At 42.0% G+C, this 57,671-nt stretch carries 45 protein-coding genes, 1 tRNA gene and 2 pseudogenes (1 of these 48 running past the window's edge); 24 read left to right on the forward strand and 24 right to left on the reverse strand.

What is annotated here, in order from left to right:
• The 5 genes and pseudogenes from BUE31_RS30995 to BUE31_RS10400 all read left to right on the forward strand — a co-directional run.
• Positions 1 to 1,065, forward strand: a pseudogene (locus BUE31_RS30995) (hypothetical protein); the annotation flags it as partial.
• Between the two features lie 33 nt (positions 1,066 to 1,098).
• Entirely contained in the window at positions 1,099 to 4,920 is a 3,822-nt protein-coding gene (locus tag BUE31_RS10385) for a DUF5977 domain-containing protein (RefSeq protein ID WP_073403181.1), read from the forward strand.
• Between the two features lie 9 nt (positions 4,921 to 4,929).
• Positions 4,930 to 8,640, forward strand: coding sequence for a DUF6443 domain-containing protein (locus BUE31_RS10390; protein WP_073403183.1), 3,711 nt, complete (start codon positions 4,930 to 4,932; stop codon positions 8,638 to 8,640).
• Between the two features lie 3 nt (positions 8,641 to 8,643).
• Positions 8,644 to 9,252, forward strand: coding sequence for a hypothetical protein (locus tag BUE31_RS10395; protein WP_073403185.1), 609 nt, complete (start codon positions 8,644 to 8,646; stop codon positions 9,250 to 9,252).
• Between the two features lie 70 nt (positions 9,253 to 9,322).
• A complete protein-coding gene (locus tag BUE31_RS10400; RefSeq protein ID WP_143167087.1) occupies positions 9,323 to 9,865 on the forward strand; it encodes a hypothetical protein in 543 nt (180 codons plus the stop codon).
• A 35-nt stretch (positions 9,866 to 9,900) separates the two neighbouring features.
• Here BUE31_RS10400 and BUE31_RS30690 read toward each other — a convergent pair whose 3' ends face one another.
• The 3 genes from BUE31_RS30690 to BUE31_RS31675 all read right to left on the reverse strand — a co-directional run bounded on the left by BUE31_RS30690 (position 9,901) and on the right by BUE31_RS31675 (position 12,568).
• On the reverse strand, positions 9,901 to 11,448 hold the full coding sequence (locus BUE31_RS30690) for an IS630 family transposase (protein WP_143167088.1): 1,548 nt from the start codon (positions 11,446 to 11,448) through the stop codon (positions 9,901 to 9,903).
• A gap of 164 nt (positions 11,449 to 11,612) precedes the next feature.
• On the reverse strand, positions 11,613 to 12,101 hold the full coding sequence (locus tag BUE31_RS10410; RefSeq protein WP_073403188.1) for a hypothetical protein: 489 nt from the start codon (positions 12,099 to 12,101) through the stop codon (positions 11,613 to 11,615).
• Entirely contained in the window at positions 12,098 to 12,568 is a 471-nt protein-coding gene (locus BUE31_RS31675; protein ID WP_083619672.1) for a helix-turn-helix domain-containing protein, read from the reverse strand. Before BUE31_RS31675 ends, BUE31_RS10410 begins: the two co-directional genes overlap by 4 nt.
• On the opposite strand from BUE31_RS31675, the pseudogene BUE31_RS10420 reads away from it, so the two are divergent.
• The 5 genes and pseudogenes from BUE31_RS10420 to BUE31_RS10440 form a co-directional block, all read left to right on the forward strand.
• Positions 12,565 to 13,053 (forward strand): annotated as a pseudogene (locus tag BUE31_RS10420) (ATP-binding protein); the annotation flags it as partial. The gene BUE31_RS31675 and the pseudogene BUE31_RS10420 overlap by 4 nt on opposite strands.
• A 168-nt stretch (positions 13,054 to 13,221) precedes the next feature.
• Positions 13,222 to 14,103 carry a glycosyltransferase family protein gene (locus BUE31_RS10425; RefSeq protein ID WP_073403191.1) on the forward strand — a complete coding sequence of 294 codons (882 nt, stop codon included), beginning with the start codon at positions 13,222 to 13,224 and terminating at the stop codon, positions 14,101 to 14,103.
• Positions 14,104 to 14,309: 206 nt separating this feature from the next.
• Positions 14,310 to 14,723: a response regulator gene (locus tag BUE31_RS10430; RefSeq protein WP_143167089.1), complete on the forward strand. Its 414-nt coding sequence runs from the start codon at positions 14,310 to 14,312 to the stop codon at positions 14,721 to 14,723.
• A 182-nt stretch (positions 14,724 to 14,905) separates the two neighbouring features.
• A complete protein-coding gene (locus tag BUE31_RS10435) occupies positions 14,906 to 15,316 on the forward strand; it encodes a protease inhibitor I42 family protein (RefSeq protein WP_073403194.1) in 411 nt (136 codons plus the stop codon).
• A 266-nt stretch (positions 15,317 to 15,582) separates the two neighbouring features.
• Positions 15,583 to 15,951: a response regulator gene (locus BUE31_RS10440; protein WP_073403196.1), complete on the forward strand. Its 369-nt coding sequence runs from the start codon at positions 15,583 to 15,585 to the stop codon at positions 15,949 to 15,951.
• A 201-nt stretch (positions 15,952 to 16,152) separates the two neighbouring features.
• On the opposite strand, the gene BUE31_RS10445 is transcribed toward BUE31_RS10440, so the two are convergent.
• Positions 16,153 to 19,092, reverse strand: a complete 2,940-nt coding sequence (locus tag BUE31_RS10445; protein WP_159440659.1) for an outer membrane beta-barrel protein — start codon at positions 19,090 to 19,092, stop codon at positions 16,153 to 16,155.
• 188 nt (positions 19,093 to 19,280) lie between these two features.
• A complete protein-coding gene (locus tag BUE31_RS31600; RefSeq protein ID WP_083619681.1) occupies positions 19,281 to 20,186 on the reverse strand; it encodes a collagen-like domain-containing protein in 906 nt (301 codons plus the stop codon).
• 212 nt (positions 20,187 to 20,398) lie between these two features.
• On the opposite strand from BUE31_RS31600, the gene BUE31_RS10455 reads away from it, so the two are divergent.
• A complete protein-coding gene (locus BUE31_RS10455) occupies positions 20,399 to 20,665 on the forward strand; it encodes a hypothetical protein (RefSeq protein WP_073403198.1) in 267 nt (88 codons plus the stop codon).
• A gap of 155 nt (positions 20,666 to 20,820) precedes the next feature.
• On the opposite strand, the gene BUE31_RS10460 is transcribed toward BUE31_RS10455, so the two are convergent.
• Positions 20,821 to 23,427 carry a zinc-dependent metalloprotease gene (locus BUE31_RS10460; RefSeq protein WP_073403199.1) on the reverse strand — a complete coding sequence of 869 codons (2,607 nt, stop codon included), beginning with the start codon at positions 23,425 to 23,427 and terminating at the stop codon, positions 20,821 to 20,823.
• 186 nt (positions 23,428 to 23,613) lie between these two features.
• Complete coding sequence (locus tag BUE31_RS10465) at positions 23,614 to 24,822, reverse strand: aspartyl protease family protein (protein ID WP_073403201.1); 1,209 nt, start codon at positions 24,820 to 24,822, stop codon at positions 23,614 to 23,616.
• A gap of 86 nt (positions 24,823 to 24,908) precedes the next feature.
• On the opposite strand from BUE31_RS10465, the gene BUE31_RS10470 reads away from it, so the two are divergent.
• On the forward strand, positions 24,909 to 26,234 hold the full coding sequence (locus BUE31_RS10470; protein ID WP_073403203.1) for a D-alanyl-D-alanine carboxypeptidase: 1,326 nt from the start codon (positions 24,909 to 24,911) through the stop codon (positions 26,232 to 26,234).
• Positions 26,235 to 26,335: 101 nt separating this feature from the next.
• Here BUE31_RS10470 and BUE31_RS10475 read toward each other — a convergent pair whose 3' ends face one another.
• The 5 genes from BUE31_RS10475 to BUE31_RS10495 all read right to left on the reverse strand — a co-directional run bounded on the left by BUE31_RS10475 (position 26,336) and on the right by BUE31_RS10495 (position 31,577).
• Positions 26,336 to 27,322: a YihY/virulence factor BrkB family protein gene (locus BUE31_RS10475; protein WP_073404215.1), complete on the reverse strand. Its 987-nt coding sequence runs from the start codon at positions 27,320 to 27,322 to the stop codon at positions 26,336 to 26,338.
• A 113-nt stretch (positions 27,323 to 27,435) separates the two neighbouring features.
• Positions 27,436 to 28,116 (reverse strand): M15 family metallopeptidase, encoded by a 681-nt coding sequence (locus BUE31_RS10480; RefSeq protein ID WP_073403205.1) that lies wholly within the window; start codon positions 28,114 to 28,116, stop codon positions 27,436 to 27,438.
• A gap of 2 nt (positions 28,117 to 28,118) precedes the next feature.
• Positions 28,119 to 29,345, reverse strand: a complete 1,227-nt coding sequence (locus BUE31_RS10485; RefSeq protein WP_073403207.1) for an alanine dehydrogenase — start codon at positions 29,343 to 29,345, stop codon at positions 28,119 to 28,121.
• A gap of 51 nt (positions 29,346 to 29,396) precedes the next feature.
• Positions 29,397 to 29,813: a tRNA (adenosine(37)-N6)-threonylcarbamoyltransferase complex ATPase subunit type 1 TsaE gene (gene tsaE / locus BUE31_RS10490; RefSeq protein ID WP_073403209.1), complete on the reverse strand. Its 417-nt coding sequence runs from the start codon at positions 29,811 to 29,813 to the stop codon at positions 29,397 to 29,399.
• A 210-nt stretch (positions 29,814 to 30,023) separates the two neighbouring features.
• The gene (locus tag BUE31_RS10495) at positions 30,024 to 31,577 is read right to left on the reverse strand and encodes a T9SS response regulator signal transducer PorX (protein ID WP_073403211.1); all 1,554 of its coding nucleotides are present in this window, start codon (positions 31,575 to 31,577) and stop codon (positions 30,024 to 30,026) included.
• Between the two features lie 249 nt (positions 31,578 to 31,826).
• On the opposite strand from BUE31_RS10495, the gene BUE31_RS10500 reads away from it, so the two are divergent.
• The 5 genes from BUE31_RS10500 (at position 31,827) to BUE31_RS10520 (ending at position 37,263) form a co-directional block, all read left to right on the forward strand.
• Complete coding sequence (locus BUE31_RS10500; protein ID WP_073403213.1) at positions 31,827 to 33,062, forward strand: HD domain-containing protein; 1,236 nt, start codon at positions 31,827 to 31,829, stop codon at positions 33,060 to 33,062.
• Between the two features lie 120 nt (positions 33,063 to 33,182).
• Entirely contained in the window at positions 33,183 to 34,223 is a 1,041-nt protein-coding gene (gene lpxD, locus BUE31_RS10505) for a UDP-3-O-(3-hydroxymyristoyl)glucosamine N-acyltransferase (protein WP_073403215.1), read from the forward strand.
• Positions 34,224 to 34,306: 83 nt separating this feature from the next.
• Complete coding sequence (locus BUE31_RS10510; protein WP_073403217.1) at positions 34,307 to 35,716, forward strand: bifunctional UDP-3-O-[3-hydroxymyristoyl] N-acetylglucosamine deacetylase/3-hydroxyacyl-ACP dehydratase; 1,410 nt, start codon at positions 34,307 to 34,309, stop codon at positions 35,714 to 35,716.
• A complete protein-coding gene (lpxA, locus tag BUE31_RS10515; RefSeq protein WP_073403219.1) occupies positions 35,713 to 36,498 on the forward strand; it encodes an acyl-ACP--UDP-N-acetylglucosamine O-acyltransferase in 786 nt (261 codons plus the stop codon). The genes BUE31_RS10510 and lpxA overlap by 4 nt, the downstream gene beginning before the upstream one ends.
• Before the next feature lie 132 nt (positions 36,499 to 36,630).
• Positions 36,631 to 37,263: an ABC transporter ATP-binding protein gene (locus BUE31_RS10520; RefSeq protein WP_073403221.1), complete on the forward strand. Its 633-nt coding sequence runs from the start codon at positions 36,631 to 36,633 to the stop codon at positions 37,261 to 37,263.
• 75 nt (positions 37,264 to 37,338) lie between these two features.
• Here BUE31_RS10520 and BUE31_RS10525 read toward each other — a convergent pair whose 3' ends face one another.
• Together BUE31_RS10525 and BUE31_RS10530 are read right to left on the reverse strand one after the other, a co-directional pair.
• A complete protein-coding gene (locus tag BUE31_RS10525; RefSeq protein WP_073403223.1) occupies positions 37,339 to 38,073 on the reverse strand; it encodes an acyl-CoA desaturase in 735 nt (244 codons plus the stop codon).
• A gap of 248 nt (positions 38,074 to 38,321) precedes the next feature.
• On the reverse strand, positions 38,322 to 38,780 hold the full coding sequence (locus tag BUE31_RS10530; protein ID WP_073403224.1) for a PA2169 family four-helix-bundle protein: 459 nt from the start codon (positions 38,778 to 38,780) through the stop codon (positions 38,322 to 38,324).
• Positions 38,781 to 39,048: 268 nt separating this feature from the next.
• On the opposite strand from BUE31_RS10530, the gene BUE31_RS10535 reads away from it, so the two are divergent.
• A complete protein-coding gene (locus BUE31_RS10535; protein ID WP_073403226.1) occupies positions 39,049 to 39,807 on the forward strand; it encodes a hypothetical protein in 759 nt (252 codons plus the stop codon).
• Positions 39,808 to 39,918: 111 nt separating this feature from the next.
• On the opposite strand, the gene rnc is transcribed toward BUE31_RS10535, so the two are convergent.
• From rnc to BUE31_RS10550, 3 genes are read right to left on the reverse strand one after another with little or no spacing between them, the layout of a single operon-like run.
• The gene (gene rnc / locus BUE31_RS10540) at positions 39,919 to 40,644 is read right to left on the reverse strand and encodes a ribonuclease III (protein ID WP_073403228.1); all 726 of its coding nucleotides are present in this window, start codon (positions 40,642 to 40,644) and stop codon (positions 39,919 to 39,921) included.
• 8 nt (positions 40,645 to 40,652) lie between these two features.
• The gene (gene fabF / locus BUE31_RS10545) at positions 40,653 to 41,906 is read right to left on the reverse strand and encodes a beta-ketoacyl-ACP synthase II (protein WP_073403230.1); all 1,254 of its coding nucleotides are present in this window, start codon (positions 41,904 to 41,906) and stop codon (positions 40,653 to 40,655) included.
• Positions 41,907 to 41,927: 21 nt separating this feature from the next.
• Positions 41,928 to 42,164 carry an acyl carrier protein gene (locus tag BUE31_RS10550; RefSeq protein WP_031266521.1) on the reverse strand — a complete coding sequence of 79 codons (237 nt, stop codon included), beginning with the start codon at positions 42,162 to 42,164 and terminating at the stop codon, positions 41,928 to 41,930.
• Positions 42,165 to 42,308: 144 nt separating this feature from the next.
• Here BUE31_RS10550 and BUE31_RS10555 point away from each other — a divergent pair, with 144 nt between their 5' ends.
• Together BUE31_RS10555 and pyk are read left to right on the forward strand one after the other, a co-directional pair.
• Positions 42,309 to 42,734 (forward strand): IPExxxVDY family protein, encoded by a 426-nt coding sequence (locus BUE31_RS10555; RefSeq protein WP_234997787.1) that lies wholly within the window; start codon positions 42,309 to 42,311, stop codon positions 42,732 to 42,734.
• 67 nt (positions 42,735 to 42,801) lie between these two features.
• Positions 42,802 to 44,238: a pyruvate kinase gene (gene pyk, locus BUE31_RS10560; RefSeq protein WP_073403232.1), complete on the forward strand. Its 1,437-nt coding sequence runs from the start codon at positions 42,802 to 42,804 to the stop codon at positions 44,236 to 44,238.
• A 382-nt stretch (positions 44,239 to 44,620) separates the two neighbouring features.
• Here the strand turns inward: pyk and BUE31_RS10565 are convergent, their stop codons facing one another.
• Positions 44,621 to 45,142 carry a thioredoxin family protein gene (locus BUE31_RS10565; protein WP_073403233.1) on the reverse strand — a complete coding sequence of 174 codons (522 nt, stop codon included), beginning with the start codon at positions 45,140 to 45,142 and terminating at the stop codon, positions 44,621 to 44,623.
• 353 nt (positions 45,143 to 45,495) lie between these two features.
• Here BUE31_RS10565 and BUE31_RS10570 point away from each other — a divergent pair, with 353 nt between their 5' ends.
• Both BUE31_RS10570 and BUE31_RS10575 read left to right on the forward strand, forming a co-directional pair.
• The gene (locus BUE31_RS10570; protein WP_073403235.1) at positions 45,496 to 48,825 is read left to right on the forward strand and encodes a vitamin B12-dependent ribonucleotide reductase; all 3,330 of its coding nucleotides are present in this window, start codon (positions 45,496 to 45,498) and stop codon (positions 48,823 to 48,825) included.
• Positions 48,826 to 49,088: 263 nt separating this feature from the next.
• Complete coding sequence (locus tag BUE31_RS10575; RefSeq protein WP_073404219.1) at positions 49,089 to 51,482, forward strand: ABC transporter permease; 2,394 nt, start codon at positions 49,089 to 49,091, stop codon at positions 51,480 to 51,482.
• A 134-nt stretch (positions 51,483 to 51,616) separates the two neighbouring features.
• On the opposite strand, the gene BUE31_RS10580 is transcribed toward BUE31_RS10575, so the two are convergent.
• From BUE31_RS10580 to BUE31_RS10590, 3 genes are all read right to left on the reverse strand, one after another.
• On the reverse strand, positions 51,617 to 52,180 hold the full coding sequence (locus tag BUE31_RS10580) for a hypothetical protein (protein WP_073403237.1): 564 nt from the start codon (positions 52,178 to 52,180) through the stop codon (positions 51,617 to 51,619).
• 173 nt (positions 52,181 to 52,353) lie between these two features.
• Positions 52,354 to 54,102: a S41 family peptidase gene (locus BUE31_RS10585; protein ID WP_073403239.1), complete on the reverse strand. Its 1,749-nt coding sequence runs from the start codon at positions 54,100 to 54,102 to the stop codon at positions 52,354 to 52,356.
• Positions 54,103 to 54,166: 64 nt separating this feature from the next.
• A complete protein-coding gene (locus tag BUE31_RS10590) occupies positions 54,167 to 54,382 on the reverse strand; it encodes a hypothetical protein (RefSeq protein WP_073403241.1) in 216 nt (71 codons plus the stop codon).
• A gap of 187 nt (positions 54,383 to 54,569) precedes the next feature.
• Here BUE31_RS10590 and BUE31_RS10595 point away from each other — a divergent pair, with 187 nt between their 5' ends.
• Positions 54,570 to 55,139 (forward strand): porin family protein, encoded by a 570-nt coding sequence (locus BUE31_RS10595; protein WP_073403243.1) that lies wholly within the window; start codon positions 54,570 to 54,572, stop codon positions 55,137 to 55,139.
• A 356-nt stretch (positions 55,140 to 55,495) separates the two neighbouring features.
• On the opposite strand, the gene BUE31_RS31000 is transcribed toward BUE31_RS10595, so the two are convergent.
• Positions 55,496 to 55,607 (reverse strand) — tRNA-Asp (locus BUE31_RS31000).
• 153 nt (positions 55,608 to 55,760) lie between these two features.
• Here BUE31_RS31000 and BUE31_RS10600 point away from each other — a divergent pair.
• Positions 55,761 to 56,237: an Lrp/AsnC ligand binding domain-containing protein gene (locus BUE31_RS10600; protein ID WP_073403246.1), complete on the forward strand. Its 477-nt coding sequence runs from the start codon at positions 55,761 to 55,763 to the stop codon at positions 56,235 to 56,237.
• A 128-nt stretch (positions 56,238 to 56,365) separates the two neighbouring features.
• Here BUE31_RS10600 and BUE31_RS10605 read toward each other — a convergent pair whose 3' ends face one another.
• Positions 56,366 to 56,887, reverse strand: coding sequence for an ACT domain-containing protein (locus BUE31_RS10605; protein WP_073403248.1), 522 nt, complete (start codon positions 56,885 to 56,887; stop codon positions 56,366 to 56,368).
• A 292-nt stretch (positions 56,888 to 57,179) separates the two neighbouring features.
• On the reverse strand, positions 57,180 to 57,671 hold the 3' portion of the coding sequence (locus tag BUE31_RS10610; RefSeq protein ID WP_073403250.1) for a Tex family protein. 1,779 nt of this gene lie beyond the right edge of the window; the window shows 492 of its 2,271 coding nt (coding positions 1,780-2,271); its start codon lies off the right edge, out of view — the gene reads right to left on this strand; its stop codon occupies positions 57,180 to 57,182.

Genomic DNA, 57,671 nt, shown 5'->3' on the forward strand with positions numbered 1-57,671 from the left:
AGCATTATTCCAATTCCTGCAAACCTTGGCTTTAATGTTGGCATCGGAACCGCTACTCCTGCGGCATCATCACTCCTGCAGGTACAGAAAAACACGAACGGACCCACAATTTCAACGGTAGTGAACAACGACCCGGGCGCAAATGCAAAAGCGTCCTTTATTGTTGGGTCAGTACCGGGAACAGGATTACCTGGTGGTACTTTCGGAAGCCTGGAATACCTGGGAGCCGGCCAGCTTTTAACCGGGCTGTTTGGTCCCGATCGTACAATGGTTCGCGGTTCCGGTGCGGGCGGGCTATTCCTTACCGCTGAAAACACTGCCGGCGTAATATCTTTTGCCACAGGCGGCCCATCTATCGGGAACCAGCGAATGCTGATCAATTCAGCCGGTAATGTTGGGATCGGAACAACGAGCCCCGGAGCAAACCTATCGATTGTTGGAAACACAACAGGAGTTGCAGGGATTGTAGTAGCATCAAACAATGCCAGTGCCGGATATGCAAATGCTGCTGGGATTCAGTTTAACTACAATTCAAATACAACACCATCAACCTTCCGGGTTGCCCGCATAGTTGCAGGGGTAGAATCAGGTGGTGGCGGCGACCTGTATTTTGATACCGCCCCCAGCGCATCAGGCGCGTTTGATACAAAAATGACCATTTTACGAGGTGGCAATGTCGGTATAGGTACAACAATCCCCGACCAGAAGCTGACCGTAAACGGAACCATTCACTCCACTTTAGTTGTAGTTGATCCAACAGTCCCTGCACCGGATTATGTTTTTAATAAAGCCTATAACCTGCAAACACTAGCTGAAATAAAAGCCTACACTGATAAAAACCACCACCTGCCCGGTGTACCTGCCGCTGCCGAAATAGAAAAGAGTGGCATCAACCTGGGCGAAATGAACATGACGCTATTGAAAAAAGTGGAAGAGCTGACGCTGTACTTGATAGAGCAGAATAAGCAACTAGAAGAACAACAACGAGTAAATAAGGAGGTTAACTTAAGACTTGATCTCTTAACGAAACAGCTAAAGGCAGCAAAAAAGTCATCAATAAAATAAGTCCCCAAACAGGTTACCCAATTACATATGCATATGAAGGTTTATGCCAACAGATTACTAGCAATACTTACGCTGCCCCTACTTTCTGTAGCAAGCCCGGCGTTTGCCCAAAGCCAGAACAACTATTCAATAGTCGACAATCTGCATCCCATTACGCCAACCGCTTTTCAGTTCACCAAGTACACGGAGTTGCCGGTAAGTGAGTATACCGGCCTGCCCAACGTTTCAATACCGCTGTACGAAATAGAGGAGGACGGCATTAAAGTCCCCCTTACCTTAACCTACCAGGCTAACGGCATTCGGGTAAACCAGGACGCCAGCTGGGTGGGACTGGGGTGGGACTTGCAGGTAGGCAGCATCATCCAACAGATCAACGACCAGGACGATGGAAACGTACTTAACCGAATGCGCCCCGATTTTCAGACGTCGGGCCTGCCGAGCATATTTCCCTATAAGTACCAGTACTGCAATCCAAACGGGGGTAACCTAATCTGTAACTATGCCTGCAGCGGCACTCTGCCAATAAACCCGGTGGTCATAGGCAACGGCATGTACGTATATACCGCCGATTATGCGCCTTTCAATGGAAACTACATCCAGCCAAGCCCTAATTTCTTCGACGACCACAACTACTTAAGTATTGATTCGGAGCCTGACATCTATACTGCAAGCTTTCCTGGCCACTCCTTCAAGTTTATTTTTGATTGGGATTCAAATCAATTCGTCGCCTTAGACAAAAAAGGATATAAAATAAGCCGCGATGGAGGATTTTTTACCGTGACGGTTCCCTCGGGGGAAATATTTACGTTTGCGGTCAAAAGCACCGTTTCTACATCGTCCTCCTCCCAGGACGTTACCGGATATGGCACCAGTTCCACCTTGCAGCCATCATCCATTACCTGGCTGCTAACCCAAATTACTACCAAAAACAAAAAAGTCATTACGTTCAATTACAACACTCCTCCTACGACACCATCCAGCTGCTATCCGACATTTACCCAAAAGGGGATAATAGCTCCGATGACCGGATCAGCTCAATCTGACCGTGCTGGGGATTGGATCAACTCCTGTTATAATGGGAACCTTGTGGATCGCATTCCCACGAACGGAGTGCTGTACAATGCCTCCTATTCGCAGGAAAGATACTTCTATTTGAACTCGATCGTTTTCCCAAAAGGGGAAGTTGATTTCACCCTTTCAAACAGGAATGACATGCTGGGGGGCATGAAGCTTGACAACATGTCGGTATCAACCTCACAGCAGGTTAAGTCTTACCTATTTAACTATTCTTATTTTGACGCCACTTCAGTCGGGGGCAATACGTTCACCTTTGGCAATTCAACTGATTTTGGCAGTACCCCACTATATAGGTTGCAATTATCGTCGCTTCAGGATAACAGCGGGGCAACGCACACCTTTACCTATAACCCAACTCAGCTTCCGGCCAAAAACAGCTTCGCGACCGACTATTGGGGATTTTACAATGGGCGAACCGCAAATACTACGGCCGTTCCAAACGGCTCCCAATTCGTCAATGCAGCGTTGGGGATAGACAATTCCGCCTGGGGCAACAATGGCGACAACCATTCAGCGAACATTACGTACGCAACGGCAGGCATCCTTCAAAAGATCCAATACCCGACCGGAGGATCGGTTAATTTCTCTTACGAGTTGAACCAGTTCAACAACTACTGGGTGCCGGGCTATTCAAGCAGCAGCAACACCCTATCATCCGGACTAGGCGTCAGAATAGGGTCGGTGACCTTTTTGGATGCAGTTGGCACCCAATTGAAAAAGACCAATTACACGTATTCCGGCGGCCTGGCCATTATGCCGCTGAACTTTTTCCGGACCTACATCTATACCACCATACCTCCCGGAAACGCGAATCCGGGGAATAATGGCTATATGTTTAAGAGCTTTACCGTAAAGGAAAGCAATATGTCAGGATTCTTTTCGGCCAATCCCTTCGCCTCCATAAATGGCGTTGGGTATGACCAGGTGACAAAAACTGACGTTGATGCAAGCAACAATACGAACGGAAAAACGGTAACCAATTATTTCAACAACAAGGATCTTGTGTATGAAAGCGAGAGCACGGTCAACCAAATCAGCCCCACTATGCCTGCCTATAAGAACCGTTCGTATCCTGAAAATGGCTCCATAAAATCTATACAAACGTACGATAGCAACAATGCCTTATTAAAGGGCATATCAAATACCTATTACAACGACAACTCCGCGCTCTATTATGGCGCCCGGGTGTTCGGCTATGCCAGCCTGGTTACCTACAACGGTACAACGTTGGAGCAAACCGGCCGCAACCAGGCTATGGTCGGCTACTATCCGATCTTTGATTTTGAAACGCTGCTCGGCAGCAGTACGGAAACTGATTATTTCGGCACCGATAGCGTTGCAACAACCACGAGCTATTCTTACGGACAGTATAATTTCCCGGTTACAACCACCAAGACGAATTCAACCTTTAACGAATTCACCCAGTTTTCATACCCTTACAACAATCCAAGCGATCCCGTTTTAGTCGCGATGACCGCCCAGAACCGCCTTTCGGACCCTGTTACCGTGGTCAAGTCAAGCGGCATTCATGGCTCGGCCATCTTTAACTTCACCAGAAGCTACCAGCAGATCGGAAGCCTGTTCGTTCCAAGCCAGGACATAGTATATATACGCAATGGGAACGCGGCACGGCCGACAACCACCAGTTACGACAGCTTTGACCCGGCAAATGGCAACATTTTCCAGTATACAAAAAACACACTGACCGACAGCTACCTATATGACTATAACAAGGAGTATGTCATCGCTGAGGTAAAAAACGCGCCGTACACCTCCGTCGCATACACCTCATTTGAGGCGGATGGAAAAGGCCGGTGGAAGTATTCGGGAAACAACCTGCCTGATAACACGGCCCCAACCGGCAAGAAATCGTACGCGCTAGGCAGCGGCAATATTTACCGGGACAGCTTGAATGCCACGCAAAACTACGTCGTCTCGTACTGGAGCAAGAATGGCGCGCAAAGTGTGAACGGAAGCGCGACTTCCGTTCAGGGCTACACCTACAGTGGATGGACGTACTTTGAGCACGACATTACCAATCCATCGGGAGGCACCATAACAGTATCGGGCACGGGAACCATCGATGAATTGCGGCTGTATCCGTATAACGCCCAGATGACAACGTACACCTACGAGCCATTGGTTGGCATCACCAGCCAAAGCGATGTAGGAGGGAAGATATCCTACTACGAGTATGACGGCTCAAAGCGCCTATTGGACATTAGGGACCAAAGTCGCAATATCCTAAAGGCCTACTGCTACAATTACGCCGGACAGTCTGTAAGTTGCGGTGTTACTGTTATGTATTCCAGCGCGGCCAAATCCGGATCATTTACAAAAGTATGCAGCGGGGGCTATACCGGTTCTACGGTCAATTACAACGTCGCTGCCGGCAAGTACACGTCTACCATGTCGCAGCAAGACGCGGACAACCGGGCCCAGGCCGATGTTGACGCAAACGGGCAAAATTACGCGAATGCAAACGGTACCTGCCTGCAGAATGTAACTTTTAATTTAAGCAACACAACGAACAGCGCATATCAGGTCAGTTTTTCAAGCCCGGGCTATAGCAATACCTATAATTTCCTGGTTCCGGGATCCTCATCAATTTCGATACCTGCTGGCACGTATTCGGTTGACGTGTATACCATTGACGGAACAACTGTGTCCCGTACATTTATACTGGGACTGCGCGCACCGATCGTCGCGCCGCGGGCAACGTTTTCTAACGTAAATGTATCTACAGGAAGCTCTGACCTTAGCCTTTCAATTCAATAATAGAAAGTCATGAAAAAAACAATCAGATCCTCAACAGCCGTTTTCATAAGCATAATGCGAAGCCGCTTCGCAAAGAGCATTGTGCTTTTGCTTTCTTTTTCACTAATCGGAGAATGCACCCTAGCTCAAATTGTAAGAGGCCCCCTTGTACTGTCATCGCCGAACACTACCGGAGACCATGGAAGCGATACCAGGGTAACGCTCAGCCCCGGTTTCAGAAGTACTGCTCCATTCAGCGCTTTTATACAACAGATCGTATCGCCAAGTCAGAGCATGAACTATGTTCTTACCTATTCCCCCCGCGTACCCGTAACCGACCTTAGCACATTGCCGTTAAGCACGACCGCCAATGTAAACAAGTCCATAGCATATTTTGACGGGCTGGGACGCCCTGTTCAGACTGTCGATGTTCAGGCCAGTCCGACACAACGGGATTTGGTGCAGCCGAAGTCGTATGATCAATTTGATAGAGAGTCAACAACGTATTTGCCCTATTCCGTCTTACCAACTGTTTCAAGCGACGGTAGTTTTAAAACTACCGCAATAGCGGATGAAGCCTCTTTTTATGCTAGCCCTTCCAATGTCAGTACATGGAATGCTCCTGGAGTCGTAAGTACTGGATACCCATTTGAAACCACGGGATTTGAAGTATCCCCTTTAAACAGGGCTACTGAGCAAGGCAGCTATGGAGATTCATGGCAGCTCACCGGCACATCAGGCGACCCCCACGCCGGCCACACCGCCAAAATAGCGTATGCATCGAATAACGCTGCTAACTTAACAAGCGGAACAGGTTTTTGGGCAAAAAATTATGGGGTAAATTATGTGTACACTGTTGATGGCAATTATTTATATAAAAATACATTATCAGATTTGGGAAGCTATCCTGCAAACACTCTTTACGTAAGGGTTACAAAAAACCAAAACTGGTCTTCATCCCAAACCAATTTAAAATGGAATACCGTTGAAGAATATAGAGATAAAAGTCAGCAACTCATACTTAAGCGTACCTATAACTACAATACCAGCACCAGTCAGACTGAAATTTCATCCACGTACTATGTATATGATGACTATGGGAATTTGACTTACGTCTTGCCGACAGGGGCAACCCCGGATGACGGTGTTACTCAAGCAGATCTAGATACTTGGTGTTATCAGTACAGGTACGACGGGCGAAATCGGTTAATTGGAAAAAAATCGCCGAGCAAAGGTTGGGAGTTGACCCTTTATAATAAGCTAGATCAGGTGGTTGCCACGCAGGATTCCGTTCAGCGTACGAAAAGCCCACAGGAGTGGACGATAATTAAATACGACGGGGTTGGAAGGTCAATTCTTTCAGGTATTTACCAATACGCCGGAAGCGTTCCTGGAACTGATTATAGGTTAACGCTGCAAAATTTAGTCGATGCTCAAACCAATCAGTGGGAAACTCCAACGACGAGCGGAAATGGCTATTCTGCGACAACTTGGCCCACCTCATGGTCTTCTACCCTATATTTAAATTATTACGACAATTATGTGAATAACCCGGTTCTACCGTACACCTATTCGTCTGGCAGCACGATGACCCGGGGATTGCAAACCGCAAGCAAAACATCAATATTAAGCTCCGCGACGGACGCACTATGGACGCAAAATTACTATGACGATCAAAACAGGATTAACAAATCCTTCCAGCAGCATTACCTGGGAGGGATAGTAAGCGTTAATAACTACGATGAAATAACCGACAGATATGATTTTACCGGAAACGTTCTTTCATCAACACGGAAGCAATACAGTAATGGGACCGGCAATGTTTTGACGTTAAATGTCACCGTCAGGGATAGTTTTAAATATGACCACATCGGTCGAAAAACCAAGTCTTTTATGCAGGTGGATGCAGGGGTGAACGTCCTATTAGCCAATTACATTTACAATGAGGTCGGGCAATCTTATTTAAAGAAATTACATTCTGAAGATGGTGGATCAAACTTTATTGAGACAGTTACCAGTTCTTACAACCCCAGAGGCTGGATGGCGGAAACCTCCTCGGCTAATTTTGATGAGAAATTATACTTTGACACACCATCGGGCGCTATTACCGGGGCCGTCGGGACATTTACCGGCGCTATAGCGGAGGCCTGGTATAATTCTGCAAACGTTGCCAATAAAGGATTTTCATATTTATATGATAACAGCAATAGGTTGATTTCTTCAAAGTATTACCAGGGAACTAATTATATAGGCAACCTTGATGAAACGATAAATTACGATCCATCAGGAAATATTTTAAGCCTTCAAAGAGGAAACAACGGTGCGCTTCCTTACGTTTATAGCGGAACATTTAACTACAGCAGCTACACGGGCAATCAGCTAAATACCGTAAGCAACAATGGCTCTGCCTACAGATCTTTTGCGTATGACGCTAACGGAAATACAACGTCAAGTGGGTCTTATAGCTTTGATTATAACTTGCTCAATCTTCCAAACCACGCAATGCAAAACGGCACGGCATTTAATACTTATGTTTACGATTCATATGGAAATAAACTAAGGAAAATAAGCGCATTGTCCGGGACTACAGACTACATTTCAGGGATACAATATAAAAATGGAGTGATCGACTTTATCGCAACAGATGAAGGCCGGTATGTTAACAACGGCGCCCCATCTTACCAATATGACCTAAAAGACCACCTTGGTAACATAAGGGTAGTGATACAAAAGAAAACTGCCACCTCTGCTACCAATATACAGGATCAGGAATATTATGCATTCGGCCTGAATGTAACTAACTATGATAATTCCTCAAATAATAAGTATTTATATAATGGAAAGGAAATACAGGACGAAAGCAATTTAAACCAGTATGATTACGGAGCCCGTTTCTATGATCCGGTAATTGCAAGGTGGACCAGCCCTGACCTTTTGTCTGATGACTATGATTCTGTTTCTCCCTATGGCTACGCAGAAAACAATCCGGTGCTTAACACCGATCCCTATGGGCTATGGACCCAGACGTACAGCGGATGGACTACCAATGACCCTGACGAGATTCAGGACTTTTACAATTATTTAAAGTACACGCATGATAGGAATGTCCACGTAAGCGATGGGCAGGATGGGTCGGGTGAAGACAATGAAGCCTTTAGGCTGTTCGGAGCCAGTCGGACACATGATTATATATTTATCTTCTACAACAGGAATAACCAGGCTGCGGCAAAAAGGAACGTAGAGCATGCTAAGGCGACAATGGCAGGCGGATCGGCTTTTGCCATGACTGCCATGGCTGACACGAAAGGACCTTTCGTGGAGGTTGGCGCTTTTATTGGCTCGGTGGCGTTTATTCTTACTGCAGATGCGGCACTGAATGATTTGGTAAAGCATCATTCTGATCAATTCTCGCCCCAGGACATTCAATTACCCTTACCTTCGCGTCAAGAAGCCTTAAGACGAGCGAAAGACCATGCCCAAGTGTCAAGAAAAACAGGACAAGATCTTCCGATGGATGTAACAAGACCAAGTAGCCGAGGGCGAAACTGGGAAGAGATGAAAGCAAGAGGAGCAAACAAAGTCGGTCGCCAAGATACAATTGGCGGAAATTTTTGGAGAGACGATCCTGATGGCCATCCAGATTCATTAGAAGATGGTATCCCAGATTATCATAAATATCCACATATTCATTCCACTAACCGTCAAGGTGAAGAACGGGTCTTCCCTTATGATAATAACTAATATATGAAACCAACTATTTACACATGTCGTGAAGACAACGAACTTTGGATAAAAGAAAAGTTCGAAGTTCCTATTGATTATAATATAAATGATTTTGTATGGAGATTGCCGGATAGATCCTTAGGATTCAATAATGGTGAAATGGCCTTGGTCTTCGTAAAAACTTTACTGCAAAATTCATTCACAATATTGTTCCCGAGTTTAGTTTATGTAGATAACGACATAGAAAAGCATATTCATAATTTAAAAGGAATAACATTTTTTGATAACATTGAGGAATTAAAAAATGAATATGACGCCCTCGTTTTATTTAAAGAAAAGGAGAAAAAAAACCTCCTTCTTCAAAGATATAACAAGCCTATTGAAACACTGACAGAACCTGTTATTAAGAAATGGTTTAATTCTAATTCGGGAATGTATACTAAAGAGTTTACAGATTATTGTATCTCTAAAAACTTAAAGTTTATAGTTTGGGCATATTCTGATTGGAATATATATTTTTATAGTTTTGAAACTTTCAATGAAATAAATGAAATTGTCAGGAGCGCTGCAGATAAGCTTGAAATTGAATTAAAAAAAGTGAATGATGTAACTAAAATGCCTTACCATTGAAGCTTTGGAAATTTATCATTTCCCCCCTTGTATGAATATCAAGATGGAAATATAAATAGAAGTCGTATTGATGAAAAACTTTTTTTTAGCACTCGCTCTCAGCATGTTGAACGTAGGTTTATGCTTGGGTCAACAAATCAAATATGATATAAGACCTGATATAACGATTCGTGGTACAAAATACGCTAAGCTTTTTAAGAAGACTAACGAAACTGAAGAGTGCAACGATCAAAAAAGCGGTTCAGTAATTGACAAAAACAAATTATCGTCTTGCTTCAGGCTCGTAAAAACCATCAGCTCTACTGATAGCAGGAAGATCGTTGGGATTTTACGGTCAAAAGGCACTTATGGCTTTTTAAAATACGACTGCTTTTCTACCGACTACGCGATAGTGCTTTTTAGCAAAAGTGATGCTGTAATTGGCTATGTGAATTTTAGCTTTACGTGCGGGAATTTGTATTCAAATCCGGTAATTGACGAGCAGAAATCCTTATCTCCCAAGAATTACAGCCTCGTGGGATTCTCAAAAAATGGAAAAAGTCAATTATTGAAAATACTACGGCTTTCCAAATTAAATCTAAATAAAGACAGTAATTCAAATTTAACACAGTAAAGAAATAGCTTGTGGAAAAAAATCGAATGAAATGCCTATAGTTTCGCACCGCGCATAGCGCCCCTGTTTCTGCAATTCTGGTTTTCGCTGAACTTTGCTCTGACGATTTCCTTGCCCCATATCTTGCGTCCCGCGCGCTTGGGATTGGCCTTGAAGTCCCGGTTGCGGGCGTCAAAATGGAGGCTGATGGCCTGCTTGCACTCGTCAGCGGAATCGTAGTTGCTATTGTGAATGACCGCTTTCGCCATCCCTGCAAAGACCGATTCAATCACATTGAGAAATTGCGTGCAGGCAGGCAGCGGGGCAAGCTTGATCTCCGGCTTGCTGGTCTTGTTGTGGTCCTCAATGTAATTCTTCAGTATCTTGGAATTGTGCCAGCTTACCGCATCCCAGCAAAGGTATAGTCTTGCCTGGTCATGATATTGATTTAGAAGAACATCAATAAGCTTTATCATTTCAAAGGTGTTTTTCTTAGTCGAAAAGAAATGAGTCACCTGGTTGGCAGACAGCTCCAATGCCGCAGTGCATATTAAGAACCCTTTAGCCTTTTGCTTTTCGGGAATAACGTCCTGGCTTTCTCTTTCATGTTTTAACGTGCGGCCTCCCTTGATTTTTATTGACACCGGGCCGTACTCGTCTATGGAAAAGAATTTTTCATTGGGCTGCAGCTTCCGCAGGATAGCCTGTATCTTCTTGATCTTCTCCCGAAACTTTGGATCGGGACTGGTCAGCATCTCTCTTGATTTCTTGTACCCGTATCCCATTTGCGTGACGCAGCGGCAAATTTGCCAATAGTTAACCCTGGGGGTGTAAAGCCTGTTGTAAACAAGCGTCAGCGCCGTGAGGCTCCAGCTGGTCCGGTTCAGACCGTGCAGCTTCGGTGTTTCATGAATCAGCCGAAGCAGCCTTTCCTTCCTTTCCCTGATCAGAGGGACATAGTCCTTGCGCTTGACATGGGCAGCGGTTTCAAACGCTTTCATGCCCTTGGCCTTGTATCCGGCCAGCCACTGGTTCAGCGTCTTGTATATGGTCTCCACTTTTTCGATGATTTCCTTTCGGGACGCGCCCTGCTGCGCCATTTCAAGGGACTTGGCAATCTGCCAGTGCCGGTGATCGTTCGAGTTGCGCCATTTTGTTAGCACGATTAAGTCTTCCGCTGCAATGTGATCAAGCAGTTTCCGGGGCGTTGGTGTGACGTGCTCCCTGACCCACCTTACAAAGACGGCTTTAAAGGTGCGCCAGGTATAGCGGTCTGAGCTCAGCGACAGGTATTTTTTGAAGATCGAGCTTGTTTGCAGCGTCGGGGTCTGCTCGTCGGCAAGCAAGGCCGGTAGGATCAAGGCGAGTTGCCGGTACTTTGGCGTCTCCCAGTGGGGCCGCGGCGGTTCGCCCGGGTAAAACCCGAAGTCGTTCAGACGGTCCGGATATTCGGCCCTTATGCGCTCAAATTCGCGCTTGTACCGCCATGTCGTAATGGTAGATACCCGAAGTTCCTTGGCGAGCAGCCAGGAGTGGTATTCGCCATCAATAAACCGCCGACGCAGGATGTCAGCCTTGTCAATGGAAAGCTGGTAACGGTGCATATGAATGATAGTTACGCTTCAACTAAACGAATCAGCGTATAAAATGTTTAGTATTAAACACATGGCCAGTTACAAATTCAAAAAAATTAGACTTGTAATCTTTCACTCGAAGCATTATTACGTATCAGCATATAAAAATACCGCCCAATGAGCGGTATTGCTTGTTACGCCACCGCCAGCACGTTTTTTTGCTGCGGTGCGCGCTTGTACTTGAGTTGCTTGAAGGTGTGGTACTTGTTTCGTTCCTCAACGTACTCAAACATTTCAGAGCAACTCTTGATAAACCAATCAGTTTTGACACAATCCTCGATATCAATGCCAGCTTTCTCCTTAGCGGTTTCTTTGTATAGTACCCGCAAGAAGGTCGATGTTATCAGGCCGAGGTCGGGTGATTTGTCGACATGCTCGATGCCAAAGTGGATGGTCATACCGGCTTCCGGGGAACAGTCCAGCCGCAAGTAAAGCAAGGGGGTGATCAGCTCGTGTATCACGGCGTTGGGCTTCCTGCTCCGCTCCGTGCGTTCCAGGGTAAAGCGCAGCTCCTCCTGCTCCAGGGAGGCGAGGAGCTGCTTTGCGTCTTTCAGGATTCTTCCATAGGCCTGGTGTACCGCGACATTGTAGGCGGAAAGGCTAGGTGTTGCTGTTTCTTTCATATTAATGGAGTTTGGATTTTAACGAATTCAGGAAGCGATTCCCACCGCGCGAGGATGAGGGATTGCCTGTGGGGCGACGGGGTATTGCGCTTCAGTTCCCAGGCCCACACCGTTGTGGCATGGACGGCGAAGAGTTCCCCGCATTCCTCATAGGATAGCCCCATGCAATAGCGCAGCTGCTTTAGTTTGCCTGCAATGCTTTCCGTTTCGTGGGCGAAGGGATAGTATCCCAAAAACAGGATGATGGAGCGGTAGTGCTGGACTTGGGGCTTGGCCCGGTCATTTTCCCAGTACGTTACCGAATCCTCCGACACATTGACTATATTCGCCACGTCCCTTTGCAGGAGCCCCCGTTGAAGCCGCGCGCGGCGGATATGGTCTCCGAGGGTATTAAGTAATTTCGGCAATGGTATACGCGGCGGCTTCTGGACAACCTTGCGGTATGGGAGAATACTTCTCACCACCATGTCCTTGTGGTTATTTTAACCATCCGGAGAAGGACTGCATTTGTCCGCCGGGAGTAGTACAAAAATATTTAAGCAAAATTTCCGGGCCGCTGTTAGACCGTATCGACCTGCATGTGGAGGTAACACCCGTAAACTTTACCGAGCTGGCCTCTGATCGTCTTGCTGAAAAAAGTGAGTTTATCCGTGATCGTGTGATAAAGGCCCGCGATGTACAGGCTGAACGTTTCGGCAACAAACCCGAATTGCATGCCAACGCGCAAATGAGCCCCCAAATGGTGCGCGACATTTGCAAAATAAGTGAAGCCGGGCAGGCCTTACTAAAAAGGGCAATGGAGAAACTGGGTTTATCTGCACGGGCATATGATCGCATCCTGAAAGTATCGCGCACTATTGCCGACCTGGCAGGGAGCGAGGAAATAGCACTTGAGCATTTGGCAGAGGCAATAAACTTCAGGAGCTTGGACAGAGAGGGATGGGCTGGATAAGATTGTAGGTGCAAAAAGTTTAACATTCGTTAATCAATTTTATCTAAGTATATGGGAAGCTTTTAGCTTTCAATTTTTGTAAAATTCAGTATAACTATGCAGTTGAAAACTGTATCAATGCATACCCGTGAGCTAAGAGCTTGCGGCAGAAATTAAACTACATAAAACATGAAAGTATCCGGATTTACCTTTATAAGAAACGCTGTTAAAAACGACTACCCCATTGTAGAAGCCATCACTTCAATTTTGCCATTATGTGATGAATTTGTTGTAGCTGTTGGAAATTCGGAAGATGATACAAGGCAATTAATTGAGGGGATCAATTCGCCAAAAATCAGAATTATTGATACGGTTTGGGATGATTCACTAAGAGCAGGCGGGAAAGTATTTGCGATTGAAACCAACAAGGCATTGGATGCCATTGCAGCAGATTCAGACTGGGCCTTCTATATCCAGGGCGATGAGGTGATTCATGAAAAATATCTTCCGCTTATAAGAAAGGAGATGGAGGACAATTTGAGGAGCCCTAAAATAGAAGGGCTTTTATTTAAATACGTGCACTTTTACGGATCATACGATTATTATGGTGATACAAGGCGCTGGTACCGGCGTGAAATAAGATTGGTAAAGAATATTAAGGGGACACGGTCGTACAAAGATGCACAGGGCTTTAGGATAGACGACAGAAAGCCAAACGTTAAGCTTATTGACGCTTATGTATATCACTACGGCTGGGCCAAACCACCACAAGGGCTAACTAACAAGGCAAGAAATTATAATAAATTTTACCACGACGAGGCATGGAATGCCGCCCACATGACCGACACCTTTGAATTTGATTATGGAAACGCCGACCGCATTAATCGCTTTAAAGACACCCACCCTGCAGTGATGCTAAAAAGAATAGAACAAACAAACTGGGAACTTGATTTTAGCAACAAGCCGCTTCAAAAACACTATACACTGAGAAGAAGATTTCTGCAAACAATTTTAGACCTTACAGGCTGGAGCATTGGTGAATACCGCAATTATAAAATTGTAAAAAGGTAATTATTCCTGAAAGGTGTACTCTTTTCTATTCACTTATTCGCTGGTTAGTATCATTTAACTGCAAAAGCTTAACTTGTTATCAAGCTTTTAAATCGGGCTGTAATCTGCCCTCCTGGTGTTTAAATGCTAATTTATTAGTTTTCAACCAATTACTGGAATGCATTTTGCAGGTTGTTCATTCCCTAATCCACTTAAATACCACGGAAATGATTAACTTTCTAATGATAGACGACAATCCGATTGAGCACATTATAATGCAAAAGATGTTTGACAAATTCCACTTGTTCCCTGCTGCTTCACACAGTTTAGACGCGCGACAAAGCATGGATCTTTTTGAACGCCATTACTTAATACCCGATTTATTGCCCGATGTTGTTTTTCTTGATCTGAATATGCCGGGTTTTAGCGGCTGGGACTTTCTCAATAGCTTTGAACGGATCTATAAACAAATAAAAAAAGCTATAGATATATATATTATTTCTTCCTCAATTGATCCTAAAGACAGGCTGCTTCCAAAAAAATATGCTTTTGTAAAGGCTTGTATCTGTAAACCTGTAAAAATGGAAACTTTGCTTAACCTGCACACTTTATATCAATCAATAAAGCGGGATGCAAGTTGAATGCAGATATCAGCATCCAATAGATCAAGGGTCGGGAACCAGGATAAGAAGATACTTAAATCTATTATATAGCTGCTCCTGATTTTAAGATTTGTATTTAATTTGCTGTAGCATACCGGCTCAATACTTCGTATTGTTCATATATCAGATTAGCTTTGCCATTTTTAATCAGGTCTTAAACCATGAAAAGTAAATTAACCTTTGTTTTAATATCTTTTATTGCATTTGCAGTCTGTATTTCAGCATGCAAAAAAGGCACTGACAATACAAGCAGGCAAATGGTACTGGCTGATGATACCGAAAATGGTAAAACCATAAATGTATCTGCAGGGCAGTCTTTAAAGTTAACCCTGGGTAACCCCGGCGATGGCGGGTATACTTTTGATAATCCGCAATATAATTCGGCAGTGTTAAGTCTTATCAATCATGTACACATAGCGCCAATATCAGGCGCACTGGGCGATTTTGGTAAAGATGCATGGGAATTTAAAGCCCTGAAAAGCGGAAGCAGTACATTAAGCGTAACCGCTACCAGGCCATTCGATAAAGCAAACCCTGTAGTTATGTTTTCGGGAAATGTTGCTGTGAATTAAATAAACAACCCTGTTAGGGATAAAACCAGGGTAATACTAAACATATTATACCCCTGGCCCTGCTTATAATTGGCCTCATTTTCATCACATTTCAGATCGCATCCCGCTATTAAAACATGCCCTCCATACGCTTCAACCCCATATAAACAGGTTGTTTAGCGATCTAAAAGGCATCCCCGAATAACCTATTTATAAATTTAATTTATTAATAAGAAAATGCTTGTTTTTATTGGTAGGAATATATAGCTTCACACAGCACTAAGCTCATGGATAACCGCGACAAAAAGATTATTATTTTTGATGATGATGAAGATATTCTTTCTATCTGTAGTTTTATTTTAGAAGAACAGGGTTGGAAAGTAACCGCTTTTGCCGATTGTAATAATATAATTGAAAAAGTTTCGAATATTATGCCTGATGTGATCCTGATGGATAATTGGATCCCTGATGATGGTGGTATTATCGCAACTCAAAAGCTCAAACAAAACGAAAGCCTGAAAGGCATTCCTATTATTTATTTTTCGGCTAACAGTGATATTGAGTTACTGGCTACTCACGCCGGCGCTGAAACTTACCTGGCCAAACCCTTTGATCTGGAAGAGCTTGAACGCGTTATTAATACGGTATTGATATAGATAAAGAGGCAAGAAATCAAGAGTCAGGAATCAAGAAGATAAAGTAAAGAGACAAGAAATCAAGAGCCAGGAATCAAGAAACAACAAGATTTTGAATAATAAAGAAGCCGGTTAACTTAAATTTAACCGGCTTCTTTACTTTCCTGACTCTTGCTTCTTGATTCCTGACTCTTATTTTCTTGCCTCTGCCTTCCCGGCTCTTTACTCAGGGCCGTTACCCGGACCACCGCCCGGAGGGCCACCGCCACCATCACGATGACCGCCACCATCGCCTCTAAATCCGCGTGAAGCCGGGTCGCCCTGCAACGGTGATTTACCTGCAAATTTTTGTAAGCGCAGGGTAAATGTTGCCAGGTAGTAGCGCGACAATTTATTAGTTTGTGTTTGTGTAATGGCACTTGCGGTTGTGGTTGATGAATAAGCTGCATTTTCATTAAACAAGTCAAAGGCCGATAAACGAATAGCTCCACGATGATCTTTCATAAACCTTCGTTCAACATACATGTTTAAAATATTTGGATTGGTTACTTTAATATTAGAAGCATAGCCATAATTAACTGCTCTGCTAAAATCGTAGCTAATGGTCCAGTCGCCGAAGTAATTCTTACCGGTTATGCCGCTATTCCAGGTCCTTACATTCGAGGTGCCGTTTGTAAAGTTGTTTTGTACCGAGTTGCTTGTTCGGTTAATAACATAGTTAGTGAGGATCTGCGCATCAATGTGATCTGTAATATCAACCCTGAATGCTATTGAAGGCGTAAACTGCAAGTTTTTGGCAATATTTTTTTGCATATCCTGGGCAAAAGTTACGGAATCAACATTAGTTAAGTAGCCAATATTGTTGTTGTATGCCAATACACCTGCAAGCGTTAATGTATACTTACGGTTTTCCCAGGGTTTTGAATAGGTTACCCGGCCGTTAACCGTATAATAACCATCTGCGTTTAAATATTGGGTTAATATAGTATTTTGGAATCTTTTATCCGGCGCGTATTTTGAAGGGTAAGTAATTGTATTCGTTACCACCTGGTTTTGAATAGATGAGGCGCTTAAGTTCACAAAAAACACATCACCGGTGGCAAAGCTGAAATTATTATACCTGATAGAGAAGTTATTGGTGAATTGCGGCTTCAAATTAGGGTTACCTTCAGTAGGGTAAAGCGCGTTTGAAAAATCAACAACAGGCTGCAACTGCGTAAAGCTTGGTTGACTGCTTGATCCGTTGTAATTTACGCTGAATGCCTTGCTTCTTGAGAAGTTATACGCAAACCTTGCTGAGGGAACAATATTAAATGTTGATTCATGTGTAGAAATGCCAGTTATCAGTGCTATTCCATCTAAAACAGACGGTTGTATGCCTACACCCAGGGTATAATTATATTTCTTTTCGATAAAACGATAGTTTACGCCAACCTTGTTTGTTGTAAAATTGTAATTATAACGGGTGCTTAATGCGCTATCGCTTCTAAAAAGATAGTTTACAGGGTCGTATAAAGTATCTGTTGCCTTGTTATTATTGGTATTGGTACGGTTAAAGGCATAGTTTAACTCCAGGTACGAGCGCTTACCCAATGGTTCAAGATAAGAGAAGTTTATGCCATAACTTGTTGTATGGCTATCGGTATTTATAATCTGGTTAGCCGGGGCGGTTGGAAACCCTGCGGTAAAATCATATATAGGATTTTGAAAGGCATTGCTTTTACCCGCGCTGAACGTTGCATTCACGCTTAAATTACGGCGATGTTTAAACCTGTGATTGTATAAAGCGATAAGGCCATATGTTGGCGCCTGCGAGTTGCCGGTTGTAGTTGATGTATAGGCTGATGTAGTTACGTTATTTCTTAAAAAATTAGAATTTTCAAATTCATTGGTATTGGTACCTGCGTATGAAAATGTTGGCGTAATCTTTAAATAATTAATGGTATCCGGCTTGTACTCCATATTCCAGGTAAAGCGGTGATTAATATTCCGGTCGGTCTCGTCTGTTTGCTGCTGTTGCAGGGTAGGTCTTACCGGCGATGTATTTTGCTGCAAATTATTCGTCAGGGTATTTATAGTATTATCGCCAAAACTATAGCTGCCATAAACAGATAATGCTTTTCCCCACTGATCGCGAAAGTTGGCTCCTATAGAATGTGCAGTAGTGGTACCAAGTTGCGAAGTAGTAAGGCTCCCGGTATTTCCACCGCCACCACCACCGCCTCTGCCTGCGTTTCCACGACCGCCACCGCCGCCAAAACCACCGCCACCACCGGCCGGAGTGCCAAAAGAAAAGGTATTTACATTTGTATTATTAATACTTCCCAAAACGGCAATCTGCTGATTTCCGCTAAATTTAAAAATGTTAACAGAGCCTAAATAACGATTCTTATCAGGAATGCCCTGGTCTTTAGGCAATACATCTTCCCCGTCGCCGGCTGTTGCCTGGCCAAAATAGCCATAGTTTTTATCCTTGCGGATGGTAATGTTCATGATTTTATCAGGCTCACCGGTTTTAACGCCTGTGAGGTTGGCCTGATCGCCATAATCATCAATCATTTGGATATTTTCGATAACATCTGCAGGAAGGTTCTTGGTGGCGCTTTGCACATCGCCGCCCATAAAATCCTTTCCGTTTATCCTTACCTTGGTAACTTGTTTTCCCTGCGTTGTGATATTCCCGTTAACATCCACATCAACACCCGGCAATTTTTTGATCAGGTCTTCTGCAGGTGCATTTTCACGCACTTTATAAGCGCTTGCCTGGTATTGAACTGTATCTTCTTTTAATGTAACAGGAACAACGCCAACAATGGTGACCTCGTTCAGCATTTTTGATTCGGTTTTTAAAATGATGGTGCCTAAATCAGATGGTGTATTGGTGTTATCCAACGTATAATGCCGCTTAAGACTTTGATAGCCAATTGAAGTTATCGTGATGGTTAATTTAGTGCCCTTAATGCCCTGAAAAGTAAATTTTCCATTTACATCAGCAATAGATATTGTACTGTCACCTTTATCAGATATTAATTTAATATTGGCCGATGGAACAGATAGTTTTGTTGAATCAATAATGGTTCCATGCACCTCGCGCCCGCTTTGAGCAAAGGAGTAAGTAATTGTAAAAAAGGTAATTGTTAATGCAAATAATAAAGATTTCATTTTAATTTTAATGGACATCAGGGGTTAATAATATCTAAATAATACCTTAAGACACTAATTGAATACAAATGTTCGATTAAAATTGCTAAATAATTAATAATCATATCATTGTTACATATAAGCAGAAAAAGCCCCCTGATTACCAGGGAGCTTTATATTTGCCGAATATGAATTATTTAAATATAAACTTAGTTTGATAAATGCAATGCTGATGCTACTTCGTTAAAGTTTTTCACATTAAGGTGAGGGTTGGTTGCATTTAATGTGGTAATTGCGGTACCGGGAATTACTACTACCCTGAAATCAATTCCGGATGTTTGGGTAAAGTTAGCCTTAAGGTCAATATATCCTACACCGTAATCATTGAAGTTAATAGTATGGCCGGCTTCAGAATATGGTAACGAGTACCAGCCAGAAGATGACCCTGTGTTGCGCAAGTAAACCAATACAGTTCCTGAATCAACTATAGCCTGTGTAATTGCAGGTATGGTAAACTTTGTTAAGCCCGCCACAACAACACCTTTATCTATCAGCAGAAAATTCTGAACGTCGGCATTGCCTGTATCACCTTTGTCGCCTTTTGGTCCCTGTGGACCAGTAGCTCCGGTGGCACCTGTTGCGCCTGCGGCTCCGGTAGCTCCTGTTGCGCCCGCGGCTCCGGTAGCTCCGGTAGCGCCAGCGGCACCTGTATCGCCTTTAGCACCAGTAGCCCCTGTTGCACCTGTAGCGCCTGTTGCTCCTATCGGGCCTTGTGCACCAGTTGGTCCCTGTGCACCAGTGGCGCCAGTTGCTCCTGTTGCACCCGTTGCTCCTGCCGGGCCGGTTGCTCCTATTGCTCCTGCCGGGCCGGTTGCTCCTGTAGCTCCTTGTGCACCTGCTGCACCGGTATCGCCTTTTGGTCCTTGCGGCCCTACTGGTCCGCCCGCTGGTCCTGCCGGCCCTTGTGGTCCATCAGCGCCTTGTGCGCCGGTTGCACCCTGTGCGCCGGTTGCGCCCGTTGCGCCGGCTGGTCCTGACGTTTTATCTTTTTTACAAGCTGTAATGCTAAAAAGGCATATAAATAAAATTGGCAATAAAAGTCTAAGTGGTTTCATATTCAAGTATGATAATTGTTTGTTAATATCACTTTCTACGTAACTATTTCAAATTAGTTACAATTGTTGTTTAATGAACAAAAATTGCTTGCAATTTTATAAATTAAACAATACTGATTTGTGCCGCAACGCCCAACAAGTGTTTAAAAGTAATATGGTACCGGGGTAACAATGTGGCACGATTTTCGTTAAAGATAAAAAAACATTAACCTATGACTAATATTAATGGCTCTCTGCACTCAAAAGTGCACAATTGGATTGATGTGATCGGTTTCCGGCTAAATGGGTCGCAAACCAATAAAAACAACATCACAACCAATCATTATTTTTTCGAAACTTTTAATTTTTTTGAAAGAGCCAAGAACAATGACTTGAAAAATTCGAAATTTTTATGCTTCGACGCGTATGGCGAATCAATAAATGTAAAATCGCTTCTTGATTTGCAAACAGCTTTTTTTGAGAACATCAGTCAATTGTAGTGATTGGAGACCAGAGATCAGAGGTTAGTTAAAAGGTTATTTTACATTACATATCACGCTTACTCAAGCTACTAAATAAAGAAACCCTGTCTGTTTTACCAGACGGGGTTTCTTTTTAGTATACAATTTATTTTTTAAATCGCTGTTGGGGCAGTTTAATAGTTTTCTAAATCACTTTTAACAGGCAAATCTTCATTTAAACCACGTCCACCCACTGCAGCAGGGAAATTCACAACTGCCCTTGTTGGGTTTAAAGCTTCTTTTATCCGTTGATGCAAATCAATATAATGAGCATCTGTAATTGCATCCCCTCCTTTTGGCAATTTTGAGTCAATTGTTTTTAATTCGGCGCGCACCATTGGCCTTATATCAGACAAGGCCATGTTTATAGGCGTTAAGCCAAAGTTAGCCAATGCCGCAGCCGATACGCCGGGAAAGCCCTTGAAATCATCATTTAGCAGGCTTTTCAAATTTTCAATATAACCGCGTTGCAGGTTACGCTTAAATGCGTCCGGGCGACCGGCTGTAAAGATTCCGCCGCGTAAATCGGTAAGCAGTTCAGCTACAGTGTATGCCTTACTTCCGTTCCTTGTTTCATTATCATACATGCGCGCCAGTCTTGAAGGCGAAAGCACATTTCCTAATGTGCCAACCTGTACACTTTTAATCCGGTTAAGCATTACACCGTTATCAAATTTACCAAGTTCCTGGCTATCTATCATCCACAATGGCGTTGTAAATAATTCCTTATTAAAAAACAGTACCGCGTCGCGTTGAAGCCCTTTGGCAACAAAGTCATAAACCGGGCCTTTTTGGTCGTACGTTTTAAAGTTCTCGTTCATACCGCCAATGTTTGTTGCAACATGCCCCATATATCGGTAAAACTGGGTTAAAACTTCACCGTAAAGGCTCTGCAAATCGTCATAGTCTTCACCCTGCTGGTAAGTCCATTTTTCAATATTTGGTAAAATACGTTTCAGGTTCGCTATACCGTAAGTACTGGCTTTCATCGCATTATCGCCAAGGTCTTCGTTTTGCAGGCGTGGGTCAATGCTTGTTCCTTGTCGCCCGTAGAAATAAAGCGGGTTACCTGCCTTCTCTTTTGTCCAAACGTCAAGGATCTCTTTTTCCTGGTGAGAAGATTTTTTACCTGGGAACCAGGTATAGCCCCATTTAATTGCCCACATATCATATTCGCCTATTTGAGGGTATAAATGTGTTACACCGTCGCCGGGCTGGGCAATGTAATTAAAACGGGCATAATCCATAATTGACGGTGCTGTACCATGCTTATCGGTAAATGATTTTGAACGTAATGAATCAACCGGATAAGCATAGCTTGAGCCGAAGTTATGCGGCAGGCCAAGTGTATGACCAATTTCATGTGATGAAACAAAACGGATCAGCTCGCCCATTTGCTCGTCAGTAAATTTAGCTTTACGCGCTTCGGGGTTTACCGCCGCTGTTTGTACAAAATACCAATCGCGCAATAGCTGCATAACGTTGTGGTACCAGCCCACATGGCTTTCCAGTATTTCACCAGTTCGCGGGTCAGATATATGCGGCCCGTAAGCATTCTCAATATTTGAGGCAAAGTATCTTACCACACTGTAACGGGCATCTTCTGTGCTAAAATCAGGATCTTCCTTTGCGGTTGGGGCAGCCTTGCCAATAATAGCATTTTTAAACCCGGCTGCTTCAAAAGCCTTTTGCCAATCGTTTATTCCCTGTATTAAATATGGCACCCATTTTTTTGGTGTGGCAGGATCTATATAAAAAACTATCTGTTTTTTGGGCTCAACAAGCTCTCCCCTGGCATAGGCCGCCTCGTCCTTAGGCTCCAGTTGCCACCTGTGGATGTATGATGTTACCTCGGCTTTTTGTGCATCTGTTCCGTAATCAGTTTGGCTTTGTCCAAAAAAGCCTACCCTGTCATCACGCAAACGCGCTTTCATTGGCGTTTTTGGCAATAACAACATGGAAGTATTTAATTCAAATGTTATAGCTGCATTAGTATTATCTGTTGGCGATTCTGTAGACCGGTATGTTTTTAAAGCCCGGGCTTCTGTATTTATCGGGAAGCTTTTTATAGTATCAATAAATGACCTTGAATTATCTAAAGCAGAAATTTTATAGGCTTTCTTTACATCGTCTGTGATCCCTATTGCAGCTATGTCGCCATTATAAAAATCGGTTACATCAATTACAACCCCAGTGGTATCCTTATTATATGCCTTTATATCAAATGATGCCAGCACCACATCAAGGTTTGAGTTTTTTACTGACCGGTACATATCGCTTGTGCTATCAGCCCTTACAGAGTAGCTGGGCACCCTGATAAATATTTGCTTATCATGGCGTTCCCATTTCCACACCTGGTCGTTTGTTTCTTCACCTCCATATTGCTGGTTTGATACCTTTATATTAGTAGGCGTTTTAGCAAGCCGGGTAACAACCAGCATTTCGCGGTTCAATAATGAATCGGGGATCACATAATAATATTTACCATCAACTTTATAAGTATTAAAAAGACCACTATCACCCTTGGTTTTAGGCGGGATCAAATCGCCGAATTTTTTAATTCCTTCTTTTTTAGCAGGGCTAATTGTAGCTGTAGCGCTTGATCCTGCAGCAGTGGCTGTAGTTTTAATAGTTACTGTTTGCGCTGTTGCATCCTTTTTTGTTTTACAGGAACCTGCAATTATGGCAATAACAATTGTGGTTAGGCATAAGTAAGTGTTTGTGCGTATTAATTTGGTCATATATATAAATTAATAATTTAAATAATCGGGGCTAAAATGTAAACTTATGCAAAATACAATCCATTTAGCAATAGCAACATTTTTGTTACAATTTAACAGGTAAATTCACCCTTATAGGGGGATATTAAAGGCGTGGTTAATAAGCGCCAGGTGTTGGGAAGAGTTCAATAATCAATATCCGGATTATTATATCCGTCGCTTTAAAGTTAATATCACATTATCTTTCTTGTTATCATGATAGATCTCCAGCAGCAGGCTGCGGTCGGGCTGTGACTTAAAAATAGCGTCAATTTGTTCGAGGGTCATTTTTACAACAGGTTTCAAATTTATAGCCAGTATTTCATCGTCTTTTTCCAATCCAACCGCGTCCCCGGGCGAGCCCGGCTCAACCCTGCTTATAATTATGTGGTTAAATTCATCTCCGACGCTATAATATTCCAAACCGCTCATATCGTGCTCAAAAGGAGCCTTAAAATCTAGTCCTTCCTTTAAATACAAAGCGCTGTCAGGATAATCAATAATAACTGCAAATCGTTTCAGTATCCCAATACCAAGGTTGCCATCGCGTTTTATCGACAGTGATTTATATTGTTCGCCTTCCGGAAAAGAAGTTATCACATCCTTTATTTTAAACTTCCCAATATCAATCTCTTTTATCCTGCTTAAAAAGCCGTTTACCGGCCCCGTTAGCCCCACCCCCAAATTGGCTCTTACAAATTTTTCAGGAAGGCCGTGTGCCTCAATAGCATTTTCAAGTGATAAAGAGTGCCCGGCACCAAGATCAAGTATCAGTTTATTATCGGTTTTAGCCCCGTCAGCATAAAGTATCTTCGTATGTATGTATGGTTTCCGGTCTTCAATTGTGAGAGGTATCTTATTCGCCTTTCTAAAAAGCTTCATATTCACAGGCCTTGAAACGGATAAGGTACTATCCGAAAAATCTATCTTAACTGCCAGGTTATTAAAAAATTCATACCCCAACAAGCCATGAATAGGAATTCCTGCATAATTTGAAAGGCCAAAATGATCGGTCTTTAATATAGCCGAAGCAACGTCATAGCTAACCAGGCCGTGGATCTGTACGTTTAAGGCCGAGGTAACATAGGCCTCATAAGCATCGCCCTCGCCAATTCCGGATATTTTTAAAGTGCGTTTACTAACTATGTTTATGGAGTCGACCAGCTTTGGGTCGGTTATCAGCATAAGGCCAACCCCGGTGTCTAAAATAAAATTAAAAGGGCCTTTATTATTTATATTTAGCTGTATAATTATCATGTCCCTTATCATGCGAAAAGGAATGGTGGTACGTTTACTGTTGCCTTGCAGGTCAAAATATTGTGCATTGGCAACCAGGTGACAGCAACATAATAATATTAACAGTACAGCAACACGCAAGTGTTTTGGTATATGAAAAAGTCTAATTAGCAAACGTTTATATTTGGTTACTAAATATACGCATTAATCATATAAAATTAACACCTATGCAACGAAAAGTATATATATTAATAATGGCCGTTTTTAGCCTTTTTATATCTTTTCACAATGCTGATGCGGGTAAAATAAGAAAAAGGAAAATAAAAAAGCTGTTTAAGCATTCACAGATAATGAATGACCATTTTACCGGGTTTGCATTGTATGACCTGGATAATAAAAAAATGATCTATAAGCTTAATGATGATAAATATTTCGCGCCCGCCTCAAACACCAAACTCTTTACCTTTTATACATGCCTCAAAATGCTCGGCGACTCAGTGCCGGCATTAAAATATATTATTCGTAATGATTCCCTGATATTTTGGGGGACCGGCGACCCTTCATTTTTGCACAGCGATTTAAAAGCCACTAATGGCTTAAGCTTTTTAAAGAATAGTGGTAAAAAACTATTCTTTTCGCCAGGCAATTACACCAGTCCCTTTTATGGCGCGGGCTGGGCCTGGGACGATTATAATGATTATTACCAGGCCGAAATAACAGAGTTGCCTATTGAAGATAATGTAGCTGTTTTATATGCTGATAAAAATGACTCGCTGCAAATAAGGCCTGCATACTTTAAAAAATATTTAAAACGCGACAGCAGCTACCGGCCCGGTAAATTCATGGTAAAGCGCGACTTTTCGAGCAACATTTTTGTTTATCCTTTTATGCCGCTGCCGCAAAGCTTTAAACAGGAAATCCCCTGGAAAACAAGCGCTGAATTAACGGCGACTTTATTAATGGATACCTTAAAACAGCCGGTAACGTTAGTACATATGCCTATCTCTGCAGATGTAAAAACAATATACAATGCCAATGCCGATTCTGTTTACAGGCGGATGCTGCAACCCAGCGATAACTTTATAGCCGAGCAACTTTTGCTGGCTTGCTCATCGTTAAAATTCAATAGCCTTAACACCGACTCGGTGATAAATTATTCAAAAGCTCATTTTTTAAATGATTTGCCTGATACACCGCAATGGGTTGATGGTTCCGGCCTTTCACGTTATAACCTTTTTACACCCCGGAGTATAATAGCTCTTTTATGCAAAATTTTGGATGAAGTAAAAAATGAAGCCCTGGTACATAGCCTGTTTCCCACAGGCGGCACAACGGGCTCTATCAAAAGGCTCTACAAAACAGACAAAGGCCAACCATTTGTTTGGGCCAAAACGGGATCATTTTCAAATAATTATAACCAAAGCGGCTACCTTGTTACCAAAAAAGGAAAGCGCCTGGCCTTTTCATTCATGAACAATAATTTTACCCGCCCGGTTACTGAAGTAAGAGATGAGGTGGTGCGGATAATTACTTTTATACATGATGAGTATTAGTTCATAGTTGATGGTTCATGGTTCATAGCTAAAAAAAGTAGTGGGTGATAAATAGAACACGGCACTGCAACTACTATAATCCATGAACTATGAACCATCAACTATGAACTTCCTTTAGCACCTGGCTTCAATGCTCCCTTAAGCTCGGGGTTTTGGGCAGGCAATACGGATACTTCTTTTAAAACTTCGGTTTGCTGAACACTTACGGCATAATCTGCAGGTTCAATATGGCTGCCAATTGCTTCGGCGTAAACCTGCGTAAACTCGGCGCCTATGTATAAAATGGCAGCTGTGTAATAGATCCAGACTAAAATAACAATAATTGAACCCGCTGCACCATAAGCAGAACCTTGTGCTGTGTATTGAATATACAAGCTTATACCATACTGACCCAGCATAAAAAGGAGTGCCGTAAAAATTGACCCCGACCGCACGTCTTTCCACCGGATTTTAACATCAGGCAGAAACTTAAATATTATCCCAAATAATGTTGTAATTACAATAAGCGTAATGCCCAGGTTTACCCCCTTTAATATTGGGCCGGTTATTGCTGGTAAAAAGTGTTCTATTCTTTTCCCCAATGCATCTATAATAAAATTCACCAATAATGATGCTAATAGTAAAAACCCCAGGCTTATAATTAATGAAAATGAGAGAAATCTGTTTTGGACCAATTTTAACCAGCCTTTTTTGGGTTTAGCCTTTACTCTCCAAATAATATTCAATGAATCCTGGATTTCTACAAAAATGCTGCTTGCACCTATTAATAAAACGGCAACCCCAATAATGACGGCAGTGCCTGATTTGCCCGACAGCTGAAGATGCTTTAATATATCTTGCACCTGAAGGGCTGCCTGCGCACCTATATAATGGGCAATTTGCGGGTATAAAGCGTTTGTTGCTGCATCATGCCCCCAAACCAGGCCAGCTATTGAAATAACGAGGATGAGTAAGGGTGCTATTGAAAAAATGGTGTAGTAGGCTAATGAGGCACTTAATTTTAAGCCATTATCACTAATAAAACCCATAAAGGTTGCTACCAATACTCTCCAGAATTCCTTAAAATATGCTATACTGAAAATTTTCATGCCGGTTTTAAATGCCATTGTAAACTAAAATATTGTTTCACCTTATTAACTATCATTTATAACAATATTTAATAACCAAAAATGTTTGCGTGGGGGTTTTAAATCATTTACTATCAAATAGCTGAAAATGGAATATCAAGCAGCGGATAATTTGCCCATCCGTTAAAATCATAGTGCCACCATTCTGTTGCTATAACCTTAAATCCGTGTGCCTGCATTACACTTTTCAGCAGCTCCCGGTTTACAATTTTCTGTTGGGGTAAATCAGGATAGTTGGCACCGGCCTTTCTGCTAAAGCCATCAAAACCTGTTGGCATATCCAACTCTTTACCTGTTTTTAAATCAACAAGGCTCAGATCAATAGCGCAGCCACGGTTGTGTTTGGAACCTTTACGCGGATCGGCAACAAAATTGGTATCGGGGGTTACTTCGTAAAACTTTTCGGTAATAGTATAGGGGCGATAGGCATCATATATTTTTAACCCTAGTCCTCGGGTTTTCAAATCGGCTTCCACATCCTTTAAAGCCATTACAACCGGCAGTCTGGCAAAAGCCCGGGCCTGCGGATACATGCGATGGTGCGTAAAATTATTCGTAGTAGCATATCTTATATCCAATACAATTTCAGGAATGTATTTTTTAATTTCTACCAGGCGCGAATCAGGATGCTCTTTTATTTCCTGCTGATAGCTTTTCAGTCCCATTACTTTTGAGCTATCAATATATTTATAGTGCTGCCCTAAAGCCATGTTAAAGATCATTACAAAAAGATTGAACAAAAGACAACGTTTCATATTTAACGATGGGAAACAATAAGCAGGTCGAGGTCTTTGCAGGGAATGGAAAACCGCTCGCCGATATACTTATTGGTCAGTTGTCCTTTATAAATATAAACAGAATCGCGCATGCCCGATTTTGCCCAGATCAAGTCTTTCAAGCTGCCGTGCTCACCGATATCCAGCAAAATAGGTGCAAAAATATTGGTAAGTGCATAAGTAGCCGTACGTGCAACCCGCGATGCTATATTAGGCACACAGTAATGGATAACATCGTGTTTTCTGAAAACGGGGTGAGTATGATTAGTTACCTCTGATGTTTCAAAGCAGCCCCCCTGGTCAATACTTACATCAATGATAACCGAATTAGGCTTCATCCGGCTTACTGTTGCCTCTGATACAATACAAGGACTCCTGCCATCTTCGGCGCGCATAGCGCCTATGGCGACATCGCAGGTGGTTATGGCTTTTTCTAAAACTATAGGCTGCACTACCGAGGTAAATACCCGGCTGCCTATATTATTTTGCAGCCTGCGCAGCTTATAAATTGAAGGATCGAAAACTTTCACCTCGGCTCCCAGCGATATAGCAGCCCGGGCTGCATACTCGCCCACAGTACCCGCGCCCAATATTACAATTTCGGTTGGCGGCACACCTGTTATGCCTCCCAACATTAAACCTTTACCATCAAATATATTGCTCAGATATTCTGCCGCTATTAATATAGATGTAGCGCCAACAATTTCACTCATGGCTCGCACCACGCTTAATGAATTGCCTTCATCACGTAAATGCTCAAAACAAAGCGCGGTGATCTTTTTACTGATCAGTGCGTTAATGGTTTCAGACTTAAGGGTTGATAACTGCAACGCCGAGATCAGCGTTTGACCGGGTTTCATCATCTCAATCTCGCCCTGCGTTGGCGGAGCTATTTTTATGATGATATCCGCTTCGTATAATTTTTTGGTATCGTAAACAATTTGTGCCCCCTGCTCGCTGTAATCCTTATCCGAAAAATTGGCAGCCTGCCCGGCATTGCTTTCCAGCATTACTTCGTGGCCGTTATTTATTAATAGGGCAACAGATAAAGGTGTTAGCGGGATCCTGTTTTCCTGGAAGGAGATCTCCTTGGGAATTCCGATATAAAGTTTATTTTTTTTATTCTTTACCTCCAGCATTGACTCCTGGGGCTGCATCAAAGCTTGCTTCGCAATGTCTGAAAACCCACTATATTTCCCTGAACTCATTATGTATTAATTTCTGGCTGATGAAGTTAAGCAAAAAACGTTTAAGTTAAATTAAATTTGCTTAATAATTATCTGCCGGGAATTATCATCAAGCGCTTTAATGTTAATATTGATATAATGTGCAGGCAGCAAGTCGGGAATCTTTTCGGGCCATTCAATAAAGCAGTAAGCATCCGAATAAAAGTATTCTTCGTAGCCCATATCCAGCGCCTCAGTTTGGTTTTTCAGGCGATAAAAATCAAAATGATAGATCCTGTTTTTTGTGCCGGTATATTCGTTTACTATGGAGAAGGTAGGGCTTGTTACCGGTTCAGTTGTACCCAGGCTTTCGCATAGCGATTTGATGAGCGTGGTTTTGCCTGCGCCCATATCGCCATAAAAAAGAAAGATCCGCGTGTCTTTTGCAAATGAAACTATTTCAGATGCGATGGACGGAAGTTGAGTAAGAGAGCTGGCGGTTAAAAGCATAGGTGTTATTTCTTTGAGCCAGACTTACGAAGTTTTGAAAACTTCGTAAGTCTTATGCCGCTTCATCGCATTATTTTTTTGAACCATGATTTATGGGATTAATGGATTATCATGATCTAAGCAAATCAAGAAATCTTTAAATCAAGTAAATCATGGTTCAGACAACTCGCAATGACAAGTAAGCAGACGATCAAAAATAAAAATAATATTTTACTTAGGCCCGTAAACCGCAATCGGGATCAAAACTTCTTCTAATGAAATGCCCCCGTGTTGGAAAGTTTCATTATAAAAGTTAACAAAATGATTGTAGTTGTTTGGGTAAACAAAATAGCTGTCTTCCTTGGCAAACACAAAGCTTGAGCTTACATGCAGCTTGGGCAGCATAGCATCATGCGGATTACGAACATGGAATACTTCTTTCGGGTTAAAGTTCAGGTTTTTACCTTGTTTGTAACGCAGGTTGGTATTGGTATTCCTGTCGCCCACAATTTTACTTGGATTTTTAACCCGGATAGTGCCGTGATCAGTAGTGATAACAACCCTTACCTGTTTTGCAGCTAAAAACTTAAGCAGGTCAAACAGTGGCGAATGCTCAAACCACGACAGCGTTAATGAACGATAAGCGGCATCATCACTTGCCAGTTCGCGGATCATTTGCATATCCGTACGTGCATGCGATAACATATCAACAAAATTGTAAACCACCACATTCAGCTCATTACTCATCAGGTTACTTACCGACTCATTCAGCGCACGGCCCTCATCAATATTTAAAATTTTATGATAAGAGTGTTTAACATCCCTGCGCATAACACGTTTTAGCTGGTCGGTAATAAAGTTGCCTTCAAATAAATTCTTTCCGCCTTCGTCTTCATCATTCTGCCACATTTCGGGGTAGCGTTTTTCCATATCCAAAGGCATCAGGCCCGAGAAGATGGCATTACGTGCATATTGGGTGGCAGTTGGTAATATGCTGTAATAAGCATCTTCCTCTTCCAGTCTGAAATATTCTGTTAAAATAGGATTGATGATCTTAAACTGATCATAACGTAAATTATCAATCAAAATAAAAAACACCGGCCCTTTTCCGTCAAGCAGCGGAAAAACCTTCTTTTTAAGTAACTGTGACGAGTTGATCGGTGCATTTTCCGGCTCTTTTAACCACCTTAAATAATTACGTTCAATAAATTTGCAGAACTGAACATTGGCCTCAGCTTTTTGCAGGGTCAGGATCTCGTGCATCCCGGCATCTTCAAGTTGTTCCAGTTCCAGTTCCCAGTAAATGAGTTTTTTATAAACGTCAACCCATTCCTGGTAGCTCAGGTTATCATTCAGTGTCATGCCCAGGTTCCTGAAATCCTGCTGGTAAGCCATGGTAGTTTTTTCGGTAACCAGGCGCTTATTTTCAGTAAGTTTTTTTATAGTAAGCTGAATCTGCTTCGGGTTTACCGGCTTAATCAGGTAATCATCAATTTTTGAGCCTATGGCATCCTCCATCAGGTATTCTTCCTCGTTTTTGGTGATCAAAACAATAGGAACATCATTATTGATATTTTTTATTTGCGACAATGTTTCCAAGCCGGTTAAGCCGGGCATATTTTCATCTAAAAAAACAAGATCGAAATGGTTATTTTTGAACGCTTCAACAGCATCGTTGCCATTGGTTACGGTAGTAAGCTTGTAGCCTTTTTCGGTTAAGAAAAGTACATGGGGTTTTAAAAGGTCAATTTCGTCATCAGCCCATAATATGGTGGTATCCTGCATGGTATATATTTTAAGTAGTATGTATGTTTCTGAACCGGGATTAAGGGGATTTATGGATTGACCGGATAGATGAAATTAAGTATTTTAATCTGTAAATCGTTAAAATCTTATAAATCCGGGTTCAGACAAAAATATTAAACCCCAAAGCACGGCTTTTGTTGTAACTTATTAAAGGGATTAACATAAATTAACAAATATAAGACACAGCTATTACCTTTATTTAACATTTTTGCACAGTTTATATCCACATTGAATAAAAAGAAAATAATTAACGATCCTGTTTATGGGTTTATCAGTATCCCTACGGAGCTGATATTTGACCTGATTGAACACCCTTATTTTCAGCGGTTACGGTATATTAAGCAAGTGGGCATGACTCACCTGGTGTATCCCGGCGCGCTGCATACCCGTTTTCATCATGCGTTGGGCGCTATGCACCTGATGAGTATGGCCATTGAAACCTTGCGCAATAAGGGGCAGGAAATTTCGCCTGAGGAGGAAGAAGCTGTTACCATCGCTATACTACTGCATGATATAGGCCATGGCCCGTTTTCGCACGCGCTGGAAGAAAGTATAGTTGAAAATATCTCACACGAAGATATCTCCACCATGATTATGCAAAGGCTTAACCTGCAATTTAACGGCAGGCTTAGCATGGCTATAAATATTTTTGAGGGGAACTATCCGCACCAATTTTTACATCAACTGGTATCAAGTCAGCTTGATATGGACAGGCTGGACTATCTGAATCGTGATAGCTTTTTTACAGGTGTTTCTGAAGGTGTGATCAGTTCTGACAGGATCATCAAAATGCTCAACATAATTGACGACCAGATAGTGGTTGAAGAAAAAGGCATTTATTCTATCGAGAAGTTTTTGATAGCCCGAAGACTAATGTACTGGCAGGTTTACCTGCACAAAACGGTAATAGCGGCAGAACAAACGCTGGTAAAAATATTGAAACGCAGCCGCGAGCTGGCCATGCAGGGAGAAGAAATTTTCACAACACCTGCACTGAGCAAATTCCTGAAAAAGCCTGTCAGCCGCGATGCTTTTATGAATGAGGATCATTACCTGGAAACCTTTGCCAGCCTGGACGATACCGATATTATGGCAGCCGTAAAGATGTGGGAAGGGAATGATGACTTTGTTTTATCAAAATTATGCAAAGACCTTGTTCAGCGCGATTTGTACAAAGTTGACATTACCAACGAGCCGCCTGATAAACAATTTATTGCCAAACTGATAAAGAGAGCGGTTGAAAAGTACAACATCAGCGAGCATGAGGCATCCTACTTTGTATTTGAAGATACCATCCGTAACAAAGCCTATAAACCAGGCGATGGCAATATTTGGATCCTGATGAAAGATGGATCAATAAAAGACATTACGGAAGCCAGCGATAACTCAAATTTGGGAGCATTAGCAAAAACCGTAAAAAAACACATACTTTGTTATAAAAAGGAGTTGATTAGGTTGGATTGAGTTGATTAGGTTGAGTAAGTTATCTATACATAGCTGAGTTCAACAACCCAATCAACCACTCACTTAATCAACCTAATCAACTAATTTTGTTACTATACTATTAACGATTAAATTTGCCCGATGCAATTTACCGCACAGCAATTAGCTTTGATGCTTAATGGAACAGTTGAAGGTGACCCCGCAGTGCAGGTAAATCAACTTGGCAAGATAGAGGAGGCACAGGCAGGTTCACTGTCGTTTTTGGCTAATCCCAAATATGAGCAATACCTGTACACAACAGATGCGTCTGCTGTAATAGTTAATAATGACCAGGCACTTGCCCAGCCGGTTAAAGCAACACTGATACGTGTAGACAATGCTTACAGCGCTATTACCGTGCTTTTGGAGATGTATAACACCCTCAAATTAAACAAAACCGGTATTGAACAGCCCAGCTTTATCCACCCATCAGCAACGATAGGCGAAAATGCTTATATAGGCGCCTTCGCATATATAGGGCCAAATGTTAAAATTGGGAATAACTGCAAAATTTATCCGCAAACCTATATTGCCGATGATGTGGAGCTTGCCGATAACGTTACCTTATATGCCGGTGTAAAAGTTTATTTTGATTGCAAAATAGGCAACAATGTAATTATTCATTCAGGCACTATAATTGGCGCCGATGGCTTCGGCTTTGCTCCGGTTGGCGATGGCACTTACAGTAAAATAGCCCAGATTGGCAATGTTGTGATTGAGGATGATGTTGAAATAGGTTCCAACACAACTATCGACAGGGCAACTATGGGATCAACCATAATCCGCAAGGGTGTAAAGCTTGATAACCTGATCCAGGTGGCACATAATGTTGAGATCATGTCAAATACGGTTGTTGCTGCTCAAACAGGCATATCAGGAAGTACAAAAGTTGGTGAAAATTGTATTATTGGTGGGCAGGTTGGCATTGTTGGACACATCAGCATAGCTAAAGGCACACAGATTCAGGCACAGTCGGGCATAAGCCGTTCATTAACTGAAGAAGGGAAAAAATGGATGGGTTCACCGGCGCAGCCCTACTCAAATCACATGCGTTCACAAATTGTGATTAACCGCTTACCCGAATTAGAGAAAAAAATTAACGAACTGGAAAAAATAATTACGGAATTGAAGAAAGGTCATTAGTCATTAAGTCATTGGTCATTAGTGAGGATATCCCAGGGCGCTAAGACCAATGACAACTGACTAATGACCAATGACCATAAAACATGAATGTAAAACAAAAAACTATTAAGGCACCGGTTTCGGTTTCAGGCACGGGTTTACATACCGGGCAAAGCGTTACCATGACCTTTAATCCTGCTCCTGAAAATCATGGTTATAAATTCAGGCGGGTTGATATAGAAGGATCGCCTGTTATTGATGCGGATTGCGATAATGTAACAGATACTTCACGCGGAACTACTATTACACAAAATGGCGCAAGCGTGAGCACCATTGAACACGTTTTGGCTGCATTGGTTGGCCTGGAGGTTGATAATGTATTAATTGATATGGATGGCCCTGAAACACCAATTATGGATGGCAGCTCTATCCAGTTTGTTGATGCGATAAAGGACATGGGGCTCGTTGAACAGGAAGCTGACCGCGAATACTATCACATCCCCTATAACATTCACTACTCTGAGCCTGACCGTAAGGTTGAAATGGTGGCAATGCCTTTGGACGATTACCGTTTCACCTGTATGGTTGATTACAACTCGCAGGTTTTAGGCAGCCAGCATGCCAGTATCTCAACTATCTCTGAATTTAATAAAGAGATTGCCTCATGCCGCACTTTTTGCTTTTTGCACGAGCTGGAAATGCTGTTAAAGCACGACCTGATAAAAGGTGGCGACCTTAACAATGCCATTGTAGTGGTTGATAAGGAAGTGGATGAAGAAGAATTAGCGCACCTTGCCAAGATCTTTAACCGTAAAGACATCAAAGTAGCGCCGCAAGGCATCCTGAATAATATTGAACTAAGGCATCAAAATGAACCGGCAAGGCACAAGTTGCTTGATATGATTGGCGATTTGGCGCTGGTAGGTGTTCCGTTACGTGGTCATATTATGGCGGCAAGGCCCGGGCATGCGGCTAACGTAGCCTTTGCTAAAAAAATAAAAACCCTTATAAAAAAGGAAAGAAGCCGTAAGCATATTAAAATTTACGATCCGAATGCAAAGCCTGTGTACGATACCGTTCAGATAATGAACATTTTACCGCACAGGCAGCCTATGTTAATGATAGATAAAATTCTTGAATTAACAAAAAGCCACGTGGTAGGCTTGAAAAATGTAACCATGAACGAAGAGATCTTCAGAGGGCATTTTCCGGGCACACCGTTATTTCCGGGAGTGTTGCAAATTGAGGCAATGGCACAAACAGGAGGCATATTGGTATTAAATACTGTGCCCGATCCTGAAAATTATATTACCTTGTTCCTTAAAATAGAAAATGCCCGGTTTAAGGCGCCCGTTGTGCCTGGCGACACAATCATTTTTCATTGCAACCTGCTTGCCCCTATAAGGCGCGGAATTGCACAAATGAAGGGAATAGGAATGGTTGGCGAACGAGTAGTAGTTGAAGCCGAACTGATGGCACAAATAGTAAAAAGAACAAAAACTGAAGAAGCATGATCCAGCCCCTGGCATACATACATCCGCAGGCTAAAATAGCTGATAATGTGGTAATTGAACCATTTGTTACCATACACAAAGATGTAGAAATTGGTGAAGGTACCTGGATAGGTTCAAACAGCACCATTATGGATGGTGCGCGGATAGGCAAAAACTGCCGCATTTTCCCTGGCGCTGTTATCTCTGCCCCGCCACAAGACCTTAAATATCGCGGCGAACAAAGTACTGTTTCCGTTGGGGACAATACTATTATCCGCGAATGCGTAACCCTAAACCGCGGTACCGCGCTTGATAAAAACACGACCACTATAGGCAGCAATTGCCTGCTTATGGCTTATGTACACGTGGCTCATGATTGTGTTATTGGCGATAATGTGATCATTGCGAACTCAGTACAGCTTGCAGGACATATTAATGTATATGATTATGCCTTTATTGGTGGCACATCTGCGGTACATCAATTTGTTGAAATAGGTGCACACAGTATGATCTCAGGTGGTTCATTAGTACGTAAGGATGTCCCCCCCTATACAAAAGCAGGCCGTGAACCATTATCCTACATCGGGATAAATTCTGTTGGTTTGCGCCGCAGGGGATTTTCGGCAGCAACCATTAACGAGATCCAGGAGATTTACCGTATTATATTCCTTAAAAAATATAACATGACCAAAGCCCTTGATATTATCGAGGCTGAATTTAACCCGACTGTTGAGCGCGACGAGATCATTAATTTTGTTCAGAACTCGCAACGCGGCATTATGAAGGGGTTTGGGAATTCTTAAGAAAGTTCATAGTTGATAGTTCATGTCCGAAAATAGGAGTTGGATAAGCAATAAAAACTTGCAACTACTATGAACCATTAACCATGAACTTTTTACTATCAACCATGAACTATCAACCATGAACTATCAACCATGAACTTCTCCATCTCCCTGCAAAACATTGGCCGCCGTTTTAATCGCGACTGGATCTTCCGGGGGATTGACCATACTTTTACTGATAATAAAACTTACGCCATACTTGGGCCAAATGGTTCTGGTAAATCAACCCTATTGCAGGTATTGAATGGCAGCCTTGCTCCTTCTGCAGGGCGGCTTAATTATTTCTATAACGATACAGAGGTTGAGATCAGCGAGGTTTATCAACATCTTAGTTTGGCGGCGCCCTACCTTGAATTAATTGAAGAATTTACTTTAAGTGAGGTGATAGATTTCCATTTCAAGTTTAAGCCTTATAAAGCCGGGATCGATAAAAATGGAGTAATTGAATTGCTTGCAATGGAAAGCAATAAAAATAAAATGATCAGGTATTTTTCATCCGGAATGAAGCAGCGGCTTAAGCTGGCGCTTGCCTTTTGTTCAGATACCCCCATGCTGATGCTTGATGAACCAACCTCAAACCTGGATACCCAGGGCGTTGACTGGTATTTAAGCCTGGTGCAAAAATTTGCCGCCAATCGCCTAACCATCATTTGCTCAAACCAGGAGCATGAATATAGCTTTTGTGATGAAAGATTGAATATTTCGGATTATAAGCAGAAAGCTTAAAGGCTAAAGCAGAAAGCTTTCTTTTCAATATTTCAAAAAGGCTTTCTGCTTTGCGCTTTTGGCTTTCAGCTCAAATTATATATATGCTTCTCGCAGCTTTATCAGCCTTATCCAATGCATAAATTTCATCACCGGGTAAACCGGATCGAACTCGAACCATTTGGCAGCGAAATTGGCATTGTTAGGGCGTTTGTGGTGATTATTCTGGAACAACTCACCCAGCATAAAGAAATCAAAAGGAGTTGAATTTTTTGACTTATCGCCGTTATCAAAATTGGCATAACCATATTTATGACCACACCAGTTAACTATTGCCCCATGAATAGGCCCCATCATAAAGTGAATGGGCAGTAACAGGAACATCCACCAATGGGTGGCAAAAAACGCGTAAAACACCACGTATAGTACACCAAATGCAATGCGTGATACAAATGTTGAGCCCCAGTAATCAAGCAGGCGCCACTCAGGGTAGTTCCCTTTAAACTGCGCATCAGGTTCTTTCAAACGTTTTTCATAAAGCTTATAGCTTTGTGCTGTACGCCACATCATTTGAAATACATCCCTGAAAAAATAAGGCGAATGCGGATCTTTCTCCGTATCACTGTAAGCATGATGCTCACGGTGCATTATGGCATATGCCCGGGGGTTTAAAAATGATGAACCCTGGCAAATAAAAGTTAACAGGTGAAAAACACGCTCGTTAAATTTATGCGTACTAAACATTTTGTGTGAAGCGTACCGGTGCAAGAAAAATGTTTGAAAAAATAATGACAGAAACCAATGCGCAAGAAAGAATATGAGGATGATCACGAGGATATAATATATTTTGTAAAGGAATTGTTTTTATAACCAACTGCAAAGATACAATTAAAATAATCTGGTAGGTATTTATATTGATATCTAGGTTTAGAGAATTTACGAAAGGATAAGGATTATAGATTTTATGGGCCTGATGAAAAGATAATAATGGAGTGGTTATGTGGAAATTCGTTCTCACAAACAAAATTTTGTCAATTTTTAAAAGTTAGCAAAGCTTGGTTGTAATAAATCCCTTTTAATTAAGCCTGGCTATCGCGCAATGCTTTTATTTGGTTATGTGCTGCTATAATACCCATTTGCTGGCGCTGTACAATTTCTGAAAATTCAGGGGATAAACCGCTATCAGCAGACAGCGCAGTTTGATACGCCCTCTTTATAGCATCTTCGCCGCGTTCACATTCTTCTAAAACGCGTTTACGGTCGTGCCCGCTAAAGGTGGCTTTAACATCAAGCCATATGCGGTGTAAAGCTCCGCTCCCGCTCATGCCCATTTCAACTTCGCCGCCATTTTTATTTATAGTCGTACCAAGCTCATGAACATTTTTGCGACTATCATCTCTCAACTGCATAAAAATAGTCCGCAAATCAAGATCCCTATCATTCAGTTCTTTTGTCGCATGGGTAAAGCCTGCAACACGATCATTATTAATTTCTATCAAGTCGTTTAATATCTCAATTGATTTTTCAATAGTTGCCATAACGATAGTTTTTGCGTGTATGGTTACTAAAACAACTATCCTGCCAATAATTAAATGATTAGAACTTGAGATTGAAGCCGCTTTTCCCTTATAAAAATGATTTAATTAATTATTGCTATGCCACATATGAATTATCATTTAATCTTAAGCCAAAAACAAAATTCACTTATTAAAGACTGTTGACTTAACCCTAATCTCCAGGTACTAACTGCCCGTTTTAACACTTTTTTACATTTACTATGGCTTACAATCTTTAACTTTGTATCAGATGCGCTATAAATTTGTTACAATTATTATGCTTTGCCTCAGCTTTTTGGTTAAGGCACATGCGCAGCAAACATTTGTTGTAAGAGGCGTTATATCAAGGAGTGTAAGTGTTGAAAGGATAGCCCAGGTGCTGATCACCAATTTGCGAAGCCGGGATATTAAAATGAGCGATGAGCTTGGATGGTTTTCTATTGACGCAACCATAGGCGATACCCTTCTTTTCAGCAAACTGAATTATACCGACCAAAAAGTTGTGATCATAGCCAAGGCTGATATCCCTGTTTACATGCAACCTGTTATTGTACTTGACCAGGTAACTATAAACGGACAGACAAAACGCCAGGAGCTAAATGAAGTAATGGGCAATTACAGGAAACAAGGTATTTACTACAACGGAAAGCCACCCGTATTGTCTTTTTTAACATCGCCCTTAACGGGTATATATGAGCTTTTTGGAAAAGGCCCAAGTAATGCACGCCGGTTTGCAAACTTCTCAAAAGGCGAACTTGAATATGCCGAGATTAGAAGAAGATATAGTGTAGCACTGGTAGCGCGGGTAACTAATACCAGTGATACCGTTGCGAAAAAGTTTATGGAATATTATACACCATCCTATGAAGATCTTAAGGGATGGAATGATTACGAGCTGATAAAGCAGATCAGGAAATCGTATGAGTACTACGATAAATCAGCAGATAAAGAAAAGTTGCAGCAGCTAAACCAGCCAACCTTTATTAGGCCGAAACAGGAACAGCCCTGATAAAAATAAGAAATGGTGCAGCTCTTGAACGCCTTTGAAAAACAATATTATTCTGAAAAATTTAATTCAGACAAATAAATCCGACATCGAACATTCGATATCCGAAATAAATCAGATCCCCAGCGTCTCGCAAGCTTTTTCGGCGGCAAGCTTTTCGGCGTTCTTTTTGCTGAATTCTTTTCCCTGTCCCATCACTTCGCCGTCAATCAGGGCCTGAACAGTAAATAGCTTTACGTTTTCTCCCTCTTCATTGCCTACCAGATCGAATGAAATATCCTTGCTATGACGCTGGCACCACTCAATAAGCTTGCTTTTAAAATTGCTTTCGGTTTGCTCAAGTGTATGAATATCCACATGCGATTTGATGATGTGATTCACCAAAAAACTGCGTGTAAAATCATAGCCTTTATCAAGGTATACTGCACCAATCAGCGCTTCAAAAGCATCCCCAAGTAATGAACCCTGTCTTGATGAGTTAAGCATTCGGCTATCATACTCTATCAGCTTATCAAAGCCAAGCTTACGTGCCAGTTGATTAAGGTTATTACGGCTTACAATTTTTGAGCGCAGCTCGGTCAAAAAGCCTTCATCCTCATACGGATAAAGCTTAAAAAGCACTTCGGCAACCACGCTCCCTAATACCGCATCGCCTAAAAACTCCAATCGTTCATTGCTGTTCTTAACTCCCTTTTTTATATTTTGCGCAACAGATTTGTGCCGGAATGCCAGTTTATATAACGACAAATTGCCCGGTACAAAACCGAGCAAATTTTTTAAAATCTTTACGTATTTTCTGTTAGGTGAGAAATATAGCTTGTAAAAACGACTTATAGGCATCAAGGGTCTTATTCTTCGTACTTTTTAAATATTACAGAAGCATTGTGCCCGCCAAAACCAAATCCGTTGCTCTGTGCTATGTTTACAATACGTTTTTGCGCCTTATTGAACGTAAAATTAATTTTCGGATCAAAAGCCGGATCATCAGTAAAGTGATTGATGGTTGGCGGAACAATATCGTTTTTTATAGCTAAGATAGCAGCAATGGCCTCAACAGCACCTGCAGCACCCAATAAGTGCCCGGTCATTGATTTGGTTGAACTGATATTTATCCTGTAAACTTCTTCGCCATAAACATCCTGGATAGCTTTAACCTCTTGCGGGTCGCCAATAGGGGTTGATGTACCATGTACGTTTACATAGTCGATATCTGCCGGTGTAATACCAGCATCCTCTAAAGCATGCCTCATTACAAGGGCAGCTCCTAATCCTTCCGGGTGCGGGGCTGTCATGTGATAAGCATCGGCACTCATGCCACCGCCTATCATTTCGGCATAAATTTTTGCACCGCGCTTTTTGGCATGCTCCAATTCTTCCAGAATAATAGTTCCGGCGCCTTCACCAGCAACAAATCCATCCCTGTCCAGGTCAAACGGACGTGATGCCGTTGCCGGGTCATCATTACGGGTTGACAAAGCATGCATGGCATTAAATCCGCCAATACCGGCTTCATTAATAATAGCTTCAGAACCTCCGCTTATAAACATATTAGCTTTACCCAGGCGGATATAATTAAATGAATCAATAAGCGAATTATTTGATGATGCACAGGCAGATACGGTAGAAAAATTCGGACCGCGCAAACCGTATTTGATAGAGATATGGCCTGGGGCAATATCAGCTATCATTTTAGGAATAAAGAACGGGTTAAAACGAGGTGTACCATCGCCTTTGGCAAAATTAACAACCTCATCTAAAAATGTTTTTAAACCACCTATACCAGATCCCCAGATTACGCCGATACGGTTTGTATCAAGCAAATCAAAATTTAGCCCCGCGTCTTTTATCGCTTCTTCTGTCGAAAACAGGGCATACTGAACAAAGGGATCAAGCTTACGTGCATCTTTACGGCCTAAAAAGGCATCTGCGTCAAAGCCTTTCACTTCGCACGCAAATTTGGTTTTGAACTTTTCTGTGTCAAAACTCTTAATCAAGGCAGCGCCACTCACACCATTAAGCAATGAGTTCCAATATTCAGGAACTGTATTACCAATTGGGGTGAGTGCTCCAAGCCCGGTTACAACAACTCTTTTAAACTCCATTTAATAGCGTTGGGGGAGTTCTTATTTAACGTTTTTTTCAAGGTAAGCAACAGCCTGACCTACAGTTCCGATAGTTTCGGCCTGATCATCAGGAATAGCTACGTTAAATTCTTTTTCGAACTCCATGATTAATTCCACGGTGTCTAACGAGTCAGCACCAAGGTCATTGGTGAAGCTAGCTTCGGGTGTAACTTCACTTTCGTCAACACCTAATTTTTCTACGATAATAGCTTTTACTCTTGAAGCGATATCAGACATAGTCTTATAGTTTAAATGATTAAATAAATTCAGTGCAAAGAAAAATAAATTCTGTTAAATATCAAATCTAAAAACTTTTGCATTATATGCAACAATATTTTATTGCAAGTGTTTCGATTTTGTATTTTTACCGCTGCAAAAGTAATGATTTTGAGCAGGAAATTTTTAAAGTTTGAGATCGATCTTGATTTTGTTCTCATCGCAGTTACAACTTCGTTGAAAGACTATCGTGTTTGTTATTTGATTAACAAGGCTTTAAGCTTTAATTTGGTAAAAAATCCCGACCTGGAAGTTGATATTAATCACGGAACCGAGCCTGTTTTATTCTCAATTTACCACTATAATTGGGAAGCAACAGAGACTGATTTCTACTTTATTGCCAATAAAGGCTCTGATGGCTACCTGATCCCCGAGATGCGAAAGGCAGATTATTTTTTGTTGATAAAAAATTATATTGACGAGAATGACCTTGATAACCTTGTTTCGGCATTAAATAAGGTGCCCGAAATTGTTGCCGCAGTAAAGATTGATCCTAAAAAAATAAAATCACGCGAAAATCTCTTATTTTAGCGCAAATTTTTAAAAGTGTTATAGGTACACTAAAGATAACCTGATAAGCCGCATTAACCAGATAAGTATGAAATTATATTATAACCGAACTAAAATTGTTGCCACAATGGGCCCCGCTTCGGCAAAAAAAGAAGTTTTGTTAGCCATGATACAGGCTGGCGTTAACATTTGCCGACTGAATTTTTCACATGGAAAAGCCCAGGATCATAAAGCAGTGATTGATACCATTCGAGAAATAAATGCAGAATATAAAACCAATGTTGGCATATTAGCCGACCTGCAAGGACCTAAGATCCGCATTGGGTTGGTAAAAGATGGCGGCATTCACCTGGTTAACGGAACCCGCATAAATATTACCACGCATGAGCTTATTGGTGATGATAACCAGATCTACATCACTTACCCAACTTTCCCACAAGACGTACAGCCGGATGAAATTATTTTGCTGGACGATGGAAAGATCCAGATGAGGGTTATTGAAACCAATAAAGTTGATACCGTTGTTTGCGAAATTGTACATGGTGGGATCTTAACATCGCGTAAAGGTGTTAACCTGCCAAATACTAAAGTATCAATCCCAAGCTTAACTGAAGAAGACCTTGAGAACCTTAAATATGCATTGGATTGGGACGTTGATTGGGTTGGCCTTTCATTTGTACGTACCGGCCAGGATATATTGGAATTAAAGAAAATAATTGCTGAAAGCGGTAAAGCTGCCAAAGTAATTGCCAAGGTTGAAAAGCCTGAAGCCATAGATAATATTGACGAAATAATTGCAGCTACAGATGGCGTTATGGTTGCCCGTGGCGATCTTGGCGTTGAAATGCCCCTGGAAGAAGTTCCTCTTTTACAAAAAATGATTGCCCGCAAATGTCGCGAAGCATCAAAGCCTGTAATTGTAGCTACCCAGATGCTTGAATCAATGATCACAACCCCGCGCCCAACCCGCGCCGAGGTGAATGACGTTGCCAACTCTGTACTTGATGGCGCTGATGCAGTGATGCTAAGCGGCGAAACATCAGTTGGTGAATTCCCGGTGATAGTTATTGAAACAATGGCGAAAATTATCCGCAATGTTGAAGACCTGGGCTATCCGTTCAACGCTAATAAAGAAGCTAATACCGATACTAAATCTGTAGATTATTTAAGCGACGCGGTTTGTGGATCGGCTGTTTATTTGGCTGAGCATACCAATGCAGTAGGTATTGTATCAATGACAACATCGGGCTATACAGCCTTTGAAATATCAAGCTACAGGCCAAAAGCAGGTACCTATATTTTTACAGCCAACAAACACCTTTTAAATGCGCTAAGCCTGCTTTGGGGCGTACGTACTTTTTATTACGATCGTGAAGAAAGTACCGACCAAACTATAAGTGATGTAAATGGGATACTTAAAGCGGCAAACCTAGTACAAGCTGGCGAAGTGGTAATTAATACAGCTTCGGTGCCAATTTCAAAAAAGGCCAAAACCAATATGCTTAAGGTTACTGTTATTGAATAATGGTTGATTAAGTGAGTGGTTGATTAAGTTTTAAAAATTTAACTACTCACTTAATTAACCCAATCAACTACTCACTAAATATTAATAAACCTCCGCCTGGCAGGCCTTAACCCGTAACTTATTTAAGTTGGCGAAGTAATAATCCCAGCAAATTCTTAAAGTTTTCATATTGTAACTTTTTTGTTATACATCAATTAGGACTACAATAACGAAGCCAAGGTTTAATTAGTATTATCTTTTTGTAAATATATTATACCTATTGATTCGGAACAAAAAAAAGTATGTCATGCTGTCCGCCAACTGGTCGGATCAGCACTATACATGCAGGCTACCTGTCCTATGGCGAGCTGTGGGGACACAGCTCGCGGGGATGGATCAATATTTATTTCGCTTTATCATAGCTCTTCGGGTCAATTGCTGCAGGCGACCAATCTTTAAAAAAACCCATTACCTTTTCTTTACTGTGCCCCTTGCCTTCTTCCAGGTAGCTTGAGTTTTCGGTATTAAGCCTGTTTCCCTTATCATCAAGCACTACAAATACCGGGAATCCAAAACGCTGCGGATAGCCAAGTTCAGCCAGTAGTTTATCGTTCGTGTTTTCTTTGCTGTAATTTACGTGTACAATAACATAATTATCGCGCACATATTTATTAAGATCAGGATCACGGGTAACCAGGTCGTTAAAGCGGATGCACCAGATACACCAGTTACCGCCAATTTGAAGTAATACATTTTTATGCTCGGCAGATGCCTTTTTTACCGCATTGACAATATCAGACTTGGCATCAGCTTCAGGATGATATAGTTTAGCAGTGTCGGTTAGTTTAACAGGAGTGGCTGCGGTCTGTGCTTTTACGCCAAAACCTATTATGATAAATGATGCAATAAATAATAGCTTTTTCATATTTAGTATGTTAGTGTTATGATCTACTAAATTCTGCAATTTTAATGATTTGCACAAGGCGGGCTAATTTGATTTGTCTCAGCATATCATTTTATGAATTTCACCTCCCCTCGTCTCGCTATTCGGATGGATTTGGGCGAATGCGATTCTCCCCTGCCGTTGCTAAAAAACACTTTTCAACACAATTAATATACTGTGAACTAACTATTTGGCATTAATTGCGCTGTAGAGAGGCCCTTGTTCACACTGTGTGGAAAACTCTGAATTGAATTCCATTGCCATGTATATGTAGCTTTACGTAAAACCCCTTGAGTTTTTTTAACGGCTATTCTGCTTACTACACATGTACTGATATGGGAGACGACATCTACAAAAAAACAACCACCGAAAACAACAAAGGATTAAAAGTTGAAAGGCATTTCACTAAAGAAGGGATCAGCGTTTTTGACTTGTTTAAATATGAAAAACGCTCATCGGTAATCCGCAATCCATCAGGCGACGCCGTATTTGAAATGAACGATGTGGAAGTACCTGCTACATGGAGCCAGGTTGCTACTGATATATTGGCGCAAAAATATTTTAGAAAGGCCGGTGTACCATTACCTGACGGCACCACGGGATCTGAAAAAAGCATTAAACAGGTTGCCAACCGCATGGCTAAATGCTGGAAAGAATGGGGCGTGCGCTACGGCTATTTTGCCACCCCGGCCGATGCTGAGATCTTTTATGATGAAATAGTTTATACCATTACCGGGCAGCTGGCCGCACCAAACTCGCCGCAATGGTTCAATACAGGGCTGCACAACTCATACGGTATAACCGGAAAACCACAGGGACATTATTATGTTGACCCCATAACGGAAGAACTGAGCAAATCAACTTCTGCTTATGAGCGCCCGCAGCCGCATGCCTGCTTTATTCTTTCTGTAGATGATGATCTGGTGAACGAGGGTGGTATTATGGATCTGTGGGTACGTGAAGCTAGGATCTTTAAATACGGATCGGGTGTTGGCACCAATTATTCAAAGATCAGGGGCGATAACGAAAAGCTTTCGGGTGGTGGTTACTCATCTGGATTAATGTCGTTCTTAAAGATAGGCGACAGGGCCGCCGGCGCCATTAAATCAGGCGGAACTACCCGCCGGGCCGCTAAAATGGTTTGCCTGGACCTGGATCATCCCGAAATAGAAGGCTTTGTAAACTGGAAGGTTGAAGAAGAAAAGAAAGTAGCCGCATTGATTGCTGCCGGATATTCGTCTGATTATGAAGGCGAGGCTTATAAAACGGTATCCGGGCAAAACTCAAACAACTCGGTGCGCATTCCTAACAGCTTTTTTAAGGCATTAAAAGATGGCAAGCCCTGGGATTTAACCAGTAGGATGACAGGCAAAGCCATAAAATCAATCTCATCACAAAAATTATGGGACGATATTGCCTTTGCAGCCTGGGCATGTGCTGATCCGGGCGTACAGTTTGATAGTACCATAAACGAATGGCATACCTGCCCCGAAGGTGGACGGATCAATGCATCTAACCCATGTTCGGAATATATGTTTTTGGATAATACTGCCTGCAACCTGGCATCCATCAACCTGGCACATTTTTTTGATACCCAAACACGCATTTTTGATGTAAAGGGCTTTGAACATGCCTGCCGCATCTGGACCATAGTATTAGAGATCTCCGTACTAATGGCTCAGTTCCCATCTAAGGAAGTTGCACAATTATCGTATGATTACCGCACATTGGGTCTTGGTTATGCTAACCTTGGTTCGGCATTAATGGTAAACGGGATTCCTTATGATAGCAGCAAGGCCCGCGCAATAGGTGGCGCAATCACCGCTATTATGACGGGTACGGCCTATGCAACCTCAGCCGAGATGGCGAGAGAGCTGGGCACGTTCAGTCGCTATAATGACAATAAAGAACACATGCTGCGCGTAATGCGCAACCACCGCTACGCGGCCTATAACTCTACAGGCAATTATGAAGGACTTGAGATTGCCCCTCCGGGAATTGAGCAGGCTGATTGTCCCGATTATCTTTTATCTGCCGCCTGTAACGCCTGGGACAAGGCCGTTGAAATGGGTGAGCAATACGGCTATCGCAACGCACAAACTACTGTTATTGCCCCAACAGGTACAATAGGCTTAGTAATGGATTGCGACACTACCGGTATTGAGCCAGATTTTGCATTGGTGAAATTTAAAAAACTATCGGGCGGTGGTTACTTCAAGATCATTAACCAGGCAGTGCCCGAAGCTTTGAGCAATTTGGGCTATGCTGAGCATGAGGTTACCGCCATTGTAAATTATGCAAAAGGCGCAGCTACTTTAAAAGGCGCTCCGTATATTAATATAGACAGTTTAAAAGCAAAAGGCTTTACTGATGATGAGCTGGAGAAACTGGATAAAGGCCTGATGGCTGCATTTGAGATTGGCTTTGCATTTAATATATGGACGATGGGTGAAGACTGTTTTAAACGTCTTGGTTTTAAGCCCGAACAGTACAATGCACCTGATTTTAATGTATTAAGAGCATTAGGCTTTAGTCGCAAAGAAATTGCCGAAGCTAACGAATACGTCTGCGGTACCATGACCATTGAGGGGGCACCTTATTTAAAACAAGAACATTACCCCATATTTGATTGCGCAAACAAATGCGGTGCAAAAGGCGAGCGCTATATCCACTCGCACGGGCATATAAAAATGATGGCAGCAGCACAGCCGTTCCTGTCAGGAGCTATTTCAAAAACCATCAACCTGCCCAATGAGGCTAATGTTGACGAGATAAAAGATTGTTACGAGCTCTCATGGAAATTAGGTTTAAAAGCTAATGCCCTCTATCGCGATGGCTGTAAATTATCGCAGCCGCTATCAACCAAATCAGATACCAAAGAGGAGAAAGAAGCGGTAAGTGATGAAAAGCTGGATACCGTTGAAGAGGTTTTGGGCGAGGCTGCCAATGTGAAGTTAAGCGATTTAACCAGCGAGCAGGTGATAGAAGCGGCTATGGCCATAATGGAAAAATCAAAAGACACCAACTTTATGCGCCAGCTCTCGAGGGTGGTGCAAAAGAAAAGCCTGCCGTTTAAACGCAGGGGCTATACGCAAAAAGCAAGTATTGACGGGCAAACAGTGTTTGTGCGTACCGGTGAGTATGAAGATGGCACTTTGGGCGAAATCTTTGTGGATATGCACAAAGAGGGTGCCACCTTCCGCTCGCTGATGAACTGCTTTGCCATTGCCGTTTCGGTTGGCCTGCAATATGGTGTGCCGTTGGAGGAATATGTAGAGAAATTCACCTTTACCCGTTTTGAGCCTGCAGGTATGGTGGTTGGCCATGCCAATATAAAAAGCGCAACAAGCATAATCGATTATATTTTCCGGATGCTGGGATATGAATATCAGAATCGCACCGACCTTGTTCACGTAATAACGGAACAAAACGGCGTGATCGGTAACCCGCAAATGGACAACAGCGATTTTAATACGGATGAAAGCAATGTTTATCAGCCAGTGACAAGTGGTAATAACAGCAATATTAAAAAACAGTATAGTGTTGATTTGAGCATGGGCGTACAAAGCGATGCCCCGGCCTGCAACACCTGCGGACATACTACTATCCGATCAGGTACCTGTTATAAATGTTTAAATTGCGGTAATTCGATGGGATGCTCATGAGGAGAGGTGAAAGCGAAAAGGTAAAAGGCGAAAGGTAAAGAAGCGAAAGGCAATGACTAATGACGGATGACCACTCACCTTCTAAAACAGGCGTTTTGTGTTCAGTTTTATAGTTTAATTTTAGTTAGCCCCGGAGTAGTTTACCGGGGCTTTTTTTGTGGTTCACCAGGGTATTCTGATGGCTCTTGTTAAATAATGTTAATGTTATTACAGTTAAGCAGTTATACACTAATTTTAGTACATCAATACTTAAATCACAACTTATGCTGCAAAACTACTTTATTATAGCCTGGCGGAACCTTTGGAAAAACAAGGGGTTCTCCATCATTAACATTTTAGGCCTTTCGGTAGGCATTGCATTTACTTTGCTGATAGGCGCCTATGTTTGGGGGGAGCTGCAGGTAAACCAATCTCTTAAAAACGCTGGTAACCAATATATTTTACAGAGCAGATGGAAAGATCCAAATCTCGGCTTTGAGTTGGGCACCATAGCACAGCTACCTAAAACATTAAAGGAGCTTTATCCAACGCTGGTTGCCAATTACTACCATTGGGATGGTGTTACCAGCAATGTATCAAAGGGTGATAAACATTTCCGAGAAGGCATCCAGATAGGCGATAGTACCCTGTTAAATATGTATGGTTTTGCTTTGCAGCGTGGCAATGCCGCAACTGCATTAGTTGATCCTTTTTCGGCTGTAATTACTGAACCGCTGGCTATAAAATATTTTGGCAGCACCGACGTAGTTGGGCAAACGCTTACTATTGAAAATTTTTCAGGCTCAAAACATGATTTTACTATTTCAGGTGTATTGAAAAACATCCCCCGAAATTCTGTAACCAACGTAAACGAAAACAACAACCGCATCTTCCTGCCTGAAAAGGCCTCTTTATTTTTAGGCCGTAACATGCAGGGCTGGAACAATACTAACCTGGTTGGCTACATCGAACTACAGAAAGGCGTAACCCCAAAGCAACTGGAACAGCCCATACGCCATTTAATAAAAGAAAATTCATCACAACAAATAAACGATAACCTAACACCTTACCTGGTACCGCTAAAAACTTACTATCGTGGCGGCGTAAAGCAAATGCTGTACACGCTGTCGCTCATTGCGTTTTTTATTTTGCTGATGGCGGTTATCAACTTTGTAAACATCTGCATAGGGAGGTCATCATCGCGGATGAAAGAAATGGGCATCCGCAAGGTTTTAGGCGGATTAAGAAAACAACTTATCTGGCAGTTTTTAATAGAATCAACTTTGTTAGTATTAATGGCAACGCTGATAGCCCTGGTATTATACTTGTTTGGTCGCCCATATTTAAGCGATGTTTTGGGCAAAGAGATAACAGGCTTATTTGCCTTCCCATTGTATTTTTATTTTATCCCGTTTGTATTCGCCCTGTTTGTAGGTTTACTGGCTGGTATTTACCCGGCGCTGGTGTTATCAGCCCTAAAATCAGTCGACTCGTTAAAAGGCAAGTTAGCTTCCATTAAGGAGGGTGTATTGTTCCGCAAAACACTGGTTACCTTTCAGTTTGGCATGGCGGCCCTGGTTTTTATCAGCGCTATCATCATCTCGCAGCAGGTCGACTTGTTTTTCAGCAAAGACCTTGGCTTCAAAAAGGATTATGTGGTTTATGCGCAGCTGCCCAGAGATTGGTCCAAAAAGGGGGTACAAAAGCTGGAAAGTATTCGCTACCAGATATCGCAGATGCCCGGGGTTAGTAGTGTGGCCTTATCATGGGAGATCCCTGATGGGGGCAATGGCGGCCCGGTACAGTTATATAACCAGGGTACTGACCCAAAAAAGGCGGTAACCATGCAGGGACTTAGCGCAGATAATCAATATGCATTAACTTATAATATCCCGTTAAAGGCCGGATCATTTTTCACCCCGTCATATACCGCCAGCGACTCTGCAAAAATTGTTATAAACGAAACTGCATCAAAAGCGCTTGGTTATAAAAACCCTAATGATGCTATAGGCAAACAGGTTAATTTGGCAGGCGTAACATCACTCTTCACCATTTGCGGCGTAACTAATGATTTTCATTTCGATTCGATGCACGAAACCATTAAGCCGCTTACTTTTTTAAATGTAAACTACACCGTTTATTATCGCTTTTTCTCCTTTAAACTAAAGCCCGGTGATCCTCAAAAAAGTATAACCGCCTTACAGCAAAAATGGAGTACTTTATTACCGGATGCACCTTTTGAATATCATTTTGTGGATGATGCCCTAACACATCTTTACCAAACCGAGATCCAGCTAAAAAAGGCATCATACATAGCAGGATTACTGTCAATTGTTATTGTATTGCTTGGCGTTTTGGGCCTGATCTCATTAAGCATTCAAAAACGGACGAGGGAGATAGGCATCCGCAAAGTGCTGGGGGCATCCGTGCCAGGCATAATCAATCTTTTTTTGAAGGAGTTTTTGGGGATAGTTTTTATAGCGGGGATAATATCATGTCCGCTGGCATATTTAATTATGCATAACTGGCTTAATGGCTATGCTTACCGTATATCAATTACCGGCTACCCGTTTATGTTATCAATTTTACTGTTAACCATATTAACCGTTATATTAATAACACTGCAAACCATTAGAGCAGCAATAAGTAACCCGGTAAAAAGCTTGAGGACGGAATAGCCCCAGCTTTTAAAGAGCGCTTTTGAGTTAAAACGCAATGTTATCACCACTTTTATAATCCGTTTAAACATCAGCAAAAACCAAACAAAAAACCCCGGCGGTTGCCGGGGCTCTTCATTTAACTTGTAGTTAGATTACTGGTCATGCCCATGACCTTTGTCACCATGACCCTTGTCGCCATGATCACCACCATCATGTCCGTGGCCTCTGTCACCATGATCTCCTCCTTCATCTCCACGGCCTCTTCCACCGCGGTCGCCACGCTGGCCATAATGATTTCCATTATCATGCCAATGGTTACGGTAACGATCATCGCGGCTTTCACGAATTATCGCCTGGTCCCTGCGGCCTCTGTAGCCGGCATATCTTTCACGGTAAACATTGTTACGTTCCCACGGGTTACGCTCATTTATTACTGCTTTATAACCGTGATACCTGTCATAATTGCTGTATCGTGCGGGTAAATAAGTGCGGTGTACCCATACATTATTCTCATAATAAACATAACGGTGAGCCGGCACATCATAATATGCGTTAATATCGGGCATGTAATAATAATCGGCATGGTCATACCCTACCGGGCCCCAATCCGGCTGACTGCCAATGTTTATTCCTAAACTAACACTTACCTGTGCATTGGCTATTTTGATTGACAAGCAGCTAAATATTATTGCTGCTATAAAAATTAACTTTTTCATAATAATAACATTGTTTGAATGATAGACAATATTTACCGCGAATAGTTTAGTTTATTTTTAATATATGATAATAAGTGACTGTATAGCAGGGGGATTGGTTGAGAAAAAGGGGGCTTATTAAGAAAGAAAACAAACTTACGAAGTTTTAAAAGCTTCGTAAGTTTTACCGGGGATTATTGGTCGTCAGGATCCGCATCGGCAATTTTTTTAGCGGCCATAGCCAATACTGGTTTGCCTATCACTTTGTAATTGCCTTCGCCTTTAAGGATCTGGGCCATCATATCTTTATCCTGCATCACCTTTACAGCCTGGGCAAGCTCTTTATCATATTTAAAGTTAGCCTCATAACGGCCTTTTTCAAAATAGAAACGCCCGGCTATTTCGTTTTCAAGCACCTGCTTTATTTCGTCTTTATGCAACTGCAGATCATTCTTTTTGCTGGCGACCATTTTGGCTTTCAAGGCGTCATATTCTGTTTGGATCTCACCAAACTGCTTCTCTTTAGTAGCCTCGGTTTTCAGGCTGGCCAATACTTTTTCTGATGCGGTATTGTAGCTGTAGTTCTTACCATCCAAAAATTTCACAAAATCAGCATAATCGGCATCGGTAAAAGTAAACTTTTTACTATTGTCTATGCTCGTATGTGTATTACGGTAACGGTTGGCAAAATCAAATACAAACAATTTACCTACAAGCGCCTGGGTAACATTGGCAAAGCGCTCCTGCTTAACAAAAATATCCGGGTAAATCCCGCTTCCATCATAAACTGAACGACCATTTTTGGTTTTAAACTCGTGGATCAATGAATCGGCAACCTTAACTACGCTGCCATCATCCTTGCGGTGAGTGTAATCAATCTCCTGGATGCAGCGGCCCGACGGAACGTAATACTTAGCAATGGTAATTTTTACCAAGCTGTTATAAGGCAGGTTAAACGTTTGCTGCACCAGGCCTTTGCCATAGCTGCGCTGACCAATAATTATAGCGCGATCCAGGTCCTGTAACGAGCCTGCAACAATCTCAGATGCCGACGCCGAATGTCCGTTTACCAATACAACCAACGGCAAATTAGGCTCAAGTGGTGCGCTTACCGTGTTATAGGTATAGTTCTTTTCTTTTATTTTCCCCTTTTGCGATACCACTTCAACATCTTTTGGTACAAACAGGTTTACAATTTTTACAGCTTCCTGTAAGATGCCGCCGCCGTTTGAACGAAGATCAAGGATGATGCCGCTGGGATTATTCTTTTTTATGGCAGTAAGCGCATTTGTAACTTCATCGGCAGAGTTTTCTAAAAACTTATCCAGTTTAATATACCCCATATTGCCATCAACCATGCCTGAGTAAGATACGTTCGGTTGTTTAATTTCGTCGCGAACCAAATCCTTTTCAACAGGTTTTTCGTCACTTTCACGTTTAACAAGCAACTTTATGGTAGCGCCTTTTGCACCTTTAAGCAGCTGGCTCACCTGGTCGTTATTTTTACCATCCAGAGTAATATCATTTATCTTAACCAGCTGATCGCCGGGGCGGATGTCAGCCTTTTGGGCAGGGAAGCCCGAAAATATATCAGAAACAAACACTTTTCCGTTCCTTACAAAAATGCCCGCGCCAATGCCGCCATATTGTGTGCTAACATAGTGCAGCTTATAATCCTCAATTTCCGATTCGGGCACAAATTCAGTGTAAGGATCCAAACCATCAAGCATAGCATCTACGCCGGTCTTTATCATTTTTGCTGAATTAATATCATCAACGTAGTTAATATTAACCTCTTTGTATACCGATGCAAACACATCCAGATTTTTTGACAGCTGGAAAAGATCGTCCTTAAAACTCCATGTACACAAAGCCAGCGCCAATATGCCCGCAAAAAACAATTGTCTTTTATATTTATTCACAATCACTTTACCCTTATTCATCCTTAAACCTAATTTTAAAATATAAAGCTACAAAAAAGTACAATAGTTTTTATACCCCGCTGTTTTACAAACGGTTATTGTCTATATTCACTAACGCTTTCTTAAGCGTAAATAGTACATACGGTCTATCGCGGTTAACCAGCTGCATCAGTTTACTTATCAGCCCCTCTTCCTGGCCCTCAGAATATTGTAACTGCTCGTCTGTGAGGTGGTTATATTTACGTTGAATCTTAATTTTAACACGTTCCCACTCTTTATTGGTGATACTGATCTCCGCCATGATTAATTTTATTTTCAACAAAAATATAAAAATAGAACGTGCCAACCACTACTATTTTGGCAAGGCTATTGTTAAGACAATGTAATTATTTATTCAATTAAACGTTTGGTAAATTAATTATGAAAAACAACGGGGCCATGCATACTACCTATGCCGGCTCCAAAACCATCAAACTAAATTAAAATTTATGAAAAAGATCCTATTAAGTGCAGCACTACTGGTAGCGGTATGCATTAGCGCACAAGCACAATTCTCATTAGGTATTAAAGGCGGTGTAAACTTTTCAAAGATCAACACTGATAACCTGAGCTCTTCAACCCGTACCGGCTACCAGGCCGGCATCTTTGCCCGCTTCGGGAGCGCCCTTTACTTACAACCCGAACTTTATTTAAGTGGCACAGGCGGCAATTTCCACTCAAGCGATAACTCAGTAAGTGGCAATGCACATTTTACCAACCTGAATGTTCCGGTATTGATAGGCCATTCATTCGGCGAAAAAAACCTTAATTTCAGGATAATGGCAGGACCGGTTTACACCTCCATACTGAGTAAAAACCTATCGCAAAGCTTAAATGATGCTTATACTGATTTTGGCCACTATAAAAACAGCACGCTGGGTTTCCAGGCCGGCGCAGGTGTTGATATCGGCGCCATTACTGCTGACCTGCGCTACGAAGGCGGCCTTACCAAAATTAATTCAGACTTTGGTCAGCGCCAAAATCTATGGGCATTAAGTGTTGGGTTTAAGCTGTTGTAATTTAATTTTAGTAATTGATAAAAAAGACCATCCCGGCAATGAGATGGTCTTTTTTATGTGTCATTTCAACAAATAAAAAGCTTATATATAAGCAAAGCCCCTGATGGGCAGGGGCCTTTGCTAACCAATTATAAACCTAAATTATGAGAAGAGCTGTAGGAGAAGGAGTCGAACCTCCACGAAGTGGTTATTCTTATTGCTAAGAGTTTCCCATGATCTTCGCCACCGCGACAAGGAGGTGTGTCTGCCAAAAATTTCACCATCCTACAGGGTTGTAATAAGTTTTCAGTTTACGGTATTCAGTTTGCAGTCTTTTACGACTTTGAGCTGAAGACTTTCGACTTCGGACTTAAAAGCTGTTGGGGAAGGAATCGAACCTTCACAGAGTGGTTAGCCCGCTTCGGGTTTCCCATATTCTCCGCCACCGGGACAAGGAGGTGTGTCTGCCTAAAATTTCACCACCCAACAATGTTTTATTATTTTTAAAGAACGCTAAGCTTTTGTCATTTGCTTATTACAAATCTAACAGACCTATCAATTTATTACAAATATTTCAATGAAATATTTTTATTTTTATCGAATTTTAATTATTCTTGTATATTAATAAAGAATTTCAAATTTATGTCCCACAGAAAAGCCCAAAATTTAGAAATTGATAATCTCGATATCCAGATTTTATCAATATTAATGAAGAATGCGACCACTCCATACACCGAGATCGCTAAAGAATTGATCGTTTCCGGCGGAACTATACACGTGAGGATGAAAAAATTGGAGGAGATGGGTGTTATAAAAGGCGCCAGTTTAGAGGTTGATCCGCAAAAACTAGGCTATGATATAACGGCATTCCTGGGCATTTTCCTGGAAAAAGGCTCGCAATACAACGAGGCGGTTAAACAATTAAAAACCGTAAAAGAAATAGTGGAACTGCATTATACTACCGGCGCATGGAGCATTTTTGCCAAAATTGTATGCCATGATACTACGCATTTACGCGAGGTATTGAATGAGCAGATCCAGGGTGTAAAAGGCATCCAGCGCACAGAAACTTTTATATCGCTTGAAGAAAGCATCAGGAGACAGATAACTTTGGAATAAATTTACTTTTAAATATTATGGGTGTAGAGACGCAATACATTGCGTCTCTAGGGGCATTTATCAGAGACGCAAAGTATTGCGTCTCTACGTGTATATATAATGGTGCATTTATAAAGGATTGAAACAGCCTATGCATATTCAAAATGCTCCATCGACAAAAGACTTTCTTCTGCTATTAGTCCGCTTTTACAGAAACCAAGCAAATGAGGACCATCTAACTGTCCATAAAATTCCTGGAGATTCTTATCGCTACCAAACTTACGAATCACCAGTGCATCTTCGCTGATGCTGCTTACCACTGCCCCATATTTTTGCACTAAAGCCCAAAACGAAGCGCTGAAAATCTCTTTCGACAACCGGAAAAACCCAACCTTTTCCAGCCCCGTTTCGCCAGGCATAAAAGCGCTTGCCCTATATACTTCAACAATTTTTTCCAGCTTCCGCAGCAGAGTAGCAAGTCCGGCTTCAGGGACAAGAGCCTCAATAGTGATCAATACAATGTCACTTATGTCTGTACGGGAAACATTAAGACCATTCACTTCATAATTCATCTTGTTAAAAAGGATCAATACCTGTCCTAAAAGCCCTTTTTTGTCTTCCGAATAGATGGCGATCACGTACTGTGTTGATGTTGTCGGTTGCTTTTTCATGATTAAAAATTTGTCAAAAAAAAAGCCCTCCGTTTTGGAGGGCCTGCTGTATAATTTGAAATTTACAAATATGCTCAGTTAACCCTCCATTGGTTTGCAATGACAGTAATAATAATCAGCAGAAGCACAGGTGACCCGCAAAGCGCAGGCAGTGTATTATTAATAGTGCTTATGATCTTACTGGTATTCATGGATTGTTGGCAGGCAAGATAGTAATTATTAGATAGATCGCAAAATTCATTCAAGACTTACGGAGTTTTAAAAACTTCGTAAGTCTTTTCGGCTTAATGCCCTATCTGAATTTATCCTTCAATGCTGCCAGCTTAATAGCAATATCTGTTTCCGGTTGCTGCTCAGGTTTTTTGTTAAATGCAGGTTTTTGAAAATTACGTTGCTGATTTGCAGGTTCGCGTCTTTCTCTTTCCGCAGGCTTTGGCTCATTTTCTTTCATTGAAAGGGCAATCCGTTTGCGGTTAATATCCACATCAGTTACTGTTACCTCAACCTTTTGCTGCACTTTCAGTACTTCGTTGGCATCTTTTATAAAGCGGTTGGTGATTTGGCTTAAATGTACCAAACCATCCTGGTGAACGCCAATATCAACAAAAGCGCCGAAATTGGTTATATTGGTAACAATACCGGGCAGCTTCATGCCAATTTTCAGGTCGCCAATAGCATTTACACCATCTGTAAAGCTAAATGCTTCAAACTGCTCACGCGGGTCGCGGCCGGGTTTTGCCAGCTCGGCCATAATATCGTTCAGCGTTGGCAGGCCTGCATCAGC

The organism is Mucilaginibacter sp. OK098, assembly GCF_900142915.1.
GTDB lineage: Bacteria > Bacteroidota > Bacteroidia > Sphingobacteriales > Sphingobacteriaceae > Mucilaginibacter.

Coding starts and splice junctions, on each gene's coding strand:
- BUE31_RS10605 (WP_073403248.1), bottom strand. CDS start 56,887: ATGAAAAAGCAACCGACAACATCAACACAGTACGTGATCGCCATCTAT.
- BUE31_RS10495 (WP_073403211.1), bottom strand. CDS start 31,577: ATGCAGGATACCACCATATTATGGGCTGATGACGAAATTGACCTTTTA.
- BUE31_RS10485 (WP_073403207.1), bottom strand. CDS start 29,345: ATGAGTTCAGGGAAATATAGTGGGTTTTCAGACATTGCGAAGCAAGCT.
- BUE31_RS10530 (WP_073403224.1), bottom strand. CDS start 38,780: ATGGCAACTATTGAAAAATCAATTGAGATATTAAACGACTTGATAGAA.
- BUE31_RS10520 (WP_073403221.1), top strand. CDS start 36,631: ATGAACTTCTCCATCTCCCTGCAAAACATTGGCCGCCGTTTTAATCGC.
- BUE31_RS10590 (WP_073403241.1), bottom strand. CDS start 54,382: ATGGCGGAGATCAGTATCACCAATAAAGAGTGGGAACGTGTTAAAATT.
- tsaE (WP_073403209.1), bottom strand. CDS start 29,813: ATGCTTTTAACCGCCAGCTCTCTTACTCAACTTCCGTCCATCGCATCT.
- BUE31_RS10440 (WP_073403196.1), top strand. CDS start 15,583: ATGGATAACCGCGACAAAAAGATTATTATTTTTGATGATGATGAAGAT.
- BUE31_RS10510 (WP_073403217.1), top strand. CDS start 34,307: ATGAATGTAAAACAAAAAACTATTAAGGCACCGGTTTCGGTTTCAGGC.
- BUE31_RS10555 (WP_234997787.1), top strand. CDS start 42,309: ATGATTTTGAGCAGGAAATTTTTAAAGTTTGAGATCGATCTTGATTTT.
- pyk (WP_073403232.1), top strand. CDS start 42,802: ATGAAATTATATTATAACCGAACTAAAATTGTTGCCACAATGGGCCCC.
- rnc (WP_073403228.1), bottom strand. CDS start 40,644: ATGCCTATAAGTCGTTTTTACAAGCTATATTTCTCACCTAACAGAAAA.
- BUE31_RS31675 (WP_083619672.1), bottom strand. CDS start 12,568: ATGGTGGTGAGAAGTATTCTCCCATACCGCAAGGTTGTCCAGAAGCCG.
- BUE31_RS10480 (WP_073403205.1), bottom strand. CDS start 28,116: ATGAAACGTTGTCTTTTGTTCAATCTTTTTGTAATGATCTTTAACATG.
- BUE31_RS10585 (WP_073403239.1), bottom strand. CDS start 54,102: ATGAATAAGGGTAAAGTGATTGTGAATAAATATAAAAGACAATTGTTT.
- BUE31_RS10390 (WP_073403183.1), top strand. CDS start 4,930: ATGAAAAAAACAATCAGATCCTCAACAGCCGTTTTCATAAGCATAATG.
- BUE31_RS10445 (WP_159440659.1), bottom strand. CDS start 19,092: ATGAAATCTTTATTATTTGCATTAACAATTACCTTTTTTACAATTACT.
- lpxD (WP_073403215.1), top strand. CDS start 33,183: ATGCAATTTACCGCACAGCAATTAGCTTTGATGCTTAATGGAACAGTT.
- BUE31_RS10570 (WP_073403235.1), top strand. CDS start 45,496: ATGGGAGACGACATCTACAAAAAAACAACCACCGAAAACAACAAAGGA.
- BUE31_RS10595 (WP_073403243.1), top strand. CDS start 54,570: ATGAAAAAGATCCTATTAAGTGCAGCACTACTGGTAGCGGTATGCATT.
- BUE31_RS10535 (WP_073403226.1), top strand. CDS start 39,049: ATGCGCTATAAATTTGTTACAATTATTATGCTTTGCCTCAGCTTTTTG.
- BUE31_RS10575 (WP_073404219.1), top strand. CDS start 49,089: ATGCTGCAAAACTACTTTATTATAGCCTGGCGGAACCTTTGGAAAAAC.
- BUE31_RS10455 (WP_073403198.1), top strand. CDS start 20,399: ATGACTAATATTAATGGCTCTCTGCACTCAAAAGTGCACAATTGGATT.
- fabF (WP_073403230.1), bottom strand. CDS start 41,906: ATGGAGTTTAAAAGAGTTGTTGTAACCGGGCTTGGAGCACTCACCCCA.
- BUE31_RS10565 (WP_073403233.1), bottom strand. CDS start 45,142: ATGAAAAAGCTATTATTTATTGCATCATTTATCATAATAGGTTTTGGC.
- BUE31_RS10470 (WP_073403203.1), top strand. CDS start 24,909: ATGCAACGAAAAGTATATATATTAATAATGGCCGTTTTTAGCCTTTTT.
- BUE31_RS31600 (WP_083619681.1), bottom strand. CDS start 20,186: ATGAAACCACTTAGACTTTTATTGCCAATTTTATTTATATGCCTTTTT.
- BUE31_RS10435 (WP_073403194.1), top strand. CDS start 14,906: ATGAAAAGTAAATTAACCTTTGTTTTAATATCTTTTATTGCATTTGCA.
- BUE31_RS10580 (WP_073403237.1), bottom strand. CDS start 52,180: ATGAAAAAGTTAATTTTTATAGCAGCAATAATATTTAGCTGCTTGTCA.
- BUE31_RS10430 (WP_143167089.1), top strand. CDS start 14,310: ATGATTAACTTTCTAATGATAGACGACAATCCGATTGAGCACATTATA.
- BUE31_RS10475 (WP_073404215.1), bottom strand. CDS start 27,322: ATGAAAATTTTCAGTATAGCATATTTTAAGGAATTCTGGAGAGTATTG.
- lpxA (WP_073403219.1), top strand. CDS start 35,713: ATGATCCAGCCCCTGGCATACATACATCCGCAGGCTAAAATAGCTGAT.
- BUE31_RS30690 (WP_143167088.1), bottom strand. CDS start 11,448: ATGCACCGTTACCAGCTTTCCATTGACAAGGCTGACATCCTGCGTCGG.
- BUE31_RS10425 (WP_073403191.1), top strand. CDS start 13,222: ATGAAAGTATCCGGATTTACCTTTATAAGAAACGCTGTTAAAAACGAC.
- BUE31_RS10600 (WP_073403246.1), top strand. CDS start 55,761: ATGTCCCACAGAAAAGCCCAAAATTTAGAAATTGATAATCTCGATATC.
- BUE31_RS10460 (WP_073403199.1), bottom strand. CDS start 23,427: ATGACCAAATTAATACGCACAAACACTTACTTATGCCTAACCACAATT.
- BUE31_RS10395 (WP_073403185.1), top strand. CDS start 8,644: ATGAAACCAACTATTTACACATGTCGTGAAGACAACGAACTTTGGATA.
- BUE31_RS10385 (WP_073403181.1), top strand. CDS start 1,099: ATGAAGGTTTATGCCAACAGATTACTAGCAATACTTACGCTGCCCCTA.
- BUE31_RS10400 (WP_143167087.1), top strand. CDS start 9,323: ATGAAAAACTTTTTTTTAGCACTCGCTCTCAGCATGTTGAACGTAGGT.
- BUE31_RS10410 (WP_073403188.1), bottom strand. CDS start 12,101: ATGAAAGAAACAGCAACACCTAGCCTTTCCGCCTACAATGTCGCGGTA.
- BUE31_RS10550 (WP_031266521.1), bottom strand. CDS start 42,164: ATGTCTGATATCGCTTCAAGAGTAAAAGCTATTATCGTAGAAAAATTA.